Genomic DNA, 54,331 nt, shown 5'->3' with positions numbered 1-54,331 from the left:
CCAAGCAGCTGGTCACCGACGAGCTGCTCTACCGCGAGCTGCGCGACCGCTTCGGTGAGTACTTCACCGGCGGCATGGGCGCCGAGGCCATCAAGGCCCTGGTGCAGAACATGGACCTCGAGGCCGAGGCCGAGTTCCTGCGCGAGACCATCCGCTCGGGCAAGGGGCAGCGCAAGCTGCGCGCGCTCAAGCGGCTCAAGGTCGTGGCCGCGTTCCTGGCCACCGGCAACTCGCCGCTGGGCATGGTGCTCGACTGCGTCCCGGTCATCCCGCCGGACCTGCGCCCGATGGTGCAGCTCGACGGCGGCCGCTTCGCGACGTCCGACCTGAACGACCTGTACCGCCGGGTCATCAACCGCAACAACCGCCTCAAGCGTCTGATCGACCTCGGCGCGCCCGAGATCATCGTGAACAACGAGAAGCGGATGCTGCAGGAGGCCGTCGACGCGCTGTTCGACAACGGCCGCCGTGGCCGGCCGGTGACGGGTCCGGGCAACCGCCCGCTCAAGTCGCTGTCCGACATGCTCAAGGGCAAGCAGGGCCGGTTCCGCCAGAACCTGCTCGGCAAGCGCGTGGACTACTCGGGCCGTTCCGTCATCGTCGTCGGCCCGCGGCTCAAGCTGCACCAGTGCGGTCTGCCCAAGCAGATGGCGCTGGAGCTGTTCAAGCCGTTCGTGATGAAGCGGCTGGTCGACCTGAACCACGCCCAGAACATCAAGTCGGCCAAGCGCATGGTCGAGCGTCAGCGCCCGGTCGTGTGGGACGTGCTGGAAGAGGTCATCACCGAACACCCGGTGCTGCTCAACCGTGCACCCACCCTGCACCGCCTCGGCATCCAGGCGTTCGAGCCGCAGCTGGTCGAGGGCAAGGCCATCCAGATCCACCCGCTCGTCTGCACCGCCTTCAACGCGGACTTCGACGGTGACCAGATGGCCGTGCACGTGCCGCTGTCCGCCGAGGCCCAGGCCGAGGCGCGCATCCTGATGCTGTCCAGCAACAACATCCTCAAGCCGGCCGACGGCAAGCCGGTGACCATGCCCACCCAGGACATGATCATCGGGCTGTACCACCTGACCCACAAGCGCACCGGCATGCTGGGCGAGGGACGGGTGTTCAGCTCCGAGGCCGAGGCGATGATGGCCTTCGACAACGGCGAGCTGCACCTGCAGGCGCCGGTCCGGATCCGCCTCAACGGCATCACCTCGGTCGACAACGGCCCGGGCGCCGAGGCGTGGGTCCAGCCGGAGGAGTGGGAGCCGAACGCGCCGGTCATCCTGGACACCACGCTGGGCCGGGTCCTGTTCAACGAGACCCTCCCGGTGGGCTACCGCTTCGTCAACCACGAGGTCCGCAAGGGCCAGCTCTCGGGCATCGTGAACGACCTGGCCGAGCGCTACCCGAAGGTCGCCCTGGCGGCGACCCTGGACGCGCTCAAGGAGGCCGGCTTCCACTGGGCCACCTGGTCCGGCGTCACCATCGGCATGGAGGACGTCATCTCGCCGCCGCGCAAGGGCCAGATCCTTGAGCGGTACGAGAAGGAGGCCGAGCGCTTCGACAAGCAGTACCAGCGTGGTCTGATGACCGCCGAGGAGCGCCGCGGCGAGCTGATCGAGCTCTGGACCAAGGCGACCAACGAGGTGGCCAAGGAGCTGGAGACCGCTCTGCCGCTGGAGAACCCGCTGTGGCGCATGATCCACTCGGGCGCTCGAGGCAACATGCTGCAGCTGCGCCAGATCGCGGCGATCCGTGGCCTGGTGGCCAACCCGAAGGGTGAGATCATCCCGCGGCCGATCAAGTCCTCGTACCGCGAGGGCCTGAGCGTGCTGGAGTACTTCATCTCCACGCACGGCGCCCGCAAGGGTCTGGCCGACACCGCGCTGCGTACCGCCGACTCGGGTTACCTGACCCGTCGTCTGGTGGACGTGTCGCAGGACGTGATCATCCGTGAGGACGACTGCGGCACCGACCGGGCGATCCCGATGCAGATCGGCACGCGCCACGACGGTGTGCTGTCGGTGCACGAGCACGCCGAGACCGGCGCGCACGCCCGCACCCTGGCCGAGGACATGTCCGACGCCAACGGCAACCTGGTCGCCGCGCGCGGCACCGACCTCAACTCGATCGTCGTCGACAAGCTGGTCAAGGCCGGCATCGAGGGCGTCCGGGTGCGGTCCGTGCTCACCTGCGAGTCGAAGCTCGGCGTCTGCGCGGCCTGCTACGGCCGTTCGCTGCCGACCGGCAAGCTGGTGGACGTCGGCGAGGCCGTCGGCATCATCGCGGCCCAGTCGATCGGTGAGCCGGGCACGCAGCTGACGATGCGTACCTTCCACACCGGTGGCGCCGCCTCGGGTGAGGACATCACCCAGGGTCTGCCGCGTGTCCAGGAGATCTTCGAGGCGCGTGTGCCCAAGGGCAAGGCGCCGATCGCGGACACTCCGGGACGCATCCGGATCGAGGCGGGCGACCGGTCGAAGAAGATCATCATCGTGCCGGACGACGGCAGCGAGGAGATCGTCCACGACAAGATCTCGAACCGGGTGAAGCTGCGGGTGCACGACGGCTCGCACGTGGAGGTCGGCGAGAAGCTCACCGAGGGCACCATCGACCCGCACGAGCTGCTGCGCATCATGGGTCCGCGCGCGGTCCAGGTCCACCTGACCAACGAGGTCCAGGAGGTCTACCGCTCGCAGGGCGTAATGATCCACGACAAGCACATCGAGATCATCATCCGCCAGATGCTCAAGCGGGTCACGATCATCGACTCCGGCGCGACCGAGTTCCTGCCGGGTGTGCTGGTCGACCGTGCGCAGTTCGAGGGCGAGAACCGCCGCCTGGTCTCCGAGGGCGGCGAGCCCGCAGCAGGCCGTCCGGTGCTGATGGGTATCACCAAGGCGTCGCTGGCGACCGAGTCGTGGCTCTCGGCGGCCTCCTTCCAGGAGACCACCCGGGTGCTCACCGACGCGGCGATCAACGCGCGCAGTGACTCGCTCATCGGTCTCAAGGAGAACGTCATCATCGGCAAGCTCATCCCGGCGGGTACCGGCATCAGCAAGTACCGCAACGTCCGGGTGGAGCCGACCGAGGAGGCGAAGGCCAAGGTCTACTCGATGACCTCGTACGGCGAGACCGACTACGGCTTCGGCCCGGCGTCGGGTGTCGCGGTGCCGCTGGACGACTTCGACTTCGGGTCGTACCGGTAAGCGTTTGAAGTGATCGCGGCGTCCCCCGTGTCGTTTACACGGCATGGGGGACGCCGCTTTCGTATCCGCAGCCGCCCGCGACCCGGCTGATCCCGAGCCGGTCGCCGACACCAAGGCCACCGCCGCCTTCGGCCTCGGCCTGCTGGCCGCGGTCACCGGCCTGGCCGTGGGCGGCATCGTGCCCGCCACGATCGCCCTCGTCCTGGCCCGCCAGGCCCGCGAGGAGCTGCACGCGGGGGAGGGCTGGCGCACCGGCGCCGGCCGCGTCCGCTGGGCGGAACGCCTGTCCTGGCTCGCCCTGGCCCTGGCCGCCCTGAGCCTGCTCACCCTGACCGTCTGGCTGTTCCTCCGCGGCGTCCACTTCGGCACCCAGGACTTCCCACCCACCATCAACTGACCCGGTTCCGGCCCCGGCCCGCCCGCGCGGTCGCGCCGTCGCGTTGATCATGAACTTATGGCACGGGTCGGCGGCGTGTCGTAGGCACAACTTCATGATCGTTAGAGATGTGGTCGGTTGCCGCCTCATGGGTGGGGCTGAGGCACCGCGGGCGGGGAGTGGGCGGGACGTGGCAGGATCGGCGGCGTGACCTACCAGCAGCCTCCGGTGCCGCAGTGGCCCTCCGTGCCGTCGGGCGAGCAGCAGCCTGCGCAGCACTGGCCCGCGCCGTCGGGTGAGCAGCAGCAGCCTGCGCAGCAGCACTGGCCTTCCGCGCCGTCAGGCCAGCAGCCTCCGGTGCCGCAGTGGCCGGTGACGCACCCGGCGGGTGTGCAGCCGCCGGCTGCGCCGCCCGCGGCAGGGCAGCCGGCGGCCGGGCCGCGGCCGGTGAACTACCCGCCGCCGGTACGGGTGGAGATCGTGCCGGGGACGCCGTACGGCCTGGCGGTGCTGGGTGCGCCGAAGACGGCGTCGGGTGTGGCGGCCAGTGCGCTGGTGGCCGGCGTGGGCTCGGTCCTCGTCTCGCTGGTGGTGTGGTGCTTCGGCCTGGCGGGCTCGCAGCAGGGCTGGGGAGGCCTGGTCGCCGGGGCGTTCGCGGTGCTGTCGATCCTGCTCGGGGCGGCGGGTGTGCTGCTCGGTTGGCTGGGGATTCGGCAGATCCGGCTGGCGGCGGGCAACCTGACCGGTCGCGGGGTCGCCATCGCGGGCCTGGTGTGCGGCGCGGTCGGCCTGGTGCTGGCCGCGATCGGCCTGATCACCGCGATCGCGCTCAGCGCCGGCTGATCCGGCGGCAGGCCGCGCAGGCCTCGGTTCCGCGGTCTTTCGGCAGGCCGCGCACGCCCGGGGTCTTCCGCGGACTTTCGGCGGACCCACGGTGGCCGTCGGTCGGCGGCCGGCAGAGCGGCGGGCGAGCTCGGGAGCCGCGCGGACCGTCCTGGCATGCGAGCTACCTCACGGTGCGGTATCCCGTTCGGGGCCGGGGAATCGAAGAGGTAGACTGGCTGTCGGAGTTCGCACTGACGGCGGACTGGTTGCTCGGAACGACTGGTTGCCTCGCATCGACGGGGGGTCGGGTCACCCCGTTTTGACCAGTGGGCCATCGGTTCGGTACTCTTTCCCCTCGTGCCCGGGCTTGCCCGGGCCCCTCGTGCGTGCGCCGACGCGGGAGAGTTCGACCGATGGTCGGGCAGCCCGCAGCACCACGACAACGACAGACTCCGACAGCTCGAGAAATCGAGCCGTCGGGCCCGTGCGCCGGACGACACGCCCGACCGCGGGGGTCGGGACGCGTCCTGGATCACTCCGAGACGGCGCCGATCGCAGCAGTTCGGGCCGCATTCGCGGCCACGGCCACATAAGTTTCCGCGACCAGAAAGTCGCGGAGAGGAAGCAAAGGGAGCGGAGAACACCGGTGCCCACAATCCAGCAGCTGGTCCGCAAGGGCCGCCAGGCGAAGACGAGCAAGACCAAGACGCCGGCGCTGAAGGGGAGCCCCCAGCGGCGCGGTGTGTGCACGCGTGTGTACACCACGACGCCCAAGAAGCCGAACTCGGCACTGCGGAAGGTCGCTCGCGTCAAGCTGAGCAGCCAGATCGAGGTCACCGCGTACATCCCGGGTGTCGGCCACAACCTGCAGGAGCACTCGATCGTGCTCGTCCGCGGCGGTCGTGTGAAGGACCTGCCCGGCGTGCGGTACAAGATCATTCGTGGTTCGCTCGACACCCAGGGTGTCCGCAACCGCAAGCAGGCGCGTAGCCGCTACGGCGCGAAGCTGGTCAAGGAAGGGAAGAAGTAATGCCTCGTAAGGGCCCCGCTCCGCGTCGGCCGCTGGCCGCTGACCCGGTGTACAACTCGCCGCTGGTCACCCAGCTGGTCAACAAGATCCTGCTGGCCGGCAAGCGCCAGCTGGCCGAGCGTGTCGTGTACGGCGCGCTCGAGGGCTGCCGCGAGAAGACCGGCACCGACCCCGTCGTGACGCTCAAGCGCGCCATGGACAACGTGAAGCCGACCCTCGAGGTCCGCAGCCGCCGTGTCGGTGGCGCGACCTACCAGGTTCCGGTCGAGGTCCGTCCGGCCCGGGCGACCACGCTGGGTCTGCGCTGGCTGGTGACCTACTCCCGCGCCCGTCGCGAGAAGACGATGGTCGAGCGCCTCATGAACGAGCTGCTCGATGCCAGCAACGGTCTGGGCGCCGCTGTCAAGCGTCGCGAGGACACGCACAAGATGGCCGAGTCCAACAAGGCCTTCGCGCACTACCGCTGGTGAACCAACGTGGAGCCGGGCCGATCCGTCGGTTCCGGCTCCACAACCTTGACTTTCCGGGACTGAGTCCCACTCCGAAAGGATCGTGAAGTGGCCGCCGCAGACGCCGCCCTCGCCAAGACCCGCAACATCGGCATCATGGCCCACATCGACGCCGGTAAGACCACCACCACCGAGCGGATCCTGTTCTACACCGGAATCACGCACAAGATCGGTGAGGTCCACGAGGGCGCTGCCGTCATGGACTGGATGGAGCAGGAGCAGGAGCGTGGTATCACCATCACCTCCGCTGCTACCAAGTGTGAGTGGAAGGGCCACACGATCCAGATCATCGACACGCCCGGCCACGTCGACTTCACCGTCGAGGTGGAGCGTTCGCTGCGCGTGCTCGACGGCGCGGTGGCCGTGTACGACGGTGTGGCCGGTGTGGAGCCGCAGACCGAGAACGTGTGGCGCCAGGCCGACAAGTACAACGTGCCGCGTATGTGCTTCGTCAACAAGCTGGACCGCACCGGTGCGGACTTCTTCCGCTGCGTCGACATGATGATCACCCGTCTCAACGCCACCCCGCTGGTGCTGCAGATCCCGATCGGTCTCGAGGGCGACCACATCGGTGTCGTGGACCTGCTGGGCATGCGCGCGCTCACCTGGCGCGGCGAGACCCAGAAGGGTGAGGACTACGCGATCGAGGAGATCCCGGCCAACCTGCAGGAGCAGGCCGACGAGTGGCGCACCAAGCTGCTCGAGACCCTCTCCGAGGCGGACGACGAGATCATGGAGAGCTACCTCGAGGGTGGCGAGTTCACCGTCGAGCAGCTCAAGGCCGCGATCCGTCGCGCCACCATCGCCGGCAAGCTGAACCCGGTCGTCTGCGGCTCCGCGTTCAAGAACAAGGGCGTGCAGCCGATGCTGGACGCGGTCGTCGACTTCCTGCCGTCGCCGCTGGACATCCCGGCCATCGACGGCACGCTGATGGACGGGGAGACCCCGGCCGAGCGGCACGCCGACTCGAGCGAGCCGTTCTCCGGCCTGGCCTTCAAGATCCAGACCGACAAGCACCTGGGCAAGCTGACCTACGTGCGCGTCTACTCGGGCACGCTCGACTCGGGCTCGCCGGTGATCAACTCGACCAAGGACCGCAAGGAGCGGGTCGGGAAGATCTACCAGATGCACGCCAACAAGCGTGAGGAGCGCCCCCAGGCGTTCGCGGGCGACATCATCGCGGTGCAGGGTCTCAAGCAGACCACCACCGGTGACACGCTGTCCGACCCGGCGCACCCGGTGATCCTGGAGTCGATGACGTTCCCGGACCCGGTCATCTCGGTGGCCATCGAGCCGAAGACGAAGGCCGACCAGGAGAAGCTGGGCGTCGCGATCCAGAAGCTCGCCGAGGAGGACCCGACCTTCCGCGTGAAGCTGGACGAGGAGACCGGTCAGACGGTCATCTCCGGCATGGGCGAGCTCCACCTGGAGATCCTCGTCGACCGCATGAAGCGCGAGTTCAACGTCGAGGCCAACGTCGGCAAGCCGCAGGTGGCGTACCGCGAGACGATCCGCCGCACGGTGGACAAGCTCGAGTACACCCACAAGAAGCAGACCGGTGGCTCGGGCCAGTACGCGAGCGTCATCATCGGCCTGGAGCCGCTGCCGCTGGACGCCCCGGCGCAGTACGAGTTCGTCAACGCCGTCACCGGTGGCCGCATCCCGAAGGAGTACATCCCTTCGATCGACGCCGGTGCCCAGGACGCGATGCAGTACGGCGTGCTGGCCGGGTACCCGCTGGTCGGGGTGAAGCTGACGCTGATCGACGGCAAGTACCACGAGGTCGACTCGTCGGAAATGGCGTTCAAGATCGCCGGCTCGATGGCGCTGAAGGAGGCGGCCCGCAAGGCCGACCCCGCCATCCTCGAGCCGATGATGGCAGTCGAGGTCGTCACCCCCGAGGACAACATGGGTGACGTCATCGGCGACCTGAACTCCCGCCGTGGAATCATCCAGGCGATGGAGGAGCGTAGCGGCGCCCGCGTCGTGCGCGCCCTGGTGCCGCTGTCCGAGATGTTCGGCTACGTCGGCGACCTGCGGTCGAAGACTCAGGGCCGGGCCAGCTACAGCATGGTATTCGACTCCTACGCCGAGGTTCCGCAGAACGTGGCGAAGGAGATCATCGCTAAGGCCACCGGAGAGTGACCGCGGTGGTGAGGCCGGCGTCCGCGCCGGCCTCACCACGGCTGAGCTCTCCACGGTCTCAGCACAGCAAGGAAGCGCCGGCGACCCCGGCGGGCAAAGGTCCTAAGCGCCAGTCGGCGCCGTCGGGCGAACGAACCAACAGTCCACAGGAGGACACCAGTGGCGAAGGCGAAGTTCGAGCGGACTAAGCCGCACGTCAACATCGGCACCATTGGTCACATCGACCACGGTAAGACGACGCTGACGGCGGCCATCACTAAGGTCCTGCACGACAAGTTCCCGGCACTCAACCCGTACACCCCGTTCGACGAGATCGACAAGGCGCCGGAGGAGAAGGCTCGTGGTATCACGATCTCCATCGCGCACGTCGAGTACCAGACGGAGAACCGGCACTACGCGCACGTTGACTGCCCGGGTCACGCTGACTACATCAAGAACATGATCACCGGTGCCGCCCAGATGGACGGCGCCATCCTGGTGGTCGCCGCTACCGACGGCCCGATGCCGCAGACCCGCGAGCACGTGCTGCTCGCCCGTCAGGTCGGCGTGCCCTACATCGTCGTGGCGCTCAACAAGAGCGACATGGTCGACGATGAGGAGCTGCTGGAGCTGGTCGAGCTCGAGATCCGCGAGCTGCTGTCGAACCAGGAGTACCCGGGTGACGACCTGCCGGTCGTCCGGGTCTCCGCGCTGAAGGCGCTCGAGGGCGACCCGAAGTGGTCCGAGGCGCTCATGGGCCTGATGGACGCGGTCGACTCCGCGATCCCGCAGCCCGAGCGTGAGGTCGACAAGCCGTTCCTCATGCCGATCGAGGACGTTTTCACGATCACCGGTCGTGGCACCGTCGTCACCGGTCGCGCCGAGCGTGGCATCCTCAAGCCGAACGAGGAGGTCGAGATCGTCGGTATTCGCGAGAAGTCGATGAAGACCACCTGCACCGGCATCGAGATGTTCCGCAAGCTGCTCGACGAGGCCCGCGCGGGCGAGAACGTCGGTCTGCTGCTGCGTGGCATCAAGCGCGAGGACGTCGAGCGCGGCATGGTCGTGGTCAAGCCCGGCACGACCACCCCGCACACGGAGTTCGAGGCGTCGGTCTACATCCTCTCCAAGGAGGAGGGTGGCCGTCACACCCCGTTCTTCCAGAACTACCGGCCGCAGTTCTACTTCCGCACCACCGACGTCACCGGTGTCGTCACGCTGCCCGAGGGCACCGAGATGGTCATGCCCGGCGACAACGTCGAGATGTCCGTGAAGCTCATCCAGCCGATCGCCATGGAGGAGACCCTCCGCTTCGCGATCCGCGAGGGTGGCCGCACGGTCGGTGCCGGCCGAGTCACCAAGATCACCAAGTGATCTACGCGGGCGCCCTGCCTTCGGGCGGGGCGCCCGCACCTTTACGTGTACGCAGGTCGGGCCTGTTTTAGTGAGCCCCGGCACCCTGATTTCACAATGCCGTACCCGATACGGCATAATGAACAGGTTGCGTTGCGACCGGTCGCGCCCAGAGCAGCTTGAAGTTGCGCCGGGTGGGCCGCGTCGCGTGACGTGGGGGTCTTCGGGCCTCTGACGTGAAGCTTCCGTGATCGGGCGTGATGCCCGTTGAGCCAAGGCAAATGACCTTTTAATAGGGAATCAGTCTGGTTCAGCGCGCGACACGCCCGACCGCGGGGGTCGGACAGGGGGCAGGCCCCACCGTCTGCCGCCGCAGGTAGCGGCTTGAGAGAAGGAAACAGAAGCCACCATGGCGGGACAGAAGATCCGCATCCGGCTCAAGGCCTACGACCACGAGGTCGTCGATTCCTCGGCACGGAAGATCGTCGAGACGGTGACCCGTACGGGTGCTCAGGTCGCAGGGCCGGTGCCACTGCCCACGGAGATCAACCGTTTCTGCGTGATCCGTTCGCCGCACAAGTACAAGGACTCGCGCGAGCACTTCGAGATGCGCACGCACAAGCGTCTGATCGACATCATCGACCCGACCCCGAAGACGGTCGACTCGCTCATGCGACTCGATCTGCCGGCTGGCGTCGACATCGAGATCAAGCTGTAGGGACCGGACTGATGGACAGGCAAGTTAAGGGCATCCTGGGCGCCAAGCTCGGCATGACTCAGGTCTGGGACAACAACAAAGTCGTCCCCGTGACCGTGGTGCAGGCCGGCCCGTGCGTCGTCACCCAGGTTCGTACCACCGAGAAGGACGGCTACCAGGCCGTTCAGCTGGCTTTCGGCGCGATCAACCCGCGCAAGGTGAGCCAGCCCAAGGCGGGCCACTTCGCCAAGGCGAACGTCGCCCCCCGCCGGCACATCGTCGAGCTGCGCACCACTGACGCGGACTCGTACGAGCTCGGCCAGGAGGTCACCGTCGACACGTTCGCGGCCGGTCAGGCCATCGACGTGACGGGCAAGACCAAGGGCAAGGGCTTCGCCGGTGTCATGAAGCGCCACGGCTTCCACGGCCTCAAGGCCAGCCACGGCGTCGAGCGCAAGCACCGCTCGCCCGGTTCGATCGGCGCTTGCGCCACGCCGGGTCGCGTGTTCAAGGGCGTCCGCATGGCGGGTCGCATGGGTGGCGTGCGCTACACCGCGCCCGGCCTCACCGTGCACGCCGTGGACACCGAGAACAACCTGCTGCTCGTGAAGGGCGCCATCCCGGGCCCGAAGGGCGCGCTGGTGCTGGTTCGCAGTGCGGCCAAGACGAAGAAGAAGGGTGGTGCAGCGAAGTGACCACGGTTGACGTGATCAGTGCCGAGGGCGCCAAGACCGGCTCCGTCGAGCTGCCCGCCGACATCTTCGACGTGCAGGCGAACATCTCGCTGATGCACCAGGTCGTGGTGGCGCAGCTGGCCGCCGCGCGCCAGGGCACGCACAAGGCGAAGAGCCGCGGCGAGGTCGCCGGTGGCGGCAAGAAGCCGTACAAGCAGAAGGGCACCGGTCGCGCCCGTCAGGGCTCGATCCGCGCGCCGCAGTTCGCCGGCGGTGGCGTGGTCCACGGCCCGGTGCCGCGTGACTACAGCCAGCGGACCCCGAAGAAGATGAAGGCCGCCGCCCTGCGCGGTGCCCTGTCGGACCGGGCCCGCAACGGCGTGCTGTTCGTGGTCGACGCGTTCGTGGCCGGCGAGACGCCGTCGACGAAGGCCGCCCTCGCGACGGTCCAGAAGGTCGCGGGCGAGGCCCGCCGCGTGCTGGTCGTGCTGGGCGCCAACGACGAGATCAACTGGGTGAGTCTGCGCAACCTGCCGCAGGTGCACCTGATCGAGGCCGGGCAGCTCAACACGTACGACGTGCTCGTCAGCGACGCGGTGGTCTTCACCACCGAGGCGCTGGAGGAGTTCCTGGGCGTGCCCGCTGAGGAGGGTTCCAAGTGACGACGATTGCCGACCCGCGCGACATCATCGTCGCTCCGGTGGTCTCGGAGAAGAGCTACGGCGAGCTCAACCGCAACTGGTACACCTTCCTGGTGCACCCGGACGCGAACAAGACCGAAATCAAGATCGCTATTCAGCAGATCTTCAATGTTCGGGTGCTGACCGTGAACACGCTCAACCGTGAGGGCAAGCGCAAGCGCACCCGCACCGGCTGGGGTCAGCGCAAGGCGACGAAGCGCGCGATGGTGAAGCTCGCCGAAGGCGACCGCATCGAAGCCTTCGGCGGACCGGTGAGCTGAGGGGTATAAGACAATGGGTATCCGTAAGTACAAGCCGACGACGCCCGGTCGCCGTGGCTCCAGCGTCGCCGACTTCACCGAGGTCACCCGGTCGACGCCGGAGAAGTCGCTCGTCGTTCCGCTGCCGAAGAAGGGCGGCCGTAACGTTCACGGCCGTATCACCACGCGGCACCAGGGCGGCGGCCACAAGCGTCAGTACCGTCTGATCGACTTCACCCGGGTGGGCAAGGACGGTGTGCCGGCCAAGGTCGCGCACATCGAGTACGACCCCAACCGCACCGCGCGCATCGCGCTGCTGCACTACGTCGACGGCGAGAAGCGCTACATCGTCGCGCCGAAGGACCTGAAGCAGGGCGACCTGGTCGAGTCCGGCCCCGGTGCCGACATCAAGCCGGGCAACAACCTGCCGCTGCGCAACATCCCGGTCGGTACGACCGTGCACTGCGTCGAGCTGCGTCCGGGTGGCGGCGCCAAGCTGGCCCGCTCGGCCGGCGTCGGAATCCAGCTGCTGGGCCGCGAAGAGGACTACGCCACCCTGCGTATGCCCTCGGGCGAGATCCGCAAGGTCGACGTCCGCTGCCGCGCGACGGTCGGCGAGATCGGCAACGCCGAGCAGTCGAACATCAACTGGGGCAAGGCCGGTCGTATGCGGTGGAAGGGCAAGCGCCCGACCGTCCGTGGTGTCGCCATGAACCCGGTCGACCACCCGCACGGTGGTGGTGAGGGTAAGACCTCCGGTGGTCGCCACCCGGTGAACCCGAAGGGCAAGCCCGAGGGTCGCACCCGCCGCAAGGGCCAGGCGAGCGACAAGCTGATCGTCCGCCGCCGCTACGCCACCCGCAAGCGCGGGTAATAGGGAGAGCTGACAGATGCCTCGCAGCCTGAAGAAGGGCCCCTTCATCGACGACCACCTGCTCAAGAAGGTGGAAGTGCAGAACGAGAAGGGCACCAAGAACGTCATCAAGACCTGGTCGCGGCGTTCGACGATCATCCCGGACATGCTGGGTCACACGATCGCCGTGCACGACGGGCGCAAGCACGTCCCGGTGTTCGTGTCGGAGGCGATGGTCGGGCACAAGCTCGGCGAGTTCGCGCTGACCCGGACGTTCAAGGGTCACGAGAAGGACGACCGGAAGAGTCGCCGTCGCTGACGGCGGACCGTAAACAGGATTTAGGGGAAACACGATGCCTACGAATGACGCGCAGGCCGCGCCGGGCGCCCGTGCGGTCGCCCGCCACGTGCGCCTGTCCGCCACCAAGGCGCGCCGTGTGGTCAACCTCGTCCGCGGTCTGCCCGCGAAGGAGGCACTGACGGTGCTGCAGTTCGCGCCGCAGGCGGCGAGCGAGCCGGTCTACAAGGTGCTGGCCAGCGCCATCGCCAACGCTGAGAACAACGAGCGTCTCGACCCGGACGCGCTGCTGGTCAGCGCTGCCTACGTGGACGAGGGCCCGACGCTGAAGCGGTTCCGGCCGCGGGCGCAGGGCCGGGCGTACCGGATCCGCAAGCGCACCTGCCACATCACCGTCGAGGTGGAGGCAGTCGCGCCGAAGGCGCCGGTCCGCAAGGCCACCGCCGCCGCGAAGGCGACGCCGGCCAAGGCCACCAAGGCCGCCGCGAAGCCCGAGGTTGAGGCCGCCGAGCAGGAGGAGACCAAGTAATGGGTCAGAAAGTCCACCCGATTGGGTTCCGGCTCGGCATCTCGACCGACTGGAAGTCCCGCTGGTACGCCGACAAGCTCTACAAGGACTACATCGGCGAGGACGTCGCGATCCGCCGCATGATGGCCAAGGGCCTCGAGCGCGCCGGTATCTCGAAGGTCGAGATCGAGCGCACCCGTGACAAGGTCCGCATCGACATCCACACCGCCCGGCCGGGCATCGTCATCGGCCGGAAGGGTGCGGAGGCCGAGCGCCTGCGCGGCGAGCTCGAGAAGCTCACCAAGAAGCAGGTCCAGCTGAACATCCTCGAGGTCAAGAACCCCGAGTCGGACGCTCAGCTGGTCTCGCAGGGCATCGCCGAGCAGCTCTCGGGCCGCGTGGCGTTCCGCCGGGCGATGCGCAAGGCGATCCAGTCGGCCATGAAGAACCCGATGGTCAAGGGCATCCGTGTCCAGGTCTCGGGCCGCCTCGGCGGTGCTGAGATGAGCCGCACGGAGTTCTACCGTGAGGGTCGCGTGCCGCTGCACACGCTGCGCGCCAACATCGAGTACGGCTTCTTCGAGGCCCGTACCACCTTCGGCCGCATCGGCGTGAAGGTCTGGATTTACAAGGGTGACGCCGTGCCGGGTCGCGAGACCCCGGCCGAGGCCCCGGGCCGCCAGCGCCGTGAAGGCCGTGGCGGCGAGCGGTCCGAGCGACCGCGCCGTGGCCGTTCGGGTGCCACCGGCACGACCGGTGCAGGCACCGAGGCCGGCCGCGCGGCCGCCGCGGAGCTCACCAAGGACAGCGCCGACGCGGCTCCGGCCGCGGCGGTTGAGCAGGAGGGCTGAACAATGCTGATGCCGCGTAAGCCTCCGAATGGCTTCCGCAAGCCGCACCACCCCGACCGGTCCGGTCGGAGCAAGGGCGGCAACCGGGTGGTGTTCGGCGAGTTCGGCATCCAGGCGCTCGAGCCGGCGTACGTCACGAACCGGCAGATCGAGTCGGCGCGTATCGCCATGACCCGTCACATCAAGCGTGGTGGCAAGGTCTGGATCACGGTCTTCCCGGACCAGGCCCTGACCAAGAAGCCCGCCGAGACCCGTATGGGTTCCGGCAAGGGCTCGCCCGAGTGGTGGGTGGCGAACGTCAAGCCGGGACGCGTTCTCTTCGAGATGGCGTTCCCGAACGAGGAGATTGCTCGTGAGGCCATGCGCCGCGCGATCCACAAGCTCCCGATGAAGTGCCGAATCGTGAAGCGCGAAGTGGGTGAGGCGTGATGGCAGCCGGTACCAAGGCAGCCGAGCTGCGCGAGAGTTCCTCCGAGGAACTGGTCGCGAAGCTGCGGGAGGCCAAGGCGGAGCTGTTCAACCTCCGCGTGCAGGGTGCGACCGGCCAGCTCGACAACAACCGTCGGCTGGATGTGGTCCGTCGCGAGATCGCCCGGATCTACACGATCATGCGCGAGCGTGAGCTGGGGCTCTCGGCCGCGCCTACTGAGGTGGCGTAGGGAACATGAGCGAGACCAACGAGAACGCAGTCGAGCGGAACCGGCGTAAGGTACGCGAGGGTCTGGTCGTCAGCGACAAGATGGACAAGACCGTCGTCGTGGCGGTCGAGGACCGGGTCAAGCACTCGCTGTACGGCAAGGTTCTGCGTCGTACCAGCAAGCTGAAGGCGCACGACGAGCAGAACGCGTGCGGCATCGGTGACCGGGTGCTGCTCATGGAGACCCGTCCGCTGTCCGCCACCAAGCGGTGGCGGGTCGTGGAGATCCTCGAGAAGGCCAAGTGACCCTGCCTCCGGCAGGTTCGCCGGCCGCCTAGCGGCCGGGAAGTTCAGATAGCCGTCCGGTGCGCCCAGCAGGGCGTTCCGGGTGGTTCGAGTTCCGCCAGGCTCCGCCCGCCCTGACCGGGCGGGCGGAGAACCGGCAGACATACAGGAGTTGACGTGATCCAGCAGGAGTCGCGACTGCGAGTCGCCGACAACACGGGTGCCCGGGAGATTCTGTGCATCCGCGTTCTCGGTGGTTCGGGTCGGCGCTACGCGAGCATCGGCGACGTCATCGTGGCCACCGTCAAGGACGCCATCCCCGGTGCCGGTGTGAAGAAGGGTGACGTCGTCAAGGCGGTCATCGTTCGCACCGTCAAGGAGCGGCGCCGTCCCGACGGCTCGTACATCCGCTTCGACGAGAACGCCGCCGTCATCATCAAGGACGGCGGGGACCCGCGCGGAACCCGTATCTTCGGCCCGGTGGGTCGTGAGCTGCGGGACAAGCGCTTCATGAAGATCATCAGCCTTGCCCCGGAGGTGTTGTGACCATGAAGGTCAAGAAGGGCGACAAGGTCAAGGTCATCGCCGGCAAGGACAAGGGCAAGGAGGGTACGGTCATCGCGGCCTACCCCCGTACCGAGAAGGTCCTGGTCGAGGGCGTTAACCGGATCACCAAGCACGAGAAGATCCGTACCACCCAGCGTGGCGCCAAGACCGGCGGCATCATCACCCAGGAGGCGCCGATCCACGTCTCCAACGTGATGGTCGTCGAGGACGGCAAGCCCGTCCGGGTGGGCTACAAGGTCGACGAGAACGGCGTGAAGACTCGCGTCTCGCGTCGCACCGGCAAGGAGCTGTGATGACGACGGCGACCGAGACCAAGGCCATGCCGCGTCTCAAGGAGCGTTACCGCAACGAGGTGGCCGGCCAGCTGCGCGAGCAGTTCGGCTTCGCCAACCCGATGCAGGTGCCGGGCCTGGTGAAGATCGTGGTCAACATGGGCGTCGGTGAGGCGGCCCGTGACTCGAAGAAGATCGACGGTGCGGTCAAGGACCTCACCGCGATCACCGGCCAGAAGCCGCTGATCCGCAAGGCCACCAAGTCCATCGCGCAGTTCAAGCTGCGTGAGGGCATGCCGATCGGCGCGAAGGTGACCCTGCGCGGCGACCGGATGTGGGAGTTCCTGGACCGGCTGCTGTCGATCGCGCTGCCGCGTATCCGCGACTTCCGCGGTCTGGACGGGCGCAAGCTCGACGGTCACGGCAACTACACCTTCGGTCTGACTGAGCAGTCGGTCTTCCACGAGATCGACCAGGACAAGATCGATGCGGTCCGGGGCATGGACATCACGCTCGTGACCACCGCCAAGACCGACGATGAGGGCCGGGCGCTGCTCAAGCTCCTGGGCTTCCCGTTCAAGGAGAACTGAGCACATGGCCAAGAAGGCGCTGATCATCAAGGCTGCGGCCAAGCCGAAGTTCGCGGTGCGCGCGTACACCCGGTGCCAGAAGTGCGGCCGGCCGAAGGCCGTCTACCGCAAGTTCGGGCTGTGCCGGGTCTGTGTTCGGGACATGGCTCACAAGGGTGAGCTCCCCGGCGTGTCCAAGGCTTCCTGGTAAATCCAAGGCTTCCCCTTCGCCGTAGGCCCGGAGCGACTCCGGGAACCGCGGCGAGAAAGGCTGATAAACAATGACGATGACCGACCCGATTGCAGACATGCTCACGCGTCTGCGCAACGCCAACCAGGCGTACCACGACCGGGTGGCGATGCCCTACTCGAAGATCAAGGCGAACGTCGCCGAGGTTCTCAAGGCCGAGGGCTACATCGCCGCCTGGGCTGTCGAGGAGCCCGCCGAGGGTGCCGTCGGCAAGAGCCTGATCGTCGAACTGAAGTTCGGCCCGAACCGGGAGCGGAGCCTGGCCGGCATCCGGCGTGTCTCCAAGCCCGGCCTGCGGGTTTACGCCAAGTCCCCGGAGCTGCCGCGTGTTCTCGGCGGTCTGGGTGTGGCGATTATTTCGACGTCTCAGGGGCTGCTCACCGACCGGCAGGCCCGTAAGCGCGGGGTGGGCGGGGAAGTCCTCGCCTACGTCTGGTGAGGAAGGTCTGCAATGTCGCGAATCGGACGTAAGCCGATCCCGGTGCCTTCCGGCGTCGAGATCACCATCGATGGCCAGACCATCAAGGTCAAGGGCCCCAAGGGCACGCTCGAGCACACGCTCAGCGAGCCGATCATCGCCGAGCGCGGTGAGAGCGGCGAGCTGCTCGTCACCCGCCCGAACGATGAGCGTCGTGCCAAGGAGCTGCACGGTCTCTCTCGTACCCTGGTCGCCAACATGATCGTCGGCGTCACCGAGGGCTACAAGAAGAGCCTGGAGATCAACGGCACCGGTTACCGTGTCACGGCCAAGGGCGCCGACCTGGAGTTCGCTCTCGGGTTCTCGCACCCGGTCGTGGTGTCGCCGCGTGACGGCATCACCTTCACGGTGGAGCGGCCGACGCTGTTCCACATCACCGGCATCGACAAGCAGCTCGTCGGCGAGGTCGCCGCCAACATCCGGAAGATCCGCCCGCCGGAGCCCTACAAGGGCAAGGGTGTCAAGTACCAGGGCGAGGTCATCCGCCGTAAGGCCGGTAAGGCTGGAAAGGCAGGTAAGAAGTGACCGCCACGCTGCTCAAGCGCCGCAACGGCGTCGCCGCCAAGCGGGCCGTCGGCAAGGCGCGTCGGCACTTCCGCATCCGCCGGAACCTCAGCGGCACTGCCGAGCGCCCCCGCCTGGTCGTCACCCGCACGCTGCGCCACATCTGGGTTCAGATCGTGGACGACACCAAGGGCCACACCGTGGTGTCCGCCTCGAGCATGGACGCCTCGATCAAGGGCGCCGAGGGCGACAAGAGCGCCATCGCCGGCAAGGTGGGCGCCCTGCTCGCCGACCGGGCGAAGGCCGCCGGAATCACCAAGGTCGTCTTCGACCGCGGTGGCAACCGCTACGCGGGCCGCATCGCGGCTCTGGCGGACGCCGCGCGCGGTGCTGGACTCGAGTTCTAGGAAAGGTGGCTGGGATAATGCCAGGACCACAACGCCGGGGCACGGGTTCCGGTAACACTGAGGGCGGCGACCGCGGTGGTCGCGAGCGCCGTGGCCGCGGCGACGGTCGCGGCAACGCGCCCGTCGAGAAGACCCCGCACCTCGAGCGCGTCGTCACGATCAACCGTGTCGCCAAGGTCGTCAAGGGCGGTCGGCGCTTCAGCTTCACCGCACTGGTGATCGTCGGCGACGGCGACGGCAACGTCGGTGTCGGCTACGGCAAGGCCAAGGAGGTGCCCGCGGCGATCGCCAAGGGTGTCGAGGAGGCCAAGAAGCACTTCTTCCGGGTTCCCCGGATCGGCTCCACCATCCCGCACCCGGTGCAGGGTGAGGCGGCGGCCGGTGTGGTGCTGCTCAAGCCGGCCAGCGCCGGTACCGGTGTCATCGCCGGCGGCCCGGTGCGCGCCGTGCTGGAGTGCGTGGGCATCCACGACGTGCTGTCGAAGAGCCTCGGCTCCTCGAACCCGATCAACATCGTGCACGCCACCGTCGCCGCGCTGAAGATGCTGGAGTCCCCGGAGGCCATCGCGGCTCGCCGCGGGCTGCCGGTCGAGGACGTCGCGCCGGCCGCACTGCTGGCCGCGCGTGCGGGAGCGGGTGCGTAACCATGGCACGTTTGAAGGTCACCCAGCTGCGGTCCGACATCGGGCGCAAGCGCAACCAGCGTGAGTCGCTGCGTTCGCTCGGGCTCAAGCGGATCAACGACGTGGTGGTGAAAGAGGACCGTCCCGAGATTCGGGGCATGATCTTCGCGGTCAGCCACCTCGTGAAGGTCGAGGAGGTTGAGTAATGACGATCAAGATCCACCACCTCCGCCCGGCGCCCGGTGCCAAGACCGCCAAGACCCGTCTGGGTCGTGGTGAGGGCTCCAAGGGCAAGACCGCCGGTCGCGGTACCAAGGGTACGAAGGCCCGCTACCAGGTGAAGCCGTCGTTCGAGGGTGGGCAGATGCCCATCCACATGCGGCTTCCGAAGATGAAGGGCTTCCGGAACAAGTTCAAGGTCGTGTTCCAGGTCGTGAACCTGGACCGGCTCGCTGAGCTGTTCCCCAACGGCGGCCAGGTCGGCCCGCTGGAGCTGGCCGAGGCCGGTGCCGTCCGCAAGGGCCACCCGGTCAAGGTGCTCGGCACCGGCGAGCTCGGCGGCGTGAAGCTCCAGGTGTCGGCGCACGGTTTCAGCGCCTCCGCCAAGGAGAAGATCGCTGCTGCCGGCGGCTCCGTGACGGAGCTGTAAGAACAGTCGCAGACGTGGCGCCCGACCGACCTAGGTCGGGCGCCACGCTCGGCTTACGGCCTTTCTGGGCAAGACGCAGGTCGTCGCCACTGGGCACGAGCGCTGCCAAGGCCTAGGCTGGCACAGATATGTGCCGTGCAGACCTGACCATTGAGGGTCGGGACTGTTAGAGTCCGATCCCAGCTACGCGTAAACTGCGCGTGGCGCGGTGAAGGCCGACCGTAACGGTCACGGCTCGCACCACACACCCAGTCACGCCCCTTTACACGACAGCCACCGGCCCCCGGTGCCGCGCGCAGGAGGAAGAAGTTGCTCTCCGCTTTTGTCAGTGCGTTCAAGACGCCTGACCTGCGCAAGAAGATTCTGTTCACGCTCGGGATCATCGCGCTCTATCGCCTCGGTGCCACGCTGCCCAGCCCCGGTGTCTCGTACGGGAACGTGCAGAAGTGCATCACCGCCATGGAGTCGGGTGCCGAGAACGGCGTCTTCACGCTCCTTAACCTCTTCTCCGGCGGCGCTCTGCTGTCCCTGTCGGTCTTCGCGCTGGGCATCATGCCGTACATCACGGCGTCGATCATCCTGCAGCTGCTCACCGTGGTCATCCCGCGCCTGGAGCAGCTCCGCAAGGAGGGTCAGTCCGGCCAGGCGAAGATCACCCAGTACACCCGCTACCTGACCCTGGGCCTCGCCGTCCTGCAGTCCTCGGCCTTCGTGGCCCTGGCGCGTTCCGGCCAGCTGTTCCAGGGCGCGTGCGACCAGTTCCCGATCGTGCCGAACACCCAGCTGCCGCAGTGGGTCACGCTGACCGCGCTGGTCGTCACCATGACCGCCGGCACCGGCGTCGTGATGTGGCTCGGCGAGCTCATCACCGACCGCGGCGTGGGCAACGGCATGTCCGTCCTGATCTTCACCTCCATCGCCGCCCGCCTCCCCAGCGAGGGCTGGCAGCTGAAGGAGTCCAAGGGCTGGTGGGGCTTCGTCGGCGTGCTCGCGCTCGTCGTCGTGGTCATCGCGCTGGTGGTGTACATCGAGCAGGCGCAGCGCCGCATCCCGGTGCAGTACGCCAAGCGCATGGTCGGCCGGCGCATGTACGGCGGCACCTCGACCTACATCCCGCTGAAGGTCAACCAGGCGGGTGTCATCCCGGTCATCTTCGCGTCGTCGCTGCTCTACCTGCCCACGCTGGCCCTGCAGTTCATGGACCAGAACAACCCGGGCACGGTGCAGATCTGGCTGCGCGACTACCTGACGGTGCCCAGCAAGTGGAGCTACATCCTGCTCTACTTCCTGATGATCATCTTCTTCACGTACTTCTACGTCTCGATCACGTTCAACCCGACCGAGATCGCGGACAACATGAAGAAGTACGGCGGCTTCGTGCCGGGTATCCGGCCGGGCAAGCCCACCGCCGACTACCTCGACTTCATCCTGAGCCGGATCACCCTGCCGGGCGCGCTCTACCTCGGCATCATCGCGATCCTGCCGAACCTGTTCTTCATCTGGCTCGACTCCCAGGCCTACCAGAACTTCCCCTTCGGCGGCACCGCGGTGCTGATCATGGTGGGTGTCGGTCTGGAGACGGTCAAGCAGATCGAGAGCCAGCTCATGCAGCGCAGCTACGAGGGATTCCTTCGGTGAGCAAGCGGGCGCAGCGGATCGGCGGCGCGTTCTCGCGCCGCCGGTTCGCCGGTTTTAGAGGGGTGTCACGATGAGGCTGGTGCTGGTGGGTCCGCCCGGCGCGGGCAAGGGAACGCAGGCGGAGTTCATCGCCTCGCACCTGTCCGTGCCCAAGATCTCGACGGGTGACATCTTCCGGGCCAACGTCTCGCAGGGCACCCCGCTCGGCCTGGAGGCCAAGCGCTACATGGACGCGGGCGGCCTGGTGCCGGACGAGGTCACCATCAACATGGTGCGCAGCCGGCTGGCCGAGGCCGACGCCGCCGACGGCTTCCTGCTCGACGGCTTCCCGCGCACCGTGCCGCAGGCCGTGGCGCTGGACAAGATGCTGGCCGACACGGGCGCGAACCTGGACCTGGTGCTGGAGCTCATCGTCGACAACGACGAGGTCATCCGGCGGCTGTCCGGTCGGCGCACCTGCCACGGCTGCGGCAAGATCTGGCACATCGAGTTCGACGCGTCTAGCCGGGAGGGCCTCTGCGACCGCTGCGGCGGCGAGCTCTACCAGCGCGACGACGACAAGGCCGAGACGATCGCGGAGCGCCTGAAGGTGTACGCCCGCGACACCGCCCCCCTGGTCGACCACTACGGCGCGCAGGGCCGCCTGGTCGGGATCGACGCCACCGGGCCGGTGGAGGACGTCACCGAGCGGGCCATCAACGAGCTGCGCTCCTTCAGCGCGTAGCATTGCCTGGCGTTCGGCGGTGGGGCCGGCGCCTGCAGGGATCATGACCGCTCCTGCTGGACACGCGATGACCGGTGACGGTCGGTTTCGTGTCGGCGGGGCGGCGGGCTGCCGCCGTCCGCGCGACGGCGGGCGGCTCGTCCCGCGGACATGAGGCGACGAAAACGCTGGACGGTCCCCGCCGGGCAGGAATCGCCCGGCAGTGACCGGTCCGGCGGGGGAAGGCGACGGCCGAGCACATGGACATCGAGATCAAGACCCCGGAGCAGCTGCACCTGATGCGCGCTGCCGGGCTCGTGGTGGCGGCGGCGCTGGCCGCGGCCCGTGACGCGGTCAAGCCCGGGGTCAGCACCGCGGAGCTGGACGCGGTCGCCGAGGACGTGATCCGGTCGCACGGCGCCATCCCGTCGTTCAAGGGCTACCACGGCTTCCCGGGCACGATCTGCTCATCGGTGAACGAGCAGATCGTGCACACCATCCCGAACCCCAAGCACGTGCTGGCCGAGGGCGACCTGATCTCGATCGACTGCGGGGCCATCCTGGACGGCTGGCACGGCGACGCCGCGATCACCGTCGGGGTGGGGGAGACCCGTCCCGATCTGCTGCGGATGGCCGAGGTCGCCGAGGACTCGATGTGGGCCGGCATCGCCGCCGCGGCGCGCGGGGTGCGCTCGGGCGCCGGCCGGCTGACCGACATCTCGTGGGCCGTGGAGTCCGCGGTGCGCAAGGCGCCCCGCAAGTACGGCATCGTCAAGGGGTACGGCGGCCACGGCATCGGCACGGCCATGCACCAGGAGCCGCACATCCACAACCACGGCCGCCCCGGCCGCGGTCCGCAGCTGATCCCCGGCATGGCCCTGGCCATCGAGCCGATGATCACGATGGGCTCCGCCCGGACCGCCGAGCTGAACGACGGCTGGACCGTCGTCACCACGGACGGCTCCCACGCCGCGCACGTCGAGCACTCCATCGGCCTGTTCGAAGACGGCGTCTGGGTCCTGACCGCCCCCGACGGCGGCCGGGCCCGCCTCGGCGACCTGCTCACCTCCGCCGCCACCGCCTGACCCGCCCACCCTGGCCCGCCCCAGGCCGCCGCGCCCCCGCGCCCCGCGCCGCAACTTTTCGCGCCGCAACTCTTAAAGAGATGCGCCTATCCCGCCCGCCCGAAGCCGCGACTTTTCAAGAGTTGCGGCGGGTGTGGGTGTGGGTTGCGACACTCCCGGCCGCGGGGGTCGGGGGGTGGTTTGGTATCGATGCCGAGGTGGGCGTAGACTGGCCAATCGGCGCACCGCGTCCACTCCGCCATGCTCCCCGCGCTTCGGGGGTCGGGTGGAACCGCGGCTGGCGTGATCCGGCTTCCCGGATCGCGATGGACCAGGTGGGCCGACCCAATTCACCCTATGTCAGGTAGCGGAGGATATGCCGAAGAAGGACGGGGCCATCGAGATCGAGGGCCGGGTTATCGAGCCACTCCCGAACGCCATGTTCCGGGTCGAACTCGCTAACGGTCACAAGGTCTTGGCCCACATCAGCGGCAAGATGCGTCAGCACTACATTCGCATCCTGCCCGAGGACCGGGTCGTCGTCGAGCTCTCGCCGTACGACCTCACCCGCGGGCGGATCGTCTACCGCTACAAGTAATCGAACTGACTCCACCGGGGTGAGTCCGTGTCCGTCTTTCCCTGGCTCGACGCTGTGCGGGCCGGGAATAGCAGCAAAGGCGAGCCGTGAAGGTCAAGCCGAGTGTCAAGAAGATCTGCAACAAGTGCCGCGTCATCCGCCGGCACGGCCGGGTCATGATCATTTGTGACGACCCGCGCCACAAGCAGCGCCAGGGCTGATTTCAGCCTCCTGGCACCGCCTGTAGTTGCAGCACCAGCAATAGCTCGTTCCAGCCGCGGGAACGCTCCGACTCGTCGGACAGCTCTGCGGATCAACCCCCGGTCGGAGGCCGGGGCCCCACCCGGGCAGGTGGGGGATGGATCGGGCGCAGACCTCCGCGAACATCGAGGAGCAGCCCGCAATGGCACGTCTCGTCGGCGTCGATCTTCCCCGCGAAAAGCGGCTGGAGATCGCGCTTACTTACATCTACGGCATCGGCCGCACCCGCTCGGTGGAGCTGTGCTCCGCCACGGGCATCGACCCGAACAAGCGGGCGAAGGACCTCTCCGACGAAGAGGTCGTCCAGCTTCGTGACTACATCGAAGCGAACTTCAAGGTTGAAGGCGACCTGCGCCGCGAGGTCGCCGCTGACATCCGCCGCAAGGTGGAGATCGGTTGCTACGAGGGCATCCGGCACCGCAAGGGCCTGCCCGTCCGTGGACAGCGCACTCGCACGAACGCTCGTACCCGCAAGGGCCCGAAGCGCACCGTGGCCGGCAAGAAGAAGCCCGGCAAGAAGTAATCGCTGTTCTAGCAACCGCATCGAGAAGGAGCGCATAAAGATATGCCACCCAAGGCACGCGCTGGGGCCGCAGTCAAGAAGGTCCGGCGCAAAGAACGCAAGAACGTCTCCCACGGGCAGGCGCACATCAAGAGCACGTTCAACAACACCATCGTGTCCATCACGGACCCGACCGGTGCTGTGATCTCGTGGGCCTCCGCCGGTCAGGTCGGCTTCAAGGGCTCGCGCAAGTCGACTCCGTTCGCCGCCCAGCTGGCCGCCGAGGCCGCCGCGCGTCGCGCGATGGAGCACGGCATGCGCAAGGTCGACGTGTTCGTCAAGGGTCCGGGCTCTGGCCGTGAGACCGCCATCCGTTCGCTGACCGCTGCCGGTCTCGAGGTCGGGCAGATCTCCGACGTCACGCCGCAGCCGCACAACGGATGCCGTCCGCCCAAGCGGCGCCGGGTCTAAGGGGAGATAGACAAATGGCACGTTACACCGGCGCAGACTGCCGCCGCTGCCGTCGTGAGAAGGTCAAGCTGTTCCTCAAGGGCAGCAAGTGCGATGGGCCGAAGTGCCCGTTCGAGTCGCGCCCCTTCCCGCCCGGCCAGCACGGCCGTGGCCGCACCAAGGAGTCCGAGTACCTGCTGCAGCTTCGTGAGAAGCAGAAGGCCCGCCGCATCTACGGCGTGCTGGAGAAGCAGTTCCGCGGCTACTACGAAGAGGCCAACCGCAAGTCGGGCAAGACCGGTGAGGTTCTGCTGCAGATCCTCGAGTCGCGCCTCGACAACGTGGTCTACCGGGCCGGCCTGGCCAAGTCCCGTGACCACGCCCGTCAGGTCGTGAAGCACGGTCACTTCCTGGTCAACGGCAAGAAGGTCGACATCCCGTCGTACCGCGTCACCGAGCACGACATCGTCGAGGTCCGGACCAAGTCCCGCGAGCTCACGCCGTTCGTGGTGGCGCAGGCGGAGGCCGGCTCTCGCGGCGTTCCGGCCTGGCTGGAGGTCATCCCCAGCCAGTTCAAGGTTCTCGTTCACTCGCTTCCGGCCCGCCAGGTGATCGACACCCAGGTCCAGGAGCAGCTGATCGTCGAGCTCTACTCCAAGTAGTAGTGCTCTGGCCGGTGCGGCGATTCGCCGCACCGGCCGCCATTACGCGTGGCGTCAAATAGTGGGCGCCCAACGTATAGGAGTTCACCAGTGCTTATCTCTCAGCGGCCGACTCTCACCGAAGAGTCGATCAACGAGACCCGCTCCCGGTTCACCATCGAGCCGCTCGAGCCCGGGTTCGGCTACACCCTCGGCAACTCGCTGCGTCGTACGCTGCTCAGCTCGATCCCGGGCGCGGCCGTCACCAGCATCAAGATCGACGGTGTGCTGCACGAGTTCACCACGATCCCCGGTGTCAAGGAGGACGTGGTCGAGCTGGTCATGAACGTCAAGGACCTGTGCGTCTCGTCGGAGCACGACGAGCCGGTCAGCATGTACCTGCGCAAGCAGGGCCCTGGCGACGTGACCGCCGGTGACATCCAGCCCCCGGCCGGTGTCTCCGTGCACAACCCGGACCTCAAGCTCGCGACCCTGAACGGCAAGGGCCGGCTCGACATGGAGCTGACCGTCGAGCGGGGCCGGGGCTACGTCACGGCGGCGCAGAACAAGAACGCCGGCGCCGAGATCGGCCGCATCCCGGTCGACTCGATCTACTCGCCGGTGCTCAAGGTGACCTACCGGGTCGAGGCGACCCGTGTCGAGCAGCGCACCGACTTCGACCGTCTGATCATCGACGTCGAGTCGAAGGCGTCCATCTCGCCGCGGACCGCGCTGGCGTCGGCCGGTTCCACCCTGGTGGAGCTGTTCGGTCTGTGCCGCGAGCTGGACGAGACCGCCGAGGGCATCGACATCGGCCCGTCGCCGCAGGACGCGCAGCTCGCTGCCGACCTGGCGCTGCCGATCGAGGAGCTGGACCTGACCGTCCGCTCGTACAACTGCCTCAAGCGCGAGGGCATCAACTCCGTCGGTGAGCTCATCGGGCGCACCGAGGCGGACCTGCTCGACATAAGGAATTTCGGGCAGAAGTCCATCGACGAGGTGAAGATGAAGCTCGCCGGGATGGGTCTGGGGCTGAAGGACTCGGCTCCGAACTTCGACCCGGCTCACGTCGTGGACTCCTACGGCGACGCCGACTACGACACTGACGACTACCGCGAGACCGAGCAGCTGTAACCGAACCTGCCTCGGCAGCTCGGATAGACATCAAGGAGCACCAATGCCCACGCCCACCAAGGGTCCCCGCCTCGGGGGCAGCCCCGCGCACGAGCAGCTGATCCTGGCCAACCTGGCCCAGTCGCTGTTCAAGCACGGCCGCATCACCACCACCGAGACGAAGGCCAAGCGGCTGCGCCCGCTGGCCGAGCGCCTCATCACCAAGGCCAAGCGGGACGACCTGGCGGCTCGCCGCGAGGTTCGCAAGTCGATCCCCGAGCGGGACGTCTTCGTGGCCCTGTTCGAGCAGATCGCCCCGCGCTTCGCGAACCGCAACGGTGGCTACACGCGGATCGTGAAGACCGGCCCGCGCAAGGGTGACGCCGCTCCGATGGCGATCATCGAGCTGGTCGAGGAGCTCGAGGTGGCGGCGCCCGCGGCGCCGGCGAAGGCTGCCAAGGCCCAGGCCAAGAAGGCCGCTCAGGAGGACAAGGTCGCCGTCCTGTCCGGCGAGGCCGGCGAGGCCGACGAGGCCGCTGACAAGGCCTGAGTTTCACCGGTCGGAGCTCCTCTCCCGCTGCTCGCGCAGCCGGGAGGGGAGCTTCGCCGTTTGCGCGGGCACTCGCCCGTGTGCATGAGGAGGAGTGGGAGATGGCGCGGGTACGGCTGGACGTCGGTTACGACGGCACGGACTTCTCCGGCTGGGCGGCGCAGCCGGGGCGGCGTACGGTCGCCGGGGTGCTGCTGGCCGAGATGGAGAAGGTGTTCGGGCCGGGCAACCCGACGGGCCTGACCGTGGCCGGCCGCACCGACGCCGGGGTGCACGCGACCGGCCAGGTGTGCCACGTCGACCTGCCCGACGAGCGCTGGCAGGCGCTCGCGCCCTCGCTGGTGCGCCGGCTGGCCGGGCTGCTGCCCGGGGACGTGCGGGTGTGGTCGGCCCGCGAGGCGCCGCCGACGTTCGACGCGCGTTTCTCGGCGCTGTGGCGGCGCTACGAGTACCGGGTCGTCGACAGCGAGGCGGGTCCGAGCCCGCTGCGCCGCCGCGACACCCTGTTCTGGCTGCGCCCGCTGGACCTGGACCGGCTCAACGCGGCCGCCGCGGGCCTGTGCGGGGAGCACGACTTCGCCGCGTTCTGCAAGCGCAAGGAGCACGCGACCACGATCCGGCACATCACCAGGATGTCCTGGCGGCGCGAGGCCGACGGGGTGCTGGCCGCGACGGTGCAGGCCGACGCCTTCTGCCAGGCGATGGTGCGCAGCCTGGTCGGCGCGATGCTGACGGCCGGCGACGGCCGCCGGGAGCCGGACTGGCCCGCGTCCCTGCTCACCCGCACCGAGCGGGTCAGCGACGTGCTGGTCGCCCCGCCGCACGGGCTGAACCTGGTCGCGGTGGGCTACCCGGACGAGGCGGAGTTCGCGGCCCGTGCCGAGCAGACCCGCAACCTGCGCGGCGTGCCCGCCGGCCGTCGCCTGGCGGAGCCGGCCTGACGCCATCCCGCCGTTCCCGCCATGATCGCCGCATTCGCACAGCTAGCGGCACCAGGACGTTAAGAAGGGCACCTTCTACAACGCGGAGCGTTGTGAAGGTGCCCTTCCTTTGTTCGGTCAGCTGGCGGCGGGGGTGGGGGTGCCGCTGGCGGTGACGGGGTCGCTGGCGCGTTCCTCGAGGACCTTGCCGCGCAGGTAGAACTCGATCACGTCGAAGAGGATCTGCTTGGCGAACGGGTCGCCGATCGGGATCTCGCCGCCGTCGGACCGGGCGATCACGCAGTAGACCAGGTAGTGGCCGCGGATGTTCCAGCCCGCGTGGGTCGAGGCCAGGGCCAGCGGCTTGGTGATGCTCTTCTTCTCCTGGCGGTCGGGGGCGTAGCCGAGGAAGCGCCCCTTGCCCTCGTCGACGATCGGCTTGATCGCCTCGTACGCCTTCTCCGCGTTGGCGACCGTGTCCAGGTTCACGATGCCGCCGGTGACCAGGTAGGCGCCGTTGGGGGAGCGCATGGTGCCGCGGACCACCTGGGAGCAGCCCAGCTTCGTGACCAGTTTGCTGATCTCGCCGCTGGCGGCGGCGCGGCAGTCGGTGAGCACCTGCGGCTTGATGACCGTGTACACCTCGGTCGGCTTGTTCGGGTCGATGACGATCTGCTTGCCGGGGAAGACCTCGGCCGCGGTGAGCGGCTTCGGGTCGACCTCGCGGGACGTGATGTCGACGGGCGTGGCGGTCGGTGGCGGCGAGGTGTTGGCCTGCGCGCCGGTGCCCTGCTTCTCGTCCAGCACCATCAGGAAGGAGCCGACGCCGCACACGGTCAGCACGGCCAGCACGCCCAGCACGCTCAGCGCCTTCTTCCAGCGCCCGGACATGTTCGGGTTCACCGCGAGCCGCTGCCAGCCGGCGGCGACGCCGGGCTCGCCCGCGGCGGCCGGACGCGGCCCGGTGCGGCGCGGCGGCGGCGGTGGGGGCGGCGGCGCGACCGTGGGCCGGGTGGGCGGCGGCGGCACGACCCGCACCGGCATCGCCGGGTTGGGCGCGGTGCGCGGCGGCATGCCGGGGGGCATCCCGCCGCCGGGGGAGACCGGGGTCGCGGGCGGCGCGGAACGCTGACGCGGCTCGGCGACGTTGCGGCGCGGCGGGGCGGCTGCGGGGCCGCCTGGCGCGAATCCACGGCGCATGGTGGGCGGAGGGTCCTCGACGCCCCGCGGACGCGCCAGGGCGCCGTTACGGGCACCGGGCGGTTCCCCCGGCACGTTGCGCCGGGGCGGTTCGCCGGTGCGCGGCTCGCCGCGGCGCGGCGGCTCGTATCCGTTCGGCGCGGCGGGAGTGCGCGGACCCGGGGACTGGCCGGGGCCCGACCCGCGGGAGGGCTGCGGCGGCGGCACGGGCCGGCCGCCCGCCCGGCCGGGCGGGACACCGGGATGCTCGTGCGGGGGCTTGCGCTCCTGGAAGCCGTTGAAGCGGTCCGAGGTCTGCGGCGGCTCGGGTGCGCGGCGTCGGCCTGTTCCTGCGGCGGCTCCTGTCCGGCTTGGTGACTCAGAGTCATGGGCACTGTCGCGTAGTGACCCGTGCCGACCGGCGCCCGTGTCCCCGGGTAAGCGGGGACCGGGCGTGTCTCGGTCGCGCGGGTCACGACGGGAAGATGGCGGCCAGTCCCCCGAACCGGTGCCGTAGCCGTGAGCCATGTCGCACAGCGTAATGGACGACACAGTCGCCAATAACCCTGCGGCCGGTGAGTCCGTCCGTTCGGGGGAGAATGTGCGGGTGGGCGAGCATTACTTCACTGCGGAGCCGGGCGCGTCGGCGCGCCCGCACGAGGTCGTTTTCAACATCGAGGGCCGCGAGTACGACCTGGTGGCGGCGGGTGGAGTGTTCTCCGCGACGCGGCTCGACCCGGGCACGACCGTGCTGCTGAAGAAGGGTCCGCTGCCCGGCGCGGAGATCACCGGAAACTTTCTGGACCTCGGGTGCGGCTACGGCCCGATCACCATGGTCCTGGCCGGCCGCGCGCCGTCGGCGCAGGTGTGGGCCGTCGACGTCAACGCGCGGGCGCGGGAGCTGACCGAGGAGAACGCCCGGCGGCTGAAGGTCGCCGACCGGGTGCATGTCGCCGACCCCGACGGGGTGCCGGCCGACGTCGAGTTCGCGCAGATCTGGTCCAACCCGCCGATCCGGATCGGCAAGGAGGAGCTGCACCAGCTGCTGCTGCGCTGGCTGCCCCGGCTCGCCCCGGACGGCACGGCGTGGCTGGTCGTCGCCAAGCACAAGGGCGCGGACTCGCTGCAGCAGTGGCTGGGCGAGCAGGGCTGGCAGGCCGACCGGCACGCCAGCGGCTCGGGGTTCCGGGTGCTGAAAGTGACTCGCCCCCGCCCGGCCTGATCAGGCACTATTCCGGCGTGGGATATGTGGATGTGGCCGGCGTGGCGTACACGCTGCCGGACGGGCGCGAACTCTTCTCCGACGTGTCGTTCCGCGTCGGCGAGGGGGCCAAGGTGGCGCTGGTCGGCCCGAACGGGGCCGGCAAGACGACGCTGCTGCGCATGGTCTCCGGCGACCTGCCGGTGCCCACGGGCGCCGTCGCGCGCTCTGGCGGCCTCGGGGTGATGCGCCAGTTCATCGGCATGCTCGGGTCCTCGGCCGCGACCGGGGTGCCCGGCGGGGCCGAGATGACGCTCGCCGAGATGGCCCTCGGGCTGGTCGAGCCGCGCCTGCAGGCCGCGGGCGCGCGCCTGGTCAAGGCCGAGCAGGCGATGCGGGTGGCCGACTCGCGCGGCAAGCTCACCAGCAGCGCCCAGCAGGCGCAGCTGCACTACGCCGAGGCGCTGTCGGCGTACGGGGAGGCCGGCGGCTACGAGGCCGAGGTGCTGTTCGACACCGTCGCCACGCTGATCCTGAACCTGTCCTGGGACGAGTGCCGGGACCGGCCGGTCCGCACCCTGTCCGGCGGCCAGCAGAAACGCTTCGCGCTGGAGCTGTTGCTACGCGGCACGGACGAGGTGCTGCTGCTCGACGAGCCGGACAACTTCCTCGACGTGCCCGCCAAACGCTGGCTGGAGCAGCGGCTGCGCGAGTCGAAGAAGTCCGTGCTGTACGTCTCGCACGACCGGGAGCTGCTCAACCAGACCGCCGACCGGGTGGTCGCGGTCGAGGGCGGCAGCGCCTGGACGCACGTCGGCTCGTTCGCGTCGTGGCACGAGGCGCGGGGCGCCCGGCACGACAGCATGGAGGAGCGCCGCCGCCGCTGGGACGAGGAGCACGAGAAGCTGCGCGCGCTGATGCTGATGTACAAGCAGAAGTCGGCGTACAACGACGGGCTGGCCTCGCGGTATCAGGCGGCGCAGACCCGGCTGCGCAAGTTCGAGGAGGCCGGCCCGCCGCCGCTGCCGCCCAAGGACCAGCAGATCCAGATGCGGCTCAAGGGCTCCCGCACCGGCAAGCGCGCCGTCATCTGCGAGCAGCTGGAGCTGGAGAACCTCACCTTCCCGTTCGATCTCGAACTTTGGTACGGCGACCGGCTCGCCGTGCTCGGCGCGAACGGCACCGGCAAGTCGCACTTCCTGCGGCTGCTCGCGCAGCAGGCGCACGGTGGCGGCGAGGACGCCGGGCGCTCGGCCGACGGCGCGGTGCACGCGAACGTCAAGCACAGCGGTGTCGCCCGGCTCGGCGCGCGGGTCGTGCCCGGCCACTTCTCGCAGACCCACGACCGGCCCGACCTGGCCGGCAAGGAGCTGATCGACATTCTGTGGCGCGGCGACACGCACCGGCCGTCGCTGGCCCGCGAGGCCGCGTACAAGGTGCTCGACCGCTACGAGCTGGCGAAGCAGGCCGAGCAGCGCTTCGGCACGCTGTCCGGCGGCCAGCAGGCCCGCTTCCTGGTGCTGCTGCTGGAGCTGAGCGGCGTCACCCTGCTGCTGCTCGACGAGCCCACCGACAACCTCGACCTGGCCAGTGCCGAAGCCCTGGAACAGGGTTTAGACGGCTTCGAGGGCACTGTCGTCGCGGTCACCCACGACCGCTGGTTCACCCGCGGCTTCGACCGCTTCCTGCTGTTCCAGGCCGACGGCGAGGTCGTCGAGACCCCCGAGCCGGTGTGGGACGTGCGCTAGCGCGCAGTCAGGTGGAAGGCGCGGCGATAGGTGCGCGGGGGCACGCCGCGGCGGCGGGTGAAGTGTTCGCGCAGGATGGCCGCCGAGGTGAAGCCGACCCGGCGGGCCACCGCCTCGACCGGCAGGTCGGTGGTCTCCAGCAGCTCCTCGGCGCTGTTCAGCCGCTGCGCGAGCAGCCAGGCGTGCGGCGTGGAGCCGGTGGCGTCGGCGAACCGGCGCAGGAAGGTGCGCCGGCTGGCCAGCGCGCGGGCGGCCAGTTCGTCGACGGTCAGCCGCCGGTGCAGGTTGTCCCGCGCCCAGGCCAGCACCGCGCCGAGCCGTTCGTCGTCCGCGCCGTCGGGCACGGGCGCTGCCATGTACTGCGCCTGGCCGCCCTCGCGGTGCGGTGGGATCACCATCTCCCGGGCGATCTCGTTCGCGGCCGCGGCGCCGTGCTCGCGGCGGACCAGGTGCAGGCACATGTCCGCCCCGGCGGCCGCGCCCGCGCCCGTGACGACGGAGCCCTCGTCCACGTAGAGCACGTCGGAGGCGAGCCGCACCGCCGGGAACCGGGCGGCGAAGTCGGCGGCGAAGCGCCAGTGGGTCGTGGCCCGCCGCCCGTCGAGCAGACCCGCTCCGGCCAGCGTGTACGCCCCGACGCAATGCGCGGCGACGATCGCGCCCCGGGCGTACGCCGCCTGGAGCGCCGCCACGGCCGACGCCGCCGGGGCTTCCCGGAATCGACCGCCCGGCAGGGCCAGCACCAGGTCGGCGGTAGCCAGCCGGTCGAGCCCGTCGTCCACGCGTACGTCGAGTCCGAGGTCGGTGCGCAGCGGGCCGGGCACGTCGGTGCAGACCGCGAAGTCGAAGCGCCCGGCGAAGACCTCGCCGACCAGCCCGAGCGAGAACGCCAGCACGCCCTGGGGCGCGTACGCCGCCACCGACCGGAAAGTCACGCCGGTGATGATGGCACGTTTCCTGCGATCGATGGCATCCGTGCCACTCGTCATGATCGTCTACGGCCGACAGGATCATCCGCATGAGTGACGCACCCCGCGGCCGCAGCGCCGTTCTCCACATCCTGGCCACCGGATACACCAGCTCGACCGGCCCCGGCGTGGCCGCGACCGTCTCTCTGGTGCGCGACGGCGACCTGCGCATCGTGTTCGACCCGGGCATGGTCGCGCACCCGTCGGTCATCCTCGACGCGCTGGCGGCGCTCGGCCTGTCGGCGGCGGACGTCACCGACGTCGTGCTCAGCCACCACCACCCGGACAACATCATGAACGCGGGCCTGTTCGCCACGGCGCGGATGCACGACCACAAGGCGATCTACCGGGGTCACGAGTGGACCGACCGGGACGCCGAGGGCTACGCGTTCACCGACTCGATCCGGCTGATCAGCACGCCGGGGCACAGCCACGAGGACATCACCCTGCTCGCGGGCACCGTGGACGGCGTCGTGGCGCTCGCCGGCGACCTTTGGTGGCGGGCCGACGGCCCCGCCGACGACCCGGTCTCGCCGGACCGCGCCCAGCTGCGCGCCAGCCGGAAGCGGGTGCTCGCCGTCGCCGACCTGGTTGTGCCCGGTCACGGTGCGCCGTTCGTGCCGAGCGACGCCACGCCCCGCTAGCCCACCCGCCGGGCCGACGGTCGGTCCGGGCCGGGCTCCCACGGGTGGGACCTACCTCCCGACCGACTTTGCTCTGCACCCAAAGCCTTGCTCTGCACCCATCCGCGCAACAGCCGTATGCCCGTTGCGTCATCGGGTGCAGAGCAAGCGAATGGGTGCAGAGCAAATGCGTTCGAAGGGGGTCGCAGTGTCGGCTACGGCATCCCGATTCCCTGCTGCAAGCCGCAGGTCAGCTCAAACCGTTGTGGATCGCGGTGGTGAGCTCGCCCGTGGCGGTGTCGCCGTCGAGGGACCAGGCCATGGTGCCGCCGAGGCCGTTGGCCTTGACGTACGCCGTTTTCTGGGCGATGACCTGCGGGGTGTCGTAGGACCACAGGGCGCTGCCGCCGTACTTCCAGGCCGCGCCCGCGACCGGGTCGTAGTAGACCGTGCCCTGCTTGGCGATGACCTTCTTGTAGTCGTCGACGCCGTCCTCGTAGGTGCCCCGGGCCGGACCGCTCGCGGGCTGGTAGAGGCCGTTGCCGACGCTGCCGACGCCGGTCCAGCCGCGGCCGTAGTACGGGATGCCGATCACGATCTTGTTGGCCGGAGCGCCCTGGGCGAGGTAGGTGTCCACGGCCAGGTCCACGCTGAACGGCGACGACGGGGTGGTGTACAGGTTCGCCTGGTGCCCGGTCACCGGGTTCCACGCGCCGACCAGGTCGTATCCCTGCACCGTGGCGAAGTCGAGCTGGGAGAACAGCTGCGCGGTCTCGATCCCGGCGTTGATCTTCGCGGGATCGGCGGGCAGGAACGCGGTGAGCTGGTAGGTCCGGCCGACCTGCGCGCCGTACGCGTTGAGCTGGTTGCGGAACTCGGCGGCCAGCAGGGTGTAGTTCTGCTTGTCCTCGGGCCGCACCACGTTGCCGACCTCGCCCTCCGAGGCGGGCCACTCCCAGTCCAGGTCGAACCCGTCGAACACGCCGAAGGCGCTGCCCGTCCCGCCGTGCGGCGAGGTGCCGATGAAGGGCAGGTTGCCCTTGATGAACATGTCGATGCAGCTGGCCACCATCGCCTGGCGCGAGGCCGGGGTCAGCGCGGCGTTCGACAGGTACTTCGACCAGGTCCAGCCGCCCACCGACAGCAGCACCTTCAGGTGCGGGTACATCGCCTTGAGCTTGCGCAGCTGGTGGAAGTTGCCGGCCAGCGGCTGGCTCACCACGTCGCCGACCCCGTCGACGGACTCGCCGGCCTTGAAGCGCTTCTGGTAGTCGGCCCAGGCGTCGCCGACTCCGGCCTCGTTCGCCTCGAAGCAGCGGCCGTCGGCGCCGACGTTGGCGAACGCGTAGTTGATGTGCGTCAGTTTCGCGGCCATCCCCGACGTGTGCAGGTTCTTCACGAGGAAGTTGCGGCGGTAGATGCCCCACTGGACGAAGTAGCCGACCTTGACGTAGCCGGCGGCCGCGGCGGCGGCCCCTTCGGCGACGGGGGTGGACGCGGCTTGAGCTGGTACGGCGGCTGCCGCGACGGTGCTGCCCAGGATGAGGGCGACGAGGGCGAGACGGGTTCTCATACCGATTCAAAGTAATTGTAAAGAGTTTTCACAGAATCAGTGATCTGGATGAGGCGATGTAGACGGCGGCTGTCACGGAGGGGCTTGTCCCATTCACCGATGAGAATCGATAGGGTATGGCCATGGCGCTGGGGAGACTCCATCTGATCACCGACAGCCGGCCCGGCCGGGACCCGATCGCACTGGTCCGGGCCGCGCTCAACGTGGCCACACCCGACCTGGTCGTCCAGTTCCGGCCGGCGGACGACTGGACCGACCGGCTCGCGTACGAGCTGGCCAACCAGATCGTCGCGCTGTGCCGCCCGGTCGGGGTTCCGGTGCTGGTCAACGACCGGCTGCACGTCGCGCTCGCCGCCGGGGCCGCGGGTGGCCACGTCGGTGCGGACGACCTGCCCGTGCCGGCGGCCCGGCGGCTGCTCGGCCCGGCCGCGGTGCTCGGCGCGACGTCCCGGCTGCCCGCGACCGCCCTGCGCGCGGTCGGCGACGGGGCCGACTACCTGGGCGTGGGCCCCTGCTACGCGACGTCCACGAAGGACGGGCTGCCGGTGTCCATCGGCCCCGAGGGCCTGCGCGCGGTGGCGCGCCAGGTCGCCGGCACCCCGATCATCGCGATCGGCGGCATCACCGCGGCGCGTGTGCCCGACCTGCTCGCCGCCGGAGCCCATGGCGTGGCCGTCATCGGCGCGGTCTCCGACGCCGCCGACCCGTCCCGCGCCGTCGCGGAACTGCTCGCGGCCGTCGCGCGCTGACCCGTTCCCGATCGTCGGCAGTTTCGGGGAAACTGCGCGTTTCCGCCGTCGGGAAGCGACGGTTTCTCCGAAACTGCAACCGCCGACGGGGGTGTCCGGGGCGGGCGGCGGGTGTGGTGAGGGTCGCGCTGGGCGACGGACGGGTTGCCTCAGGGTGCGCGCGGGGTTACGCTCCCGACAGTCGTCACGGACGGCAACACACGCGTAACACGTGAACCACATCGAACCAAGAACCCCACGGGAGCCCGGTGAACCGGGCTGAGAGGGGAGCTGATTCTCGCTCCCGACCGTAGAACCTGATCCGGGTAATGCCGGCGCAGGGAGGAGGCCGCGGTGGCACCCCTTTCCGTATCCGTCGTCGGCGGCGGCGTCATCGGGCTCAGCATCGCCTGGCAGTGCGCCCGGCGCGGGCACGCCGTCACCGTGTACGACCCGGATCCCGGCCGCGGCGCGTCACACGTCGCCGCCGGCATGCTGGCCCCGGTCGGCGAGTCCTATTTCGGCGAACGCGAGCTGACCGACCTGCTGCTCGAATGCGCCCGGCGCTGGCCGGTGTACGCGGCGGAGCTGGCGGCGGCGAGCGGGCACGAGCTGGGGCACCGGACCGAGGGCACGCTGCAGGTCGGGCTGACCGCGGACGACCTCGCCGAACTGCGCCGGCTGTGGACCCACCAGCGGCAACTGGGCGCGGAAGTGGTCGCGCTGGACGGCGACCGGCTGCGCGAGCGGGAGCCGCTGCTGCACCCCCGGGCGCGGGGCGTGCTCGTCGAGTCCGACCACCAGGTCGATCCGCGCCGGGTGGTGGCCGCGTTGCGGGAGCTGGTGCCGGTGCGCCAGGAGGCCGTACGCAGGCTGTCCGATCTGGGGGCCGACGTCGTCGTGCTCGCCGCGGGCTGTGCCAGCGCCGCGCTCGGCGGGCTGCCGGTGCGGCCGGTGCAGGGCGCGATCCTGCGACTGCGCGGCCAGGCCGCGCCCCGCCACGTCATCCGGGGGTACGCCGACGGCCGCGCCGTCTACCTGGTGCCCCGCCGCGACGGCGAGGTGCTGGTCGGGGCGACCGTCGAGGAACGGGCCGACGGCCACGCCACCGCGGGCGGCGTACGCGACCTGCTGCGTGCCGCCACCGACCTGGTGCCGGAGCTGGCCGAGCACGCGCTGGTCGAGGTGTCGGTGGGGCAGCGCCCCGGCACCGCCGACAACGGACCGATCGTGGGCGAGCTGGCACCAGGCGTGCTGGTCGCCACGGGGCACTACCGGCACGGCGTGCTGGCCGCCCCGTACACCGCACAGGCCGTCGCCGACCTGGTCGACGGCGGCTCGCTGCCCCCGCTCTGGGAACCCTTCACCCCGCAACGCCTGACCGCCGGAGGACTCGGATGATCACCGTGGTCGTGAACGACGCGCCCCGCCCCACCCGGCGCGGCGAGACCATCGCCGACCTGCTGGCCGTGCTCGACGTGCCGTCCCGCGGCGTCGCGGTCGCGGTCAACGGCGAGGTGGTGCGCCGCGCCGACTGGCCCGCGCACCGGCTGCTCGACGGGGACCGGGTCGAGGTCCTCACCGCGGCCCAGGGCGGCTGACCGGCATGGACGACAGGTTCCTGCTCGGCGGTGTCGAGTTCGGCTCCCGGCTCATCCTCGGCACCGGCGGGGCGAGCAGCCTCCAGGCGCTGGAACAGGCGCTGCTCGCGGGCGGCGCCGAGCTGGTCACCGTCGCGCTGCGGCGGGTCGACCCGAACACCCCGGCCGGGCTGCTCGACGTGCTGGAGCGCTGCGGCGTACGGCTGCTGCCCAACACGGCGGGCTGCTACACGGCCGCCGACGCGGTGCGCACCGCGCACCTGGCCCGCGACGCGTTCGACACCGACTGGATCAAGCTGGAGGTGATCGGGGACGAGCGCACGCTGCTGCCCGACGCCGTCGAGCTGCTGCGGGCGGCCGAGCGGCTGGTCGACGACGGGTTCACCGTGCTGCCGTACACCACCGACGATCCGGTGCTGGCCCGGCGGCTGGCCGACCTGGGCTGCGCCGCGGTGATGCCCGCGGGCGCGCCGATCGGGTCGGGGCTGGGCATCTCGAACCCGCATCACATCGAGCTGATCCGGGAGGCCGTACGCTGCCCGGTCATCCTCGACGCCGGGATCGGCACCGCCAGCGACGCCGCCCGCGCCATGGAGCTGGGCTGCGACGCGGTCCTGCTGGCCAGCGCGGTGACCAGGGCCGCCGACCCGGTGGCGATGGCCACCGCGATGCGGCACGCCGTCGTCGCGGGACGCCTCGCGGCGCAGGCCGGGCGCATCCCGGTACGCCGCCACGCACTCGCCTCCACGCCGGCCGAAGGGCTGGCGGCATGGTGACCGGGCGGCCTTCCGCGCCTCCCGGTGACGTGGTCTCCGCGCCGGAGCGTGGACAGACCCGTGCCGCCGCCCGGCCGGGCGAGGTGACGGGGGAGTCCGGGCCGGGCGGCGGCACGCCCTCCCGCGAGGTGCGCGGCGTCGTCGTGGTGACCGACCGCCGCCAGGCGGCCCGGCCGCTGGTGGACGTGGTCGCCGGGACCGTGACCGGGGGCGCGCGGATCGTGCTGCTGCGGGAGAAGGACCTGCCGCGCGGGCAGCGGCTGCGGCTCGCGGCGGCGCTGCGGGAGCTGCTGCGCCCGGTCGGCGGGCTGCTCATCGTGGCCGGGCAGGACACCCTCGACGGGGAGGCGCTGCACCTGCGCGCGGGCGCGATCGCCCCGCTCGGGCGGCCCCGGCTGCTCGGCCGCTCGTGCCACGGCGAGGCGGAGCTCGACCGGCTGTCCACCGAGGACTACGTGACGCTGTCACCGGTGTTCCCCAGCCTCAGCAAGCCGGGCTACGGCCCGCCGCTCGAACCCGCCGGGCTGCGCCGCCTGGCCGCCCGCGCGGGCCGTGCGGTGCTGGCCCTGGGCGGAGTCGAGACCCCCGAACAGGCCGCGGCCTGCCACGACGCCGGGGTCGCCGGGGTCGCGGTGATGGGCGCGCTGATGCGGGCGGCCGACCCCGCGCAGGCGTACGCGCGGCTGCGTGCCGCTTGGGACGGCGTGTGCGACGGATCATCCCGCGACAGCGGGAGAGTGCTGGCATGAGCGAACGCAGTGAGCGAATCAGCAGCCTCGGCGATGCCGCGGCCGAGCGTGGTGAGGAGGCGGCATGAGCGGACACACCACCCCCTTTCTGGCTCTCACCATCGCCGGCTCGGACAGCAGCGGCGGTGCGGGCATCCAGGCGGACCTGAAGACCTTCGCCGCGCTGGACTGCTACGGCGCGAGCGTCATCACGGCGGTGACCTCGCAGAACACCAAAGTCATCACGGACGTGCACCCGATGCCGGCCACCGTGGTCGCCGCGCAGCTCGGCGCGGTCCTCGACGACATGCCGGTGGCCGCGGTGAAGGTCGGCATGGTGGCCAGCGGGGAGATCGCGGCGACCATCCGGGCCCGCGCGCGCAACGGCGAGCTGCCGAAGCTGGTGCTGGACCCGGTGCTGACCGCGTCGACGGGGCGGCGGCTCGGCGTCGTCAGCGCGATCGAGCGGCTGCTGCCGTACGCGACGGTGGTGACCCCCAACATCGACGAGGCGTCGGCCCTGCTCGGCTGGCCGGTCAGCACCCCCGCGGACATGGCCGGCGCGGCGGCGCAGCTGGCCTCGCACGGCCCGACGTGCGTCGTGGTCACCGGCGGCGACCTGGGCGGCGCGGAGGTCGTGGACGCGGTGTGGACCGCCAACGGGGCGCGTTTCCTGCGCTCGCCCCGCGTGGAGACGCCGAACGACCACGGCACGGGCTGCACCTTCTCGGCGGCGATCGCGGCCCGGCTGGCGCACGGCTACCCGGTCGACGACTCGATCGCCTACGCGAACCGCTACGTCCGCTCGGCGCTGCTGGCGGCGCAGGACTGGCGGCTCGGCAGCGGAGCCGGTCCGCTGAACCATTTCCCACGCCTGTAGCACAAGGAGGCAGCATGAGGCGCAAGGTCTACGTACCGGGGTCCCGCCCCGACATCCAGGTGCCGTTCGCCGAGGTCGACCTTACCGACGGCAGCACCCCGGTCCGGCTGTACGACACGTCCGGCCCAGGGGTCTTCGACAACCTGCCGCGGGTGGACTGGGTGACTGACCGAAAGCTCCACGGCGCGCCGGTGACCCAGCTCGGCTGCGCCCGCGCCGGGATCATCACGCCGGAGATGGAGTACGTGGCCCTGCGCGAGGGCGTCACCCCCGAGCTGATGCGCGACGAGATCGCGGCGGGCCGGGCCGTGCTGCCCGCGAACGTCAACCACCCCGAGATCGAGCCGATGATCATCGGTAAGGCCTTCCTGGTGAAGGTCAACGCCAACATCGGCACCTCCGCGGTCACCTCCGACGTGGCGGAGGAGGTGGAGAAGCTGACCTGGGCCACCCGATGGGGCGCGGACACCGTGATGGACCTGTCCACCGGCCCGCGCATCCACGAGACCCGGGAAGCGATCATGCGCAACTCGGCGGTGCCGATCGGCACCGTGCCGATCTACCAGGCGCTGGAGAAGGTCAAGGGCGATCCGCTCAAGCTGACCTGGGAGATCTACCGCGAGACCATCATCGAGCAGGCCGAGCAGGGCGTGGACTACATGACCGTGCACGCGGGCGTGTTGCTGCGCTACGTGCCGCTGGCCGCCGACCGGGTCACCGGCATCGTGTCGCGCGGCGGCTCCATCATGGCGGCCTGGTGCCTGGCCAAGCACCGGGAGAACTTCCTCTACACCAACTTCGAGGAGCTCTGCGAGATCTTCGCGAAGTACGACATCACCTTCTCGCTCGGCGACGGGCTGCGGCCCGGCTCGATCGCCGACGCGAACGACGAGGCGCAGTTCGGCGAGCTGCGCACCCTCGGTGAACTGACCGAGATCGCCTGGCGGCACGACGTGCAGGTGATGGTCGAGGGGCCGGGGCACGTGCCCATGCACAAGATCAAGGAGAACGTGGACCTGCAGCAGGAGGTGTGCCACGAGGCGCCCTTCTACACGCTCGGCCCGCTGACCACCGACATCGCCCCGGCCTACGACCACATCACCAGCGCCATCGGCGCCGCGATGATCGCCATGTACGGCACCGCGATGCTCTGCTACGTCACGCCGAAGGAGCACCTCGGGCTGCCGGACCGCAACGACGTGAAGGCCGGCGTGATCGCGTACAAGATCGCGGCGCACGCCGCCGACCTGGCCAAGGGGCACCCCGGCGCGCAGGCGTGGGACGACGCGCTGTCCAAGGCGCGTTTCGAGTTCCGCTGGGAGGACCAGTTCAACCTGTCCCTGGACCCGGAGACGGCCCGCTCCTATCACGACGAGACGCTGCCCGCGCCCGCCGCGAAGACCGCGCACTTCTGTTCCATGTGCGGCCCGAAGTTCTGCTCCATGCGCATCAGCCAGGAACTGAAGGAGTACGCCGCCAAGGGCATGGCGGACAAGTCCGCCGAATTCGTCGCCTCCGGCGGCCAGGTCTATCTCCCCCTGGCCTGACCGCCCGATGATCGTTCGATTTGCCTGGCACCTGTGCGTATCTTGCGACCGGATACGACCATGTGCCAGGCAAATCGGATGATCAACCGTCAGAGGACGCCGGGGCGGCGGGGGGCCAGGGCGATGATGGAGGAGGCGATGAGGCCTACGACGACGGCGATCATCGCGCCGAGGTAGGCGTCGGCCTGGTCGGTCAGGGCGCGGGAGATGCCGGGGCCGCCGATGACGTACGCCATCGCGACCGTCAGCGGCCCGATCGCCCCGGACAGCGCGATCAGCAGCCGCGACCGGCCGGCATGCCGGGCGACCAGGCCGCAGGTCAGTCCGACCAGGAGCGCGATCACCGGCAGCGAGAACGACGCCCGGGGGACCGGTTCCAGGTTGCTGACGTCGAGCACGCCCAGCCGCGTCGGGTCGTAGTACTCGCCCATCGCGTCGCGGTTGCGGCTGAACTCGGTGCTGTCCAGGTAGGACAGGATGGCCAGCAGCCAGACCGCGCCGGTGCAGGTCCACAGGTTGGCCGACAGCGGTGTCCGGCCGACCGCCAGCAGCGCCGTGAACAGGCCCGCGACGACTCCGGCGGACACCGCGATCGCGGCGGTCAGTCCCGGGTCGAACGCCGCGCTGAGCCGGGCGTACTGCGCGGGCTGCAACGTCAGCGGGAAGGCGGCCGCCGCCGCGCCCAGCGCCGCGGCCACGGCGGTGCCGATGCGCACCGCCGCGCCGATGCGGCGGCGGTCGCGCTGGGCCAGCCCGGCCGCGAAGGTCGCCCCGCCGGCCACCGCCACGATGGTGAACCACACCACCCAGGTGAGCTGCAGGTTCCAGTCGTTGTCGGTGCCCGCGACGAACTCGCGGTCCAGGCGCAGCACGTCGAGTCCATAAACGACGCCGAACTGGGCTGCCCCGACCAGCGCCGCCATGCCGAACGCCGCTGCCAGCAGCCTGCCCCAGAAACGCATCACGCGGGGACCATACGTCCGTTGGCGGTTTCAGTCCACCGGCAGCCGGTAGCCCCTTTTGACCACCGTCTGGACGAACGCGGGATCCCCCAGACCGGCACGCAGCCGGGCCACGGCCATCTCGACGGCATGCTCGTCGGCGCCGCGCGGCAGCGCGGGCAGCAGCGAGGCCCGCGAGCGCACCTTGCCCGGCATGGCGGCCAGCGCGCGCAGCACCGCCATCGGGGCCGGGGCCAGCGGCCGCAGCTCGCCGTCGACCATGGCGGCGTGCCCGCGCAGGGTCAGCTCGTGCTCGGCGACCCGGATGGTGACCGCCCGCCGGGGCAGCTCGTCGGCGATCGCGCGGACCAGCGCGCCGAGCCGGGCCCGGGCCGGCGCGATGACCGGGATGCCCTGCCTGATCAGCGGGGCGGCCGTCACCGGCCCGACGCACGCGGCGATCACGTCGGCGCGCAGCGCCTCCAGCACCGCGTCCCCGCCCGGCCCGGCGGCCGCCAGCAGCGCGCCGACGGCCGGGGCGGAGGTGAACGTGATGGCGTCGACCAGCCGGTTGGACACGAGGTCGACGAGCCGGTGCAGCGGGGCCGAGTCCAGCGGCGGCGCCCAGCGGTACACGGGCACCTCGATGACCTCGGCGCCGGCCGCCCGCAGCGACGCGCAGAACTCCGGCTGCTGGTCGCCGTGCAGCTGCACCGCCACCGTCTGCCCGCCCACGCCCCGCTTGAGCAGGTGGGCCAGGCACTCGTCGCAGCTCTCGGAGTCCGGCGACCACTGGTCGTGCAGGCCCGCGGCGCGCACCGCGCCGCGGGCCTTCGGGCCGCGGGCCACGATGTACGCCTCGGCTAGCACCGAACGCAGCGGGTCGGCCAGGCCCCAGCCCTCGGCGGCCTCCAGCCAGCCGCGCATGCCGATGCCCGTGTTGGCGACCACGATGTCGGGCGGTGTGTCCAGGCAGCGCCGGGTGGCCTCGCGCAGCTGGGAGTCGTCGTGCAGCGGCACGATGCGCAGCGCGGGGGCGATGACGACCCGCGCGCCGCGCCGCTCCAGCAGCGCGGCGAGCTCGTCGCGCCGCCGGTCGGCGGTGACCCCGACCGTGAACCCCGCCAATTCCGTCATGACACGGCCGAGCTTCGCTCCGCCGCGTCATGCCGGCTGAGCCTGCTGTTGACCTCGCTGCGCTCGGTCATGGTTTATCCACAGCCACTTCGACCGCGTCGCCGTTGCGGCGGATGGGGTACGTCGGCACGGCCACCCCGGCCACGTCCAGGCACTCGCCGGTACGCAGGTCGTAGACCTGCTTGTGCAGCGGGGACGCGACGGTCGGGGTGTCCCCGCGGGTGCCGACGATGCCGCGGGACATCACCTGCGCGCCCGCGATCGGGTCGCGGTTGCCGATGGCGAACAGCTCGCCGGAGTAGGTCCGGAAGATCGCGATCTGCACGCCGTCGACGAGCGCGGCCACGCCGCGTTCTGCCTCCAGCCGGCTGTACGAGCAGATCGCCGTCCAGGTGATGGTCAGGGTCGCCGTGGTCATCGGGCACCTCCCAGGGTTACCGGCACCGGACCCCGGGCAGGGATCTTCTGCCCGCGCTCGACCTCGAAGCTGATGTCGGGGTCGGGCGTGCCCGGCGCGTTGACGAACGAGACGAAACGTGCGAGGCGCTGCGGGTCCTGCAGCGTGGCCTGCCACTCGTCGGCGTACGACCCGACGTGGCGGGCCATCTGCGCGTCGAGCTCCTCGCACAGTCCCAGCGCGTCGTCGACGATGACGGCACGCAGGTGGTCGAGACCGCCCTCCATCGCCTCCAGCCAGGCGGCGGTGCGCTGCAGCCGGTCGGCGGTGCGGATGTAGTACATGAGGAACCGGTCGATGGTGCGGATCAGCTCCTCGGTGCTGACGTCGGTGAGGAACAGGTCCGCGTGCCGGGGCCGGAAGCCGCCGTTGCCGGCGACGTAGAGGTTCCAGCCCTTCTCCGTGGCGATGATGCCGAAGTCCTTGCTGCGGGCCTCGGCGCACTCGCGGGCGCAGCCGCTCACCGCCGACTTGAGCTTGTGCGGGGCGCGCAGGCCCCGGTAGCGCAGCTCCAGCTCGATGGCCAGGCCGACCGAGTCCTGCACGCCGTACCGGCACCAGGTTTCGCCGACGCAGCTCTTCACCGTGCGCAGCGCCTTGCCGTACGCGTGCCCGGACTCGAAGCCCGCGTCCACCAGCCGGTGCCAGATCTGCGGCAGCTGCTCCACCCGCGCGCCGAACAGGTCGATGCGCTGGCCACCCGTGATCTTCGTGTAGAGCCCGAAGTCGCGGGCCACCTCGCCGATCACGATCAGCTTCTCCGGGGTGATCTCACCGCCGGGGATGCGCGGCACCACCGAGTACGTGCCGTCGCGCTGGATGTTGGCGAGGAAGTGGTCGTTGGTGTCCTGCAGCGCGGCTTCCTCGCCGTCGAGGATGTACCCGCTGTTGGTCACGGCCAGGATCGACGCGATCGCCGGTTTGCAGATGTCGCAGCCCCGGCCGGTGCCGTGCGCGGTGACCAGCTCGCTGAACGAGCGGATGCCGCGCACCCGGATGATGTCGAACAGCTCCTGGCGTGAGTACGTGAAGTGCTCGCACAGCGCCTTGGACTGGACCACCCCGCCCGCGGCCAGCAGCTGCTTGAGCAGCGGGATGCAGGAGCCGCAGCCGGTGCCCGCCTTGGTGCACGCCTTCAGGCCCGGCACGTCGGTGCAGCCGCCGGCGATGGCGTCCGTGACGTGGTCCTTGGTCACCGCGTGGCAGGAGCACACCTGTGCGGTGCCGGGCAGCTCCGCCTTCACGGAACCGTCACCGGCCGGGGCGAGCAGCGCCAGCGGCGGTGCGGGCAGCGGCCCGCCGAGCGAGGCCCGCAGCGTCGGGTACGCGCTGGCGTCGCCGACCAGGATGCCGCCGAGCAGGGTCTTCGCGTCGTCGGTGAGCAGCAGCTTCGCGTACACGCCGGTGACCTGGTCGGTGACGACCACGTCGAGACCGTCGGCGAACGGGGCGCCGAAGCTGGCCACGTCCACGCCGAGCAGCTTGAGCTTGGTGGAGGTGTCGGGGCGGGCCATCGTCGCCTCGCCGCCGGTCAGCCGGTCGGCGACCACCTCGGCCATCGCGTACCCGGGCGCGACCAGGCCGTAGCAGACCCCGCCGGCCTCGTCGAGGGACAGGGCCGCGCACTCGCCGATCGCCCACACCGCCGGATCGGCCGTCGCGCAGGCCGCGTCGACCGTGAAGCCGCCGCGCGGGCCGCGGGCCAGGCCGGACGGCTCGGCCAGCTCGTCGCGCGGCCGGATGCCCGCCGCGACGACGACCACGTCGACGTCGAGCGAGCCGCCGTCGTTGAACAGCATCCGGCGTACGCCGTCCGCGTCGCCCTCCAGGCCCGCGCAGCCGCGCCCGGTGTGCACGGTGACGTCCAGCGCCTCGATGTGCCGCTTGAGCACCGCGCCGCCGCCCTCGTCCACCTGCAGCGGCATCAGCCGCGGCGCGAACTCGACGACGTGCGTGGTGATGCCGAGCAGCTTCAGCGCGTTCGCGGCCTCCAGGCCGAGCAGGCCACCGCCGAGCACCGCACCGACCTTGCGGCCGTCCGCGGTCGCCCAGTCCTTCAGCGCGGCCAGGTCGTCCAGGGTGCGGTAGACGAACACACCGGGCAGGTCGCTGCCCGCGATCGGGGGGACGAACGCCCGCGAGCCGGTGGCCAGCACCAGCGCGTCGTACGGCGTCTCGCCGGACGGGCTGTGCACGACCTTGCGCTCCCGGTCGATCCCGGTGACGGCCTCCTTCAGCCGCACCGTGACCCCGTCGGGCGCGCCGCCCATGTGCAGCGCCCCGGCGTCGTAGTCGTCGAACCAGGCCGACAGGCGCACCCGGTCGTACGCCGGACGGTCCTCCTCGGCCAGCACGGTCACCGACCAGCCGGGCGCCTCCCGCTCCGCGAACGCCTCCAGGAACCGCTGCGCCACCATGCCGTACCCGGCGACGACCAGCCTCTTCTTTTCGCTCATGCCGTCACCTCGCTGCGCTCGGCTCCGTCATGTTCCTCGAGCCGCATGATGAGCTCACTGCGTTCGCTCATGATCAGGACACCCCCACACTGTCTGAGGTGGACAGCCACCCGACGATGCCGTCAACCGCGTCCTTGCAGCTGCCGCAGCCGGTGGTGGCGCGAGTACGGGCGACGACGTCGTCGAGCGAGCGGGCGCCGGAGCGCCAGCAGCGCACCAGCGCGCCCTTGGTGACCGTGTTGCACTGGCACACGGTGGCGTTGTCGGGCATGAGCGCGGGCGTGGTCGTGGCGACCGGCGCCTCCACGCCGCCCAGGGACCGGCCGAGCAGCAGCGCGCGCCGGTCGCGCGGCACCACGCCCTTGCGGTCGAAGAGCTGGATGACCTGGCCGACGCTGGGGTTGTCGCCCAGCATCACCGCGCCGGTCAGCCGGTCGTCGCGGATGACCAGGCGGGCGTACGTGCCCCGGGCCGGGTCGGCGAAGCTGACGTCCTCGCAGGCGGCGTCCGGTTGCAGGCTGCCCATCGCGGCCAGGTCGATGCCGGAGGCCTTGAGCCGGGTGACCGGCGAACTCGGCACGTACACCGCGTCGGGGTCGGCTCCGGTGAGCCGGGCGGCCAGCACCTTGGCCTGCTCCCAGGCGGGCGCGACCAGCCCGCCGACGACCTCGCCGAACTGCGCGCAGTCGCCGATGGCCGAGATGCGCCGGTCGGAGGTGGCCAGGCGCTGGTCGATGACGACGCCGCGCTCCACGCGCAACCCCGCCGCGCGGGCCAGGCCGGTCTCGGCGCGTACCCCGCAGGCCACCACGAGCAGGTCGGCGCGCAGGTTGCGGTCGTTCAGCCGCAGCGTCACGCCGTTGTCGTCGGCGCTCACCCCGGTCGCCGACGACGCCAGGTGCACGGCGACGCCGTGCTCGGCGAGCGTGCGCACCAGCACCGCGCTGGCTCCCGGGTCGAGCTGGCGCTCCATCAGGTGGCCCACGCCGTGCACCACCTCGACCGCCAGGCCGCGGCCGGCCAGCCCGCGCGCGGCCTCCAGGCCGAGCAGCCCGCCGCCGAGCACGAGCGCGGTGCGCGCGCCCTGCGCGGCGTCGAGGATGCGGCGGCAGTCCGCCAGCGTCCGGAACGTGGCCACGCGCGGGTGCGGCTGCTCCAGGCCCGGGATCGGCGGCACGATCGCCTGCGACCCGGTGGCCAGCACCAGGTGGTCGTAGCCGAGCTGCTCGCCGTCGTCGAGGGTGACGGTGCGGGCGGCGCGGTCGATGCCGGTGACGGTGACTCCCGTGCGGGTCTTCACCCCGTGCCCGGCGGCCTCGGTCAGCGTGATGTCAATTTCGCCGTGCTTGCCGGCCAGCACGCTGGACAGCAGGATGCGGTTGTACGCCCGGTGCGGCTCGGCGCCGAGCACGGTCACCTCGACGCCGGACGCGGCGGACAGCTCCGTCGCCAGCCGGGCGCCGGCCATGCCGTACCCGATGACGATCACGTGGTTGGGGGAGGTGCGGGGTCGGTCGGCGGGCGGCATGGCCGAGCCATGCCGCGCGGTGGTGCCAGGGTTCATGGTGTCACCGGCTCGATTCGTACGGCACAGACCTTGAACTCCGGCATCCGTGAGATCGGGTCCAACGCGTCACCGGTGAGCGAGTTGGCCCGGCCCATGCCGGAGTAGTGGAAGGGCGCGAAGAGGGTGTCGGGTCGGATCGTGGTGACGACCCGGGCGGGCGCGATCATCTCGCCGCGGCGGCTGACCACCCGTACCGTGTCGCCGTCGTCGATGCCGAGCCGCTCGGCCAGATCCGGGTGCAGCTCGACGAAAGGCCCGCCGGGCAGCGCCGCGATGCGGCGGGTCTGCGCGCCGGACTGGTACTGCGCCAGCACCCGCCCCGTGGTGAGGTAGAGCGGGTACTCGGCGTCGATCTCCTCGGCCACCGGCCGGTGCTCCACCGCCACCATGCGGGCGCGACCGTCCGGGGTCGGGAAGCCTTCTTCGAAGAGCCGCGGCGTGCCTGCCCGGTCCGCCGCGGGGCAGGGCCAGAAAACGCCGTTCTCGGCGTCCACCCGCTCCCACGTGACGCCTGCGTAATCGGCCACCCCACCGGCGGTGGCCCGCCGCAGCTCTTCGAAGACGGCGCGCGGCTCGGCGGAGAACCCGCCGGGCTGCTCGCCTCCGGCGACGGAGCGACCGTCCCCGGTTCGGCCGAGCCGGGAGGCCAGCTCGGCCATCACCGCCAGATCCGTCCCTGTCCCTGGCGGTGGCTTGCGGAGGGCGCGGCGCCGCAGCACCCGGCCCTCCAAATTGGTCATGGTGCCGTCTTCCTCGGCCCACTGTGCCACGGGAAGCACCACATCGGCGATGGCCGCGGTCTCGCTGAGCACGAAGTCACAGACAATTAACAGATCCAGCGACCGGAGTCGTTCGGTGATCCGGGCCGCGCGGGGGGCGGACACCACCGGGTTGGAGCCGAACACCAGCATCGCCTTCGGCCCGCCGGGCTGCCCGAGCGCGTCGAGCAGCTCGTACGCGGACAGGCCGGGACCGGGCAGGCTGTCCGGGTCGACGCCCCACACGCCGGCGACGTGCGCCCGCGCGGCCGGGTCGTCGATCTTCCGGTAGCCGGGCAGCTGGTCGGCTTTCTGACCGTGCTCGCGCCCGCCCTGGCCGTTGCCCTGCCCGGTGAGGCAGCCGTACCCGGAGCCGGGCCGGCCGGGCAGCCCGAGGGCCAGCGCGAGGTTGATGAACGCGGTGACCGTGTCCACGCCCTTGGCGTGCTGCTCGGCGCCGCGCGCGGTCAGGATGATGGCGCGGTCGGCGCCCGCCAGCGCCCGCGCGGTGGCCTCCAGGTCGGCGACGGGCACCCCGGTGAGCAGCTCCACCCGGGCAGGCCAGTAACCCGCGACGGTCTGGCGGACCGCGTCCCATCCGGTGGTGCGCTCGGCCAGGTACGCCTGGTCGGCCAGGCCCTCGGCGACCACGATGTGCAGCAGGCCCAGCGCGAGAGCCAGGTCGGTGCCGGGGGTGGGCTGCAGGTGCAGGGTGGCGGCGCGCGCGGTCGGGGTGGCCCGGGGGTCCACCACGATCTGGGTGCCGCCGCGCTGGCGCTGCTCGGTGAGGTAGCGCGCGAAGGGCGGCATGGTCTCGGCGACGTTCGCGCCGATCAGCAGCAGGGTGTCGGCCTCGGCGATGTCCGCCATCGGGAACGGCAGCCCGCGGTCGATGCCGAACGCGCGGTTGCCGGCGGCCGCCGCGGAGCTCATGCAGAAGCGGCCGTTGTAGTCGATGTTGGCGGTGCGCAGCGCCACCCGGGCGAACTTGCCCAGCGCGTACGCCTTCTCGTTGGTGAGCCCGCCGCCGCCGAACACCGCGACCGCGTCGCGGCCGTGCTCGTCCTGCACCCGGCGGATGCCGTCGACGATGAAGTCGTACGCCTCGTCCCAGGTCGCGGGCTGCCCCTTGATCAGCGGGGTGGTCAGCCGTTCGGGGTGGTCCAGCAGCTCGGCCGACGTCCAGCCCTTCTGGCAGAGCCCGCCGCGGTTGGTGGGGAAGTCGCGTGCGGCGACCTCGACCCGCCCCTCCGGCGTCTCGCGCAGCGTCATCCCGCACTGCAACGCGCAATAGGGGCAGTGCGTGGCGACCTCACGCGCGGACCCGAGCACCGGCAGCGCGGTGACTCGGGTGGCGGGTGGGGCCGATGGCGTCATGTGCGAATCCTGCGGTCCCGGAGTTTCGACGCGACGTCCCTTGTGTTTCCAACCTGCTAAGAGCGGCGCACGTCCTGCGCGAAACCGCTGTTGGTGACGCCGGTCCGGCCGAAGGGTCCGCCGGAGAGGGCGTTTTTCGGGGTCAGCCGTCCAGTGATGACGATGATCGTCCGAATGGTTGATTATCCCATCCGGGCGCTTACGGTTACGATGACGTCACAGTGCGTAAAAGGGCTCAGAATGGGCTATTTTCACTCACGGATCTGGCATGAAGAACAGGATGACTCGTGGTCACACCGGGCGTAATCTAATCGGCATGACTGCCAAAGTGACGCTGTCCTTCACGGACGAGACGATTGAGGAAGCGCGCCGCTACGCCGAGCGCGACGGGCTGTCGCTGTCGGCCTGGATGGATCAGGCCGCGCGGGAGAAGGCCCTCAGGGAGTTGTTCACCGCGCACGCGGACGTGGTGCGCCGGGCCGGTGTCGACCGGCTGGAGAAGAACGCGCTGGACGATGAGCGCGAAGTCGAATTGGTACGCCTGGAACTGTCAGGACGGGGGCGGCGTGCTGCGTAGAGGCGAGATCTGGCGTATCGACGGGGCCCGGGAAAGGCTCGGCCTGGTCATCAGCTCGGACGTGTACAACAGCACCGACGTGCCGATCGTCATCGTCGCGGAGGTCGTCGAGGAGGACGAGCTCCGCGACTCGCCGCTGGCGGTGCCGATGGGCGAGCTGATCATCATGCCCGACCGGGTGTCGTCACCCATGAAGAAGTGGTTCACCGACATGGTGGACGTCGTCGACACCGACACGATGCGCAAGGTCGGCCGGGCCTTGCGCATCATCCAGGATCTCTAGCAGTCGCCGTCTTCCTTGGGGCACTGCGCCCGCATCGAGGTGTGCAGCGGAGTGAACAGCTCGGTCAGCTGCACCAGCTGCTGCGGGGTCAGCCGGTCGATGAAGATCGAGCGCACCAGCTCTACGTGATGCGGCGCGACCCGCCGGATCGTCTCCCACCCCTCGTCGGTGAGCACGGCGAACTGCCCCCGCCGATCGGACGGGCAGCTCTGCCGGCGCACCAGTCCGGCGCGCTCCATCCGGGTGATCTGGTGTGACAGCCGGCTCTTCTCCAGCAGCATCGTCTGGGCCAGCTCCGACATGCGCAGGCGCCGGTCGGGCGCCTCGGAGAGGCTCACCAGCACCCCGTAGTCGGTCCCGGAGAGGTCGTGCTGGGCCATCCCCCGCTCCAGCTCGGCCAGCACGAGCTTCGCGGTGAAGATGAAACTGCGCCACGCCTCCTGCTCCTGGTCGTTGAGCCAGGAGACCTCTTCCGTCTGCGTCGCGATGGTCACCATGCATCACACCCTAGAGGGGTGGGGACACCGGCCCCCACCCCTCATCGTCTCTATCAGGCCGTCTTTACGACATCGTCGTACGCGAGCCGGGGGTTGCGGTCGAACCAGGCGCCCTCGCCCGGCTTGCCGATGTTCACCACGGCCAGCACCTTGTGGTCGCCCTCGCCGAAGAACTCCTTCTCGATGCCGGTCGCGTCGAAGCCGGTCATCGGGCCGGCGGCCAGGCCGGCCGCGCGCACGCCCAGGATGAAGTAGCCCACCTGCAGCGCGGCGTTGAACTGCGCCGTGTTGGCGCGGGCGGCGTCGTCGCCGGTGAACCAGTCGCGGATGCCGGGGGCGTGCGGGAACAGGTCGGGCAGCCGGTCGTGGAAGTTCGTGTCGGCGGCCAGGATCGCCACCAGCGGGGCCTTGCCGGTCTTCGCCTTGTTGCCGTCGGCCATCTGCTCGACCAGGCGCTCGCGGGCCTGCTCGGACCGCACCAGCACCACCCGCAGCGGCTGCATGTTGAGCGAGGTCGGCGCGTACTTGACCAGGTCGTAGATCGCCCGCACCTGCTCGTCGGTCACCGGCTCGTCGGTGAAGGTGTTGGCGGTGCGTGCGCTGCGGAACAGCAGGTCCTGCGCGTGGTTGTCGAGAACGAGCGACATTGTCTTTCCTCCGAAGTCGGTCTGGCTGGGTCAGCCACCTGTCACCAACTTTGGTGAAACTTCAACTATTTCGCAAGCAGCAACGCTGTGGCGTACCCGACAGCCCGAAGCCGCCTTGATCAGCGGATTTGCCAGGCAGATGGGTGTATCCACGCGCAAGATACGGCCAGGTGCCGGGCAAGCCGGGTGATCGAGGCCGTCACGGCCGGCCGAAGACGTCGTGCGAGCCGATACGTCGCCAGATGATGTGCGGGCCGGGACGTCCGGGCAGCTCCGGGCCGTACTGGAAGGTTGCCCGTCCGTCGGGTGCCCAGGTCAGCTGGTCGTGGATCGGCATCAGGCGTCGTCCAGAGAGGCCAGGAACTCTTCGTCACTGTCGAATCGGGTGTACCGGCCGGCCACGAGGTCGGCGTCGGCCTCGGCTTCGCGCGCCTGCCACTGCGGGGAGTGAAACCACTCCTGGTCGCGGGGCACGAGAGCGGCCGGGGTGAGCACGATGCTGCCGTCGCGGACGGAGACGATCACCTGGTCGCCTTCTTCCAGCCGCAACTGGTCGCGCACCGCCTGGGGAATGGTCACGCCGCCCTTGGCGCGCACGACCGCCGTGAGGGCGCGTGCACGGGCGGCGCGCCGGTCGGCGCGGGTGCCCGGCACGCGGTGCTCGGCGTCGGAGTCGTGCTGGGCATCGCTCATTCCAAAAGTCTGACAGATGGAAAGTCTGTTCGTAAGGCGGCGAGAAAATGCCCCGACCCCGGAGGCGGCCGGGGTCGGGGCGGGAAGGGACCGAAGGTCAGACGCCCGCGTGGGCAAGGCTGGGGGCCTGGGTGACCAGGACGCGGCGGCGCAGGTAGCACCACCAGGTGACGGCCAGGCAGGTGCCGTACATCACGGCGAACCAGCCGAAGGCGGTGCCGATGCCGCCGGTGGCGTTGATCGAGTCGCTGATGGCCCTGGGCAGGTAGAAGCCGCCCAGCGCGCCGACCGCGCCGGCGATGCCCAGCGTGGCCGCCGACTCCCGCTTCGCGGTGACCAGGTCCTTCGATGTGGCCGCGAAGATCGCCGGGATCATGCGGTACGTCGACCCGTTGCCCGCGCCGGCCGCCGTGAACAGCAGCAGGAACGCGCCGAGGAAGCCGGCCATGCTCTTCGCCTGCACCGCCGCGATCACGCCGTACGAGCCGATGCCCATGATCACGAAGCAGGCCGCGGTGACCCTGGCCCCGCCGACCTTGTCCGACAGCCAGCCGCCGAACGGGCGGGCCAGCGAGCCGACCAGCGGGCCGGTGAAGGCCAGGGTGATCGTCGCCGCACCCAGGTGGGCGGTCGGGGCCTGCGGGAACTGCAGCTTGAGCACGAGCGGGAAGGCGGCCGAGTAGCCCAGGAACGAGCCGAAGGTGCCGATGTAGAGGAAGGACATGATCCAGGTGTGCGCCCGCTTGACCGTGGCGAACTGGGCCTTCAGCGGCGACTTCGCCACTTCGAGGTTGTTCATGAACAGGCGGGCGCAGAGCGCGGCGGCCAGCACCAGCGGCAGCCACATCAGCCCGCCGTACACCAGGCCGAACGACAGGGCGATCGGCACCACCAGCTGCATCACGCTGATGCCGAGGTTGCCGCCGGCGGCGTTGAGGCCGAGCGCGACGCCCTTCTCCTTCTCCGGGTAGAAGAAGGAGATGTTGGTCATGGAGGAGGCGAAGTTGCCGCCGCCGAGGCCGGCCGTCGCGGCGATGAGCAGCACCGCCCAGTACGGCGGCTTGGCCGTGACCGCGAACACCATGCCCGTGATCGGGATCAGCAGCAGCAGTGCGCTGATCATGGTCCAGGTGCGCCCGCCGAACCGGGTCACCGCGAAGGTGTACGGGATGCGCATCAGCGCCCCGATCAGGTTCGGCAGCGCGACCAGCCAGAACTTCTGGTCGACGGTGAACGGGAAGGCGGTGGCCGGCATCGCCACCACCACGACGCTCCAGAGCGTCCACACGGAGAAGCCCAGGTGCTCGGCGAAGATGGAGAAGACCAGGTTCCGCCGGGCGACTCGGCGGCCGGTGGAGGCCCAGAACTGCGGGTCCTCGGGGTCCCAGTTGCTGATCGCGGCGGGCTTCGATGCCGGCGGCGCAGGCGCGATGGCGGTCATGACCAGCAAATTACGAACATGTGATTGCGATGATGTTCCGATGCTCGTAC

General features: G+C 70.0%; 65 protein-coding genes and 1 riboswitch (1 of these 66 running past the window's edge). Of the genes, 51 read left to right on the top strand and 14 right to left on the bottom strand.

Features of this window, described 5'->3' with window-relative positions:
* The 39 genes from Cco03nite_RS12650 to truA form a co-directional block, all read left to right on the top strand.
* Positions 1-3,200: the 3' portion of a DNA-directed RNA polymerase subunit beta' gene (locus tag Cco03nite_RS12650; RefSeq protein ID WP_203692234.1), read on the top strand. Its footprint begins 691 nt before the window's first position; the window shows 3,200 of its 3,891 coding nt (coding positions 692-3,891); the start codon falls outside the window, past its left edge; the stop codon is at positions 3,198-3,200.
* A gap of 43 nt (positions 3,201-3,243) precedes the next feature.
* Positions 3,244-3,597 (top strand): hypothetical protein, encoded by a 354-nt coding sequence (locus tag Cco03nite_RS12645; protein ID WP_203692233.1) that lies wholly within the window; start codon positions 3,244-3,246, stop codon positions 3,595-3,597.
* A 186-nt stretch (positions 3,598-3,783) separates the two neighbouring features.
* Complete coding sequence (locus tag Cco03nite_RS42340) at positions 3,784-4,419, top strand: DUF4190 domain-containing protein (protein ID WP_239167321.1); 636 nt, start codon at positions 3,784-3,786, stop codon at positions 4,417-4,419.
* A 628-nt stretch (positions 4,420-5,047) separates the two neighbouring features.
* Positions 5,048-5,431, top strand: a complete 384-nt coding sequence (gene rpsL, locus Cco03nite_RS12635; RefSeq protein ID WP_120317147.1) for a 30S ribosomal protein S12 — start codon at positions 5,048-5,050, stop codon at positions 5,429-5,431.
* Complete coding sequence (gene rpsG, locus Cco03nite_RS12630) at positions 5,431-5,901, top strand: 30S ribosomal protein S7 (RefSeq protein ID WP_203692232.1); 471 nt, start codon at positions 5,431-5,433, stop codon at positions 5,899-5,901. Before rpsL ends, rpsG begins: the two co-directional genes overlap by 1 nt.
* Positions 5,902-5,988: 87 nt before the next feature.
* A complete protein-coding gene (gene fusA, locus Cco03nite_RS12625) occupies positions 5,989-8,085 on the top strand; it encodes an elongation factor G (protein WP_203692231.1) in 2,097 nt (698 codons plus the stop codon).
* A 159-nt stretch (positions 8,086-8,244) separates the two neighbouring features.
* Positions 8,245-9,438 carry an elongation factor Tu gene (gene tuf / locus Cco03nite_RS12620; protein WP_120317144.1) on the top strand — a complete coding sequence of 398 codons (1,194 nt, stop codon included), beginning with the start codon at positions 8,245-8,247 and terminating at the stop codon, positions 9,436-9,438.
* A gap of 388 nt (positions 9,439-9,826) precedes the next feature.
* Positions 9,827-10,135: a 30S ribosomal protein S10 gene (gene rpsJ, locus Cco03nite_RS12615; RefSeq protein ID WP_007073037.1), complete on the top strand. Its 309-nt coding sequence runs from the start codon at positions 9,827-9,829 to the stop codon at positions 10,133-10,135.
* 11 nt (positions 10,136-10,146) lie between these two features.
* Entirely contained in the window at positions 10,147-10,809 is a 663-nt protein-coding gene (gene rplC, locus Cco03nite_RS12610) for a 50S ribosomal protein L3 (RefSeq protein ID WP_203692230.1), read from the top strand.
* A complete protein-coding gene (gene rplD, locus Cco03nite_RS12605) occupies positions 10,806-11,450 on the top strand; it encodes a 50S ribosomal protein L4 (RefSeq protein WP_203692229.1) in 645 nt (214 codons plus the stop codon). Before rplC ends, rplD begins: the two co-directional genes overlap by 4 nt.
* Positions 11,447-11,749 carry a 50S ribosomal protein L23 gene (gene rplW, locus Cco03nite_RS12600; protein ID WP_120317141.1) on the top strand — a complete coding sequence of 101 codons (303 nt, stop codon included), beginning with the start codon at positions 11,447-11,449 and terminating at the stop codon, positions 11,747-11,749. The genes rplD and rplW overlap by 4 nt, the downstream gene beginning before the upstream one ends.
* Before the next feature lie 13 nt (positions 11,750-11,762).
* Positions 11,763-12,602 carry a 50S ribosomal protein L2 gene (rplB, locus tag Cco03nite_RS12595; protein WP_203692228.1) on the top strand — a complete coding sequence of 280 codons (840 nt, stop codon included), beginning with the start codon at positions 11,763-11,765 and terminating at the stop codon, positions 12,600-12,602.
* A gap of 16 nt (positions 12,603-12,618) precedes the next feature.
* Positions 12,619-12,900: a 30S ribosomal protein S19 gene (gene rpsS / locus Cco03nite_RS12590; protein WP_120317139.1), complete on the top strand. Its 282-nt coding sequence runs from the start codon at positions 12,619-12,621 to the stop codon at positions 12,898-12,900.
* Between the two features lie 34 nt (positions 12,901-12,934).
* Entirely contained in the window at positions 12,935-13,408 is a 474-nt protein-coding gene (gene rplV, locus Cco03nite_RS12585) for a 50S ribosomal protein L22 (protein ID WP_203692227.1), read from the top strand.
* Positions 13,408-14,238, top strand: coding sequence for a 30S ribosomal protein S3 (gene rpsC, locus Cco03nite_RS12580; protein ID WP_203692226.1), 831 nt, complete (start codon positions 13,408-13,410; stop codon positions 14,236-14,238). Before rplV ends, rpsC begins: the two co-directional genes overlap by 1 nt.
* Positions 14,239-14,241: 3 nt before the next feature.
* Positions 14,242-14,667 carry a 50S ribosomal protein L16 gene (gene rplP, locus Cco03nite_RS12575; protein WP_120317136.1) on the top strand — a complete coding sequence of 142 codons (426 nt, stop codon included), beginning with the start codon at positions 14,242-14,244 and terminating at the stop codon, positions 14,665-14,667.
* Positions 14,667-14,897, top strand: coding sequence for a 50S ribosomal protein L29 (gene rpmC / locus Cco03nite_RS12570; RefSeq protein WP_120321522.1), 231 nt, complete (start codon positions 14,667-14,669; stop codon positions 14,895-14,897). Before rplP ends, rpmC begins: the two co-directional genes overlap by 1 nt.
* A 5-nt stretch (positions 14,898-14,902) precedes the next feature.
* Positions 14,903-15,181, top strand: coding sequence for a 30S ribosomal protein S17 (rpsQ, locus tag Cco03nite_RS12565; protein WP_203692225.1), 279 nt, complete (start codon positions 14,903-14,905; stop codon positions 15,179-15,181).
* A 156-nt stretch (positions 15,182-15,337) separates the two neighbouring features.
* Complete coding sequence (gene rplN / locus Cco03nite_RS12560) at positions 15,338-15,706, top strand: 50S ribosomal protein L14 (RefSeq protein WP_117226249.1); 369 nt, start codon at positions 15,338-15,340, stop codon at positions 15,704-15,706.
* Positions 15,703-16,020 carry a 50S ribosomal protein L24 gene (rplX, locus tag Cco03nite_RS12555; RefSeq protein WP_203692224.1) on the top strand — a complete coding sequence of 106 codons (318 nt, stop codon included), beginning with the start codon at positions 15,703-15,705 and terminating at the stop codon, positions 16,018-16,020. The genes rplN and rplX overlap by 4 nt, the downstream gene beginning before the upstream one ends.
* Positions 16,020-16,589 (top strand): 50S ribosomal protein L5, encoded by a 570-nt coding sequence (rplE, locus tag Cco03nite_RS12550; RefSeq protein ID WP_203692223.1) that lies wholly within the window; start codon positions 16,020-16,022, stop codon positions 16,587-16,589. Before rplX ends, rplE begins: the two co-directional genes overlap by 1 nt.
* 4 nt (positions 16,590-16,593) lie before the next feature.
* Positions 16,594-16,779, top strand: coding sequence for a type Z 30S ribosomal protein S14 (locus tag Cco03nite_RS12545; RefSeq protein WP_120317132.1), 186 nt, complete (start codon positions 16,594-16,596; stop codon positions 16,777-16,779).
* Positions 16,780-16,849: 70 nt separating this feature from the next.
* A complete protein-coding gene (gene rpsH / locus Cco03nite_RS12540) occupies positions 16,850-17,257 on the top strand; it encodes a 30S ribosomal protein S8 (protein ID WP_120317131.1) in 408 nt (135 codons plus the stop codon).
* A 12-nt stretch (positions 17,258-17,269) separates the two neighbouring features.
* Positions 17,270-17,821, top strand: coding sequence for a 50S ribosomal protein L6 (gene rplF / locus Cco03nite_RS12535; RefSeq protein WP_203692222.1), 552 nt, complete (start codon positions 17,270-17,272; stop codon positions 17,819-17,821).
* Positions 17,818-18,207, top strand: a complete 390-nt coding sequence (gene rplR / locus Cco03nite_RS12530) for a 50S ribosomal protein L18 (RefSeq protein ID WP_203692221.1) — start codon at positions 17,818-17,820, stop codon at positions 18,205-18,207. The genes rplF and rplR overlap by 4 nt, the downstream gene beginning before the upstream one ends.
* A gap of 17 nt (positions 18,208-18,224) precedes the next feature.
* Complete coding sequence (gene rpsE / locus Cco03nite_RS12525; protein ID WP_203692220.1) at positions 18,225-18,851, top strand: 30S ribosomal protein S5; 627 nt, start codon at positions 18,225-18,227, stop codon at positions 18,849-18,851.
* A 2-nt stretch (positions 18,852-18,853) separates the two neighbouring features.
* A complete protein-coding gene (gene rpmD / locus Cco03nite_RS12520) occupies positions 18,854-19,036 on the top strand; it encodes a 50S ribosomal protein L30 (protein ID WP_120317127.1) in 183 nt (60 codons plus the stop codon).
* Positions 19,036-19,479 (top strand): 50S ribosomal protein L15, encoded by a 444-nt coding sequence (gene rplO / locus Cco03nite_RS12515; RefSeq protein WP_203692219.1) that lies wholly within the window; start codon positions 19,036-19,038, stop codon positions 19,477-19,479. The genes rpmD and rplO overlap by 1 nt, the downstream gene beginning before the upstream one ends.
* Before the next feature lie 309 nt (positions 19,480-19,788).
* Positions 19,789-21,117 carry a preprotein translocase subunit SecY gene (secY, locus tag Cco03nite_RS12510; RefSeq protein ID WP_203692218.1) on the top strand — a complete coding sequence of 443 codons (1,329 nt, stop codon included), beginning with the start codon at positions 19,789-19,791 and terminating at the stop codon, positions 21,115-21,117.
* Positions 21,118-21,187: 70 nt separating this feature from the next.
* Positions 21,188-21,841 (top strand): adenylate kinase, encoded by a 654-nt coding sequence (locus Cco03nite_RS12505; RefSeq protein WP_203692217.1) that lies wholly within the window; start codon positions 21,188-21,190, stop codon positions 21,839-21,841.
* Positions 21,842-22,080: 239 nt separating this feature from the next.
* On the top strand, positions 22,081-22,905 hold the full coding sequence (gene map, locus Cco03nite_RS12500; RefSeq protein WP_203692216.1) for a type I methionyl aminopeptidase: 825 nt from the start codon (positions 22,081-22,083) through the stop codon (positions 22,903-22,905).
* 355 nt (positions 22,906-23,260) lie between these two features.
* A complete protein-coding gene (infA, locus tag Cco03nite_RS12495; protein WP_007073013.1) occupies positions 23,261-23,482 on the top strand; it encodes a translation initiation factor IF-1 in 222 nt (73 codons plus the stop codon).
* A gap of 86 nt (positions 23,483-23,568) precedes the next feature.
* Positions 23,569-23,682, top strand: coding sequence for a 50S ribosomal protein L36 (gene rpmJ, locus Cco03nite_RS12490; protein WP_020520458.1), 114 nt, complete (start codon positions 23,569-23,571; stop codon positions 23,680-23,682).
* A gap of 182 nt (positions 23,683-23,864) precedes the next feature.
* Entirely contained in the window at positions 23,865-24,245 is a 381-nt protein-coding gene (rpsM, locus tag Cco03nite_RS12485; RefSeq protein ID WP_203692258.1) for a 30S ribosomal protein S13, read from the top strand.
* Between the two features lie 42 nt (positions 24,246-24,287).
* On the top strand, positions 24,288-24,695 hold the full coding sequence (gene rpsK / locus Cco03nite_RS12480; RefSeq protein WP_120317122.1) for a 30S ribosomal protein S11: 408 nt from the start codon (positions 24,288-24,290) through the stop codon (positions 24,693-24,695).
* A gap of 14 nt (positions 24,696-24,709) precedes the next feature.
* The gene (rpsD, locus tag Cco03nite_RS12475; RefSeq protein ID WP_203692215.1) at positions 24,710-25,336 is read left to right on the top strand and encodes a 30S ribosomal protein S4; all 627 of its coding nucleotides are present in this window, start codon (positions 24,710-24,712) and stop codon (positions 25,334-25,336) included.
* A 90-nt stretch (positions 25,337-25,426) separates the two neighbouring features.
* The gene (locus Cco03nite_RS12470) at positions 25,427-26,449 is read left to right on the top strand and encodes a DNA-directed RNA polymerase subunit alpha (RefSeq protein WP_120317120.1); all 1,023 of its coding nucleotides are present in this window, start codon (positions 25,427-25,429) and stop codon (positions 26,447-26,449) included.
* A 43-nt stretch (positions 26,450-26,492) separates the two neighbouring features.
* On the top strand, positions 26,493-26,978 hold the full coding sequence (rplQ, locus tag Cco03nite_RS12465; RefSeq protein ID WP_203692214.1) for a 50S ribosomal protein L17: 486 nt from the start codon (positions 26,493-26,495) through the stop codon (positions 26,976-26,978).
* A gap of 101 nt (positions 26,979-27,079) precedes the next feature.
* The gene (gene truA, locus Cco03nite_RS12460) at positions 27,080-27,919 is read left to right on the top strand and encodes a tRNA pseudouridine(38-40) synthase TruA (RefSeq protein ID WP_203692213.1); all 840 of its coding nucleotides are present in this window, start codon (positions 27,080-27,082) and stop codon (positions 27,917-27,919) included.
* Positions 27,920-28,036: 117 nt separating this feature from the next.
* Here the strand turns inward: truA and Cco03nite_RS12455 are convergent, their stop codons facing one another.
* Positions 28,037-29,098 (bottom strand): hypothetical protein, encoded by a 1,062-nt coding sequence (locus Cco03nite_RS12455; RefSeq protein WP_203692212.1) that lies wholly within the window; start codon positions 29,096-29,098, stop codon positions 28,037-28,039.
* Between the two features lie 520 nt (positions 29,099-29,618).
* Here Cco03nite_RS12455 and Cco03nite_RS12450 point away from each other — a divergent pair.
* Both Cco03nite_RS12450 and Cco03nite_RS12445 read left to right on the top strand, forming a co-directional pair.
* The gene (locus Cco03nite_RS12450; protein WP_203692257.1) at positions 29,619-30,299 is read left to right on the top strand and encodes a class I SAM-dependent methyltransferase; all 681 of its coding nucleotides are present in this window, start codon (positions 29,619-29,621) and stop codon (positions 30,297-30,299) included.
* 17 nt (positions 30,300-30,316) lie between these two features.
* Positions 30,317-32,026, top strand: coding sequence for an ABC-F family ATP-binding cassette domain-containing protein (locus tag Cco03nite_RS12445; RefSeq protein ID WP_203692211.1), 1,710 nt, complete (start codon positions 30,317-30,319; stop codon positions 32,024-32,026).
* Here Cco03nite_RS12445 and Cco03nite_RS12440 read toward each other — a convergent pair.
* A complete protein-coding gene (locus Cco03nite_RS12440; protein WP_203692210.1) occupies positions 32,023-32,961 on the bottom strand; it encodes a GlxA family transcriptional regulator in 939 nt (312 codons plus the stop codon). The two genes, Cco03nite_RS12445 and Cco03nite_RS12440, sit on opposite strands and share 4 nt — an antisense overlap.
* 83 nt (positions 32,962-33,044) lie before the next feature.
* On the opposite strand from Cco03nite_RS12440, the gene Cco03nite_RS12435 reads away from it, so the two are divergent.
* On the top strand, positions 33,045-33,638 hold the full coding sequence (locus Cco03nite_RS12435) for an MBL fold metallo-hydrolase (RefSeq protein ID WP_203692209.1): 594 nt from the start codon (positions 33,045-33,047) through the stop codon (positions 33,636-33,638).
* Between the two features lie 229 nt (positions 33,639-33,867).
* Here the strand turns inward: Cco03nite_RS12435 and Cco03nite_RS12430 are convergent, their stop codons facing one another.
* On the bottom strand, positions 33,868-35,190 hold the full coding sequence (locus tag Cco03nite_RS12430; protein ID WP_203692208.1) for a glycoside hydrolase family 18 protein: 1,323 nt from the start codon (positions 35,188-35,190) through the stop codon (positions 33,868-33,870).
* A 122-nt stretch (positions 35,191-35,312) separates the two neighbouring features.
* Between Cco03nite_RS12430 and thiE the strand changes: the two genes are divergently transcribed.
* From thiE to thiC, 7 genes are all read left to right on the top strand, one after another.
* Positions 35,313-35,939, top strand: coding sequence for a thiamine phosphate synthase (gene thiE, locus Cco03nite_RS12425; RefSeq protein WP_239167319.1), 627 nt, complete (start codon positions 35,313-35,315; stop codon positions 35,937-35,939).
* Between the two features lie 227 nt (positions 35,940-36,166).
* Positions 36,167-36,279: riboswitch (TPP riboswitch) on the top strand.
* Positions 36,273-37,319, top strand: coding sequence for a glycine oxidase ThiO (gene thiO / locus Cco03nite_RS12420; protein WP_203692206.1), 1,047 nt, complete (start codon positions 36,273-36,275; stop codon positions 37,317-37,319). Its footprint overlaps the riboswitch before it by 7 nt.
* The gene (gene thiS / locus Cco03nite_RS12415) at positions 37,319-37,519 is read left to right on the top strand and encodes a sulfur carrier protein ThiS (RefSeq protein WP_373314232.1); all 201 of its coding nucleotides are present in this window, start codon (positions 37,319-37,321) and stop codon (positions 37,517-37,519) included. Before thiO ends, thiS begins: the two co-directional genes overlap by 1 nt.
* Before the next feature lie 5 nt (positions 37,520-37,524).
* Entirely contained in the window at positions 37,525-38,295 is a 771-nt protein-coding gene (locus Cco03nite_RS12410; RefSeq protein WP_203692204.1) for a thiazole synthase, read from the top strand.
* A complete protein-coding gene (locus Cco03nite_RS12405) occupies positions 38,289-39,044 on the top strand; it encodes a thiamine phosphate synthase (RefSeq protein WP_203692203.1) in 756 nt (251 codons plus the stop codon). Before Cco03nite_RS12410 ends, Cco03nite_RS12405 begins: the two co-directional genes overlap by 7 nt.
* A gap of 64 nt (positions 39,045-39,108) precedes the next feature.
* Positions 39,109-39,903 carry a bifunctional hydroxymethylpyrimidine kinase/phosphomethylpyrimidine kinase gene (gene thiD / locus Cco03nite_RS12400; RefSeq protein ID WP_203692202.1) on the top strand — a complete coding sequence of 265 codons (795 nt, stop codon included), beginning with the start codon at positions 39,109-39,111 and terminating at the stop codon, positions 39,901-39,903.
* Positions 39,904-39,917: 14 nt separating this feature from the next.
* Positions 39,918-41,450, top strand: coding sequence for a phosphomethylpyrimidine synthase ThiC (thiC, locus tag Cco03nite_RS12395; RefSeq protein ID WP_203692201.1), 1,533 nt, complete (start codon positions 39,918-39,920; stop codon positions 41,448-41,450).
* A gap of 89 nt (positions 41,451-41,539) precedes the next feature.
* Here thiC and Cco03nite_RS12390 read toward each other — a convergent pair whose 3' ends face one another.
* The 6 genes from Cco03nite_RS12390 to Cco03nite_RS12365 all read right to left on the bottom strand — a co-directional run bounded on the left by Cco03nite_RS12390 (position 41,540) and on the right by Cco03nite_RS12365 (position 50,143).
* Positions 41,540-42,415, bottom strand: coding sequence for a hypothetical protein (locus Cco03nite_RS12390; protein ID WP_203692200.1), 876 nt, complete (start codon positions 42,413-42,415; stop codon positions 41,540-41,542).
* Between the two features lie 27 nt (positions 42,416-42,442).
* Positions 42,443-43,528: a uroporphyrinogen-III synthase gene (locus Cco03nite_RS12385; protein WP_203692199.1), complete on the bottom strand. Its 1,086-nt coding sequence runs from the start codon at positions 43,526-43,528 to the stop codon at positions 42,443-42,445.
* A 67-nt stretch (positions 43,529-43,595) separates the two neighbouring features.
* Positions 43,596-43,946, bottom strand: coding sequence for a nitrite reductase small subunit NirD (gene nirD / locus Cco03nite_RS12380; RefSeq protein ID WP_203692198.1), 351 nt, complete (start codon positions 43,944-43,946; stop codon positions 43,596-43,598).
* Positions 43,943-46,441: a nitrite reductase large subunit NirB gene (nirB, locus tag Cco03nite_RS12375; RefSeq protein WP_203692197.1), complete on the bottom strand. Its 2,499-nt coding sequence runs from the start codon at positions 46,439-46,441 to the stop codon at positions 43,943-43,945. Before nirB ends, nirD begins: the two co-directional genes overlap by 4 nt.
* Before the next feature lie 73 nt (positions 46,442-46,514).
* Positions 46,515-47,969, bottom strand: coding sequence for an FAD-dependent oxidoreductase (locus Cco03nite_RS12370; RefSeq protein WP_203692256.1), 1,455 nt, complete (start codon positions 47,967-47,969; stop codon positions 46,515-46,517).
* 32 nt (positions 47,970-48,001) lie between these two features.
* Complete coding sequence (locus Cco03nite_RS12365) at positions 48,002-50,143, bottom strand: molybdopterin oxidoreductase family protein (protein ID WP_203692196.1); 2,142 nt, start codon at positions 50,141-50,143, stop codon at positions 48,002-48,004.
* 316 nt (positions 50,144-50,459) lie between these two features.
* Here Cco03nite_RS12365 and Cco03nite_RS12360 point away from each other — a divergent pair, with 316 nt between their 5' ends.
* A complete protein-coding gene (locus Cco03nite_RS12360; protein ID WP_155374111.1) occupies positions 50,460-50,720 on the top strand; it encodes a DUF6364 family protein in 261 nt (86 codons plus the stop codon).
* Positions 50,710-51,003, top strand: coding sequence for a type II toxin-antitoxin system PemK/MazF family toxin (locus Cco03nite_RS12355; protein WP_144121783.1), 294 nt, complete (start codon positions 50,710-50,712; stop codon positions 51,001-51,003). Before Cco03nite_RS12360 ends, Cco03nite_RS12355 begins: the two co-directional genes overlap by 11 nt.
* Here Cco03nite_RS12355 and Cco03nite_RS12350 read toward each other — a convergent pair.
* The 5 genes from Cco03nite_RS12350 to Cco03nite_RS12330 all read right to left on the bottom strand — a co-directional run bounded on the left by Cco03nite_RS12350 (position 51,000) and on the right by Cco03nite_RS12330 (position 54,281).
* Positions 51,000-51,500: a MarR family winged helix-turn-helix transcriptional regulator gene (locus Cco03nite_RS12350; protein ID WP_203692195.1), complete on the bottom strand. Its 501-nt coding sequence runs from the start codon at positions 51,498-51,500 to the stop codon at positions 51,000-51,002. The two genes, Cco03nite_RS12355 and Cco03nite_RS12350, sit on opposite strands and share 4 nt — an antisense overlap.
* A gap of 53 nt (positions 51,501-51,553) precedes the next feature.
* Positions 51,554-52,147: a malonic semialdehyde reductase gene (locus tag Cco03nite_RS12345; protein WP_203692194.1), complete on the bottom strand. Its 594-nt coding sequence runs from the start codon at positions 52,145-52,147 to the stop codon at positions 51,554-51,556.
* A gap of 199 nt (positions 52,148-52,346) precedes the next feature.
* Positions 52,347-52,484, bottom strand: a complete 138-nt coding sequence (locus Cco03nite_RS12340) for a hypothetical protein (protein ID WP_203692193.1) — start codon at positions 52,482-52,484, stop codon at positions 52,347-52,349.
* Positions 52,484-52,840: an AbrB/MazE/SpoVT family DNA-binding domain-containing protein gene (locus Cco03nite_RS12335; protein WP_203692192.1), complete on the bottom strand. Its 357-nt coding sequence runs from the start codon at positions 52,838-52,840 to the stop codon at positions 52,484-52,486. The genes Cco03nite_RS12340 and Cco03nite_RS12335 overlap by 1 nt, the downstream gene beginning before the upstream one ends.
* A 97-nt stretch (positions 52,841-52,937) precedes the next feature.
* Positions 52,938-54,281 (bottom strand): MFS transporter, encoded by a 1,344-nt coding sequence (locus Cco03nite_RS12330; protein ID WP_203692191.1) that lies wholly within the window; start codon positions 54,279-54,281, stop codon positions 52,938-52,940.
* Positions 54,282-54,331: the final 50 nt, after the last annotated feature.

Origin of the sequence: Catellatospora coxensis (assembly GCF_016862635.1) — a bacterium.
GTDB lineage: Bacteria > Actinomycetota > Actinomycetes > Mycobacteriales > Micromonosporaceae > Catellatospora > Catellatospora coxensis.
This window is presented reverse-complemented; position numbering and strand designations above follow the sequence as displayed.

Bases quoted from the DNA above. Each gene is read 5' to 3' on its own strand.
- rpsE (WP_203692220.1), top strand. From the start codon at position 18,225: ATGCCAGGACCACAACGCCGGGGCACGGGTTCCGGTAACACTGAGGGC.
- Cco03nite_RS12410 (WP_203692204.1), top strand. From the start codon at position 37,525: ATGGACGACAGGTTCCTGCTCGGCGGTGTCGAGTTCGGCTCCCGGCTC.
- rplP (WP_120317136.1), top strand. From the start codon at position 14,242: ATGCTGATGCCGCGTAAGCCTCCGAATGGCTTCCGCAAGCCGCACCAC.
- thiC (WP_203692201.1), top strand. From the start codon at position 39,918: ATGAGGCGCAAGGTCTACGTACCGGGGTCCCGCCCCGACATCCAGGTG.
- Cco03nite_RS12330 (WP_203692191.1), bottom strand. From the start codon at position 54,281: ATGACCGCCATCGCGCCTGCGCCGCCGGCATCGAAGCCCGCCGCGATC.
- thiD (WP_203692202.1), top strand. From the start codon at position 39,109: ATGAGCGGACACACCACCCCCTTTCTGGCTCTCACCATCGCCGGCTCG.
- rpsJ (WP_007073037.1), top strand. From the start codon at position 9,827: ATGGCGGGACAGAAGATCCGCATCCGGCTCAAGGCCTACGACCACGAG.
- nirD (WP_203692198.1), bottom strand. From the start codon at position 43,946: ATGACCACGGCGACCCTGACCATCACCTGGACGGCGATCTGCTCGTAC.
- rpsQ (WP_203692225.1), top strand. From the start codon at position 14,903: ATGAGCGAGACCAACGAGAACGCAGTCGAGCGGAACCGGCGTAAGGTA.
- thiE (WP_239167319.1), top strand. From the start codon at position 35,313: ATGGCGCTGGGGAGACTCCATCTGATCACCGACAGCCGGCCCGGCCGG.
- rpsH (WP_120317131.1), top strand. From the start codon at position 16,850: ATGACGATGACCGACCCGATTGCAGACATGCTCACGCGTCTGCGCAAC.
- Cco03nite_RS12340 (WP_203692193.1), bottom strand. From the start codon at position 52,484: ATGCCGATCCACGACCAGCTGACCTGGGCACCCGACGGACGGGCAACC.
- Cco03nite_RS12350 (WP_203692195.1), bottom strand. From the start codon at position 51,500: ATGGTGACCATCGCGACGCAGACGGAAGAGGTCTCCTGGCTCAACGAC.
- map (WP_203692216.1), top strand. From the start codon at position 22,081: ATGGACATCGAGATCAAGACCCCGGAGCAGCTGCACCTGATGCGCGCT.
- Cco03nite_RS12370 (WP_203692256.1), bottom strand. From the start codon at position 47,969: ATGCCGCCCGCCGACCGACCCCGCACCTCCCCCAACCACGTGATCGTC.
- rplO (WP_203692219.1), top strand. From the start codon at position 19,036: ATGACGATCAAGATCCACCACCTCCGCCCGGCGCCCGGTGCCAAGACC.
- Cco03nite_RS12430 (WP_203692208.1), bottom strand. From the start codon at position 35,190: ATGAGAACCCGTCTCGCCCTCGTCGCCCTCATCCTGGGCAGCACCGTC.
- rpsS (WP_120317139.1), top strand. From the start codon at position 12,619: ATGCCTCGCAGCCTGAAGAAGGGCCCCTTCATCGACGACCACCTGCTC.
- Cco03nite_RS12645 (WP_203692233.1), top strand. From the start codon at position 3,244: ATGGGGGACGCCGCTTTCGTATCCGCAGCCGCCCGCGACCCGGCTGAT.
- infA (WP_007073013.1), top strand. From the start codon at position 23,261: ATGCCGAAGAAGGACGGGGCCATCGAGATCGAGGGCCGGGTTATCGAG.
- rpsG (WP_203692232.1), top strand. From the start codon at position 5,431: ATGCCTCGTAAGGGCCCCGCTCCGCGTCGGCCGCTGGCCGCTGACCCG.
- Cco03nite_RS12405 (WP_203692203.1), top strand. From the start codon at position 38,289: ATGGTGACCGGGCGGCCTTCCGCGCCTCCCGGTGACGTGGTCTCCGCG.
- Cco03nite_RS12365 (WP_203692196.1), bottom strand. From the start codon at position 50,143: ATGACGCCATCGGCCCCACCCGCCACCCGAGTCACCGCGCTGCCGGTG.
- rplV (WP_203692227.1), top strand. From the start codon at position 12,935: ATGCCTACGAATGACGCGCAGGCCGCGCCGGGCGCCCGTGCGGTCGCC.
- Cco03nite_RS12385 (WP_203692199.1), bottom strand. From the start codon at position 43,528: ATGACGGAATTGGCGGGGTTCACGGTCGGGGTCACCGCCGACCGGCGG.
- rplF (WP_203692222.1), top strand. From the start codon at position 17,270: ATGTCGCGAATCGGACGTAAGCCGATCCCGGTGCCTTCCGGCGTCGAG.
- rplE (WP_203692223.1), top strand. From the start codon at position 16,020: ATGACGACGGCGACCGAGACCAAGGCCATGCCGCGTCTCAAGGAGCGT.
- rplC (WP_203692230.1), top strand. From the start codon at position 10,147: ATGGACAGGCAAGTTAAGGGCATCCTGGGCGCCAAGCTCGGCATGACT.
- Cco03nite_RS12505 (WP_203692217.1), top strand. From the start codon at position 21,188: ATGAGGCTGGTGCTGGTGGGTCCGCCCGGCGCGGGCAAGGGAACGCAG.
- Cco03nite_RS12360 (WP_155374111.1), top strand. From the start codon at position 50,460: ATGACTGCCAAAGTGACGCTGTCCTTCACGGACGAGACGATTGAGGAA.
- rplQ (WP_203692214.1), top strand. From the start codon at position 26,493: ATGCCCACGCCCACCAAGGGTCCCCGCCTCGGGGGCAGCCCCGCGCAC.
- Cco03nite_RS12335 (WP_203692192.1), bottom strand. From the start codon at position 52,840: ATGAGCGATGCCCAGCACGACTCCGACGCCGAGCACCGCGTGCCGGGC.
- truA (WP_203692213.1), top strand. From the start codon at position 27,080: ATGGCGCGGGTACGGCTGGACGTCGGTTACGACGGCACGGACTTCTCC.
- rplB (WP_203692228.1), top strand. From the start codon at position 11,763: ATGGGTATCCGTAAGTACAAGCCGACGACGCCCGGTCGCCGTGGCTCC.
- Cco03nite_RS12545 (WP_120317132.1), top strand. From the start codon at position 16,594: ATGGCCAAGAAGGCGCTGATCATCAAGGCTGCGGCCAAGCCGAAGTTC.
- Cco03nite_RS12455 (WP_203692212.1), bottom strand. From the start codon at position 29,098: ATGCGCCGTGGATTCGCGCCAGGCGGCCCCGCAGCCGCCCCGCCGCGC.
- Cco03nite_RS12345 (WP_203692194.1), bottom strand. From the start codon at position 52,147: ATGTCGCTCGTTCTCGACAACCACGCGCAGGACCTGCTGTTCCGCAGC.
- nirB (WP_203692197.1), bottom strand. From the start codon at position 46,441: ATGAGCGAAAAGAAGAGGCTGGTCGTCGCCGGGTACGGCATGGTGGCG.
- rpsK (WP_120317122.1), top strand. From the start codon at position 24,288: ATGCCACCCAAGGCACGCGCTGGGGCCGCAGTCAAGAAGGTCCGGCGC.
- rpmD (WP_120317127.1), top strand. From the start codon at position 18,854: ATGGCACGTTTGAAGGTCACCCAGCTGCGGTCCGACATCGGGCGCAAG.
- rpmC (WP_120321522.1), top strand. From the start codon at position 14,667: ATGGCAGCCGGTACCAAGGCAGCCGAGCTGCGCGAGAGTTCCTCCGAG.
- rpsC (WP_203692226.1), top strand. From the start codon at position 13,408: ATGGGTCAGAAAGTCCACCCGATTGGGTTCCGGCTCGGCATCTCGACC.
- rpsD (WP_203692215.1), top strand. From the start codon at position 24,710: ATGGCACGTTACACCGGCGCAGACTGCCGCCGCTGCCGTCGTGAGAAG.
- rpsM (WP_203692258.1), top strand. From the start codon at position 23,865: ATGGCACGTCTCGTCGGCGTCGATCTTCCCCGCGAAAAGCGGCTGGAG.
- Cco03nite_RS12435 (WP_203692209.1), top strand. From the start codon at position 33,045: ATGAGTGACGCACCCCGCGGCCGCAGCGCCGTTCTCCACATCCTGGCC.
- Cco03nite_RS12450 (WP_203692257.1), top strand. From the start codon at position 29,619: ATGGACGACACAGTCGCCAATAACCCTGCGGCCGGTGAGTCCGTCCGT.